Annotated in this window: 53 protein-coding genes (1 of these 53 cut by a window edge); 30 read left to right on the top strand and 23 right to left on the bottom strand. The window is 63.9% G+C overall.

The window, feature by feature from the left end; genetic code table 11:
• The 3 genes from GM658_RS09545 to GM658_RS09535 all read left to right on the top strand — a co-directional run.
• Positions 1-800: the 3' portion of an ABC transporter ATP-binding protein gene (locus tag GM658_RS09545; protein WP_155453792.1), read on the top strand. It extends 952 nt beyond the left edge of the window; the window shows 800 of its 1,752 coding nt (coding positions 953-1,752); its start codon lies beyond the left edge, outside the window; its stop codon occupies positions 798-800.
• A gap of 109 nt (positions 801-909) precedes the next feature.
• Positions 910-2,568: an ABC transporter ATP-binding protein gene (locus tag GM658_RS09540; protein ID WP_229416857.1), complete on the top strand. Its 1,659-nt coding sequence runs from the start codon at positions 910-912 to the stop codon at positions 2,566-2,568.
• 76 nt (positions 2,569-2,644) lie between these two features.
• The gene (locus tag GM658_RS09535) at positions 2,645-4,507 is read left to right on the top strand and encodes a methyl-accepting chemotaxis protein (protein WP_155453790.1); all 1,863 of its coding nucleotides are present in this window, start codon (positions 2,645-2,647) and stop codon (positions 4,505-4,507) included.
• A 22-nt stretch (positions 4,508-4,529) separates the two neighbouring features.
• Here GM658_RS09535 and GM658_RS09530 read toward each other — a convergent pair whose 3' ends face one another.
• Positions 4,530-6,083 (bottom strand): hypothetical protein, encoded by a 1,554-nt coding sequence (locus GM658_RS09530; RefSeq protein WP_155453789.1) that lies wholly within the window; start codon positions 6,081-6,083, stop codon positions 4,530-4,532.
• Positions 6,080-6,955 (bottom strand): ABC transporter ATP-binding protein, encoded by an 876-nt coding sequence (locus tag GM658_RS09525; RefSeq protein ID WP_155453788.1) that lies wholly within the window; start codon positions 6,953-6,955, stop codon positions 6,080-6,082. The genes GM658_RS09530 and GM658_RS09525 overlap by 4 nt, the downstream gene beginning before the upstream one ends.
• A 321-nt stretch (positions 6,956-7,276) precedes the next feature.
• Here GM658_RS09525 and GM658_RS09520 point away from each other — a divergent pair, with 321 nt between their 5' ends.
• Entirely contained in the window at positions 7,277-9,307 is a 2,031-nt protein-coding gene (locus tag GM658_RS09520) for a tetratricopeptide repeat-containing diguanylate cyclase (protein WP_155453787.1), read from the top strand.
• Here GM658_RS09520 and GM658_RS09515 read toward each other — a convergent pair.
• Positions 9,304-9,600, bottom strand: coding sequence for an apolipophorin (locus GM658_RS09515; protein ID WP_155453786.1), 297 nt, complete (start codon positions 9,598-9,600; stop codon positions 9,304-9,306). The two genes, GM658_RS09520 and GM658_RS09515, sit on opposite strands and share 4 nt — an antisense overlap.
• 51 nt (positions 9,601-9,651) lie before the next feature.
• On the opposite strand from GM658_RS09515, the gene GM658_RS09510 reads away from it, so the two are divergent.
• A complete protein-coding gene (locus GM658_RS09510; RefSeq protein WP_155453785.1) occupies positions 9,652-10,290 on the top strand; it encodes a hypothetical protein in 639 nt (212 codons plus the stop codon).
• On the opposite strand, the gene GM658_RS09505 is transcribed toward GM658_RS09510, so the two are convergent.
• Both GM658_RS09505 and GM658_RS09500 read right to left on the bottom strand, forming a co-directional pair.
• Positions 10,274-10,555, bottom strand: a complete 282-nt coding sequence (locus GM658_RS09505; protein ID WP_155453784.1) for a hypothetical protein — start codon at positions 10,553-10,555, stop codon at positions 10,274-10,276. The genes GM658_RS09510 and GM658_RS09505 overlap by 17 nt on opposite strands.
• A 44-nt stretch (positions 10,556-10,599) precedes the next feature.
• A complete protein-coding gene (locus tag GM658_RS09500; RefSeq protein ID WP_155453783.1) occupies positions 10,600-11,055 on the bottom strand; it encodes a hypothetical protein in 456 nt (151 codons plus the stop codon).
• Positions 11,056-11,166: 111 nt separating this feature from the next.
• Here GM658_RS09500 and GM658_RS09495 point away from each other — a divergent pair, with 111 nt between their 5' ends.
• Positions 11,167-12,192: a M29 family metallopeptidase gene (locus GM658_RS09495; protein ID WP_229416835.1), complete on the top strand. Its 1,026-nt coding sequence runs from the start codon at positions 11,167-11,169 to the stop codon at positions 12,190-12,192.
• A gap of 18 nt (positions 12,193-12,210) precedes the next feature.
• Here GM658_RS09495 and GM658_RS09490 read toward each other — a convergent pair whose 3' ends face one another.
• From GM658_RS09490 to GM658_RS09475, 4 genes are all read right to left on the bottom strand, one after another.
• Positions 12,211-13,455 (bottom strand): cytochrome-c peroxidase, encoded by a 1,245-nt coding sequence (locus GM658_RS09490; RefSeq protein WP_155453781.1) that lies wholly within the window; start codon positions 13,453-13,455, stop codon positions 12,211-12,213.
• Positions 13,456-13,462: 7 nt separating this feature from the next.
• Positions 13,463-13,822 carry a FixH family protein gene (locus GM658_RS09485; protein ID WP_229416834.1) on the bottom strand — a complete coding sequence of 120 codons (360 nt, stop codon included), beginning with the start codon at positions 13,820-13,822 and terminating at the stop codon, positions 13,463-13,465.
• A gap of 209 nt (positions 13,823-14,031) precedes the next feature.
• Positions 14,032-15,213 (bottom strand): DUF418 domain-containing protein, encoded by a 1,182-nt coding sequence (locus GM658_RS09480; RefSeq protein ID WP_155453780.1) that lies wholly within the window; start codon positions 15,211-15,213, stop codon positions 14,032-14,034.
• Entirely contained in the window at positions 15,210-16,145 is a 936-nt protein-coding gene (locus GM658_RS09475) for a LysR family transcriptional regulator (RefSeq protein WP_229416833.1), read from the bottom strand. The genes GM658_RS09480 and GM658_RS09475 overlap by 4 nt, the downstream gene beginning before the upstream one ends.
• A gap of 106 nt (positions 16,146-16,251) precedes the next feature.
• Here GM658_RS09475 and GM658_RS09470 point away from each other — a divergent pair, with 106 nt between their 5' ends.
• The 7 genes from GM658_RS09470 (at position 16,252) to GM658_RS09440 (ending at position 20,897) form a co-directional block, all read left to right on the top strand.
• Complete coding sequence (locus GM658_RS09470) at positions 16,252-17,091, top strand: phytanoyl-CoA dioxygenase family protein (RefSeq protein ID WP_155453779.1); 840 nt, start codon at positions 16,252-16,254, stop codon at positions 17,089-17,091.
• Entirely contained in the window at positions 17,088-17,906 is an 819-nt protein-coding gene (locus tag GM658_RS09465; protein ID WP_170298754.1) for a sugar phosphate isomerase/epimerase family protein, read from the top strand. Before GM658_RS09470 ends, GM658_RS09465 begins: the two co-directional genes overlap by 4 nt.
• Before the next feature lie 101 nt (positions 17,907-18,007).
• Positions 18,008-18,442, top strand: a complete 435-nt coding sequence (locus GM658_RS09460) for a hypothetical protein (RefSeq protein ID WP_155453778.1) — start codon at positions 18,008-18,010, stop codon at positions 18,440-18,442.
• Positions 18,443-18,532: 90 nt separating this feature from the next.
• Positions 18,533-18,901, top strand: a complete 369-nt coding sequence (locus tag GM658_RS09455; protein ID WP_155453777.1) for a hypothetical protein — start codon at positions 18,533-18,535, stop codon at positions 18,899-18,901.
• A 44-nt stretch (positions 18,902-18,945) separates the two neighbouring features.
• Positions 18,946-19,398: a nuclear transport factor 2 family protein gene (locus GM658_RS09450; RefSeq protein WP_170298753.1), complete on the top strand. Its 453-nt coding sequence runs from the start codon at positions 18,946-18,948 to the stop codon at positions 19,396-19,398.
• A gap of 16 nt (positions 19,399-19,414) precedes the next feature.
• Positions 19,415-19,990, top strand: a complete 576-nt coding sequence (locus GM658_RS09445) for a nucleotidyltransferase family protein (RefSeq protein WP_155453775.1) — start codon at positions 19,415-19,417, stop codon at positions 19,988-19,990.
• 4 nt (positions 19,991-19,994) lie between these two features.
• Entirely contained in the window at positions 19,995-20,897 is a 903-nt protein-coding gene (locus tag GM658_RS09440) for a prolipoprotein diacylglyceryl transferase (RefSeq protein ID WP_155453774.1), read from the top strand.
• Positions 20,898-21,017: 120 nt separating this feature from the next.
• Here GM658_RS09440 and GM658_RS09435 read toward each other — a convergent pair whose 3' ends face one another.
• The 3 genes from GM658_RS09435 to GM658_RS09425 are packed head-to-tail and all read right to left on the bottom strand — an operon-like array spanning position 21,018 to position 23,600.
• Positions 21,018-21,749, bottom strand: a complete 732-nt coding sequence (locus tag GM658_RS09435; RefSeq protein ID WP_229416832.1) for an anaerobic ribonucleoside-triphosphate reductase activating protein — start codon at positions 21,747-21,749, stop codon at positions 21,018-21,020.
• On the bottom strand, positions 21,709-21,882 hold the full coding sequence (gene nrdD / locus GM658_RS29515; protein WP_155453772.1) for an anaerobic ribonucleoside-triphosphate reductase: 174 nt from the start codon (positions 21,880-21,882) through the stop codon (positions 21,709-21,711). Before nrdD ends, GM658_RS09435 begins: the two co-directional genes overlap by 41 nt.
• Positions 21,879-23,600, bottom strand: a complete 1,722-nt coding sequence (locus tag GM658_RS09425) for a ribonucleoside triphosphate reductase (RefSeq protein ID WP_267874965.1) — start codon at positions 23,598-23,600, stop codon at positions 21,879-21,881. Before GM658_RS09425 ends, nrdD begins: the two co-directional genes overlap by 4 nt.
• A gap of 136 nt (positions 23,601-23,736) precedes the next feature.
• Between GM658_RS09425 and GM658_RS09420 the strand changes: the two genes are divergently transcribed.
• Positions 23,737-24,066 carry a low molecular weight protein tyrosine phosphatase family protein gene (locus GM658_RS09420; protein WP_155453770.1) on the top strand — a complete coding sequence of 110 codons (330 nt, stop codon included), beginning with the start codon at positions 23,737-23,739 and terminating at the stop codon, positions 24,064-24,066.
• Positions 24,067-24,077: 11 nt separating this feature from the next.
• Positions 24,078-24,314 carry a hypothetical protein gene (locus GM658_RS09415; RefSeq protein WP_155453769.1) on the top strand — a complete coding sequence of 79 codons (237 nt, stop codon included), beginning with the start codon at positions 24,078-24,080 and terminating at the stop codon, positions 24,312-24,314.
• Positions 24,315-24,342: 28 nt separating this feature from the next.
• On the opposite strand, the gene GM658_RS09410 is transcribed toward GM658_RS09415, so the two are convergent.
• From GM658_RS09410 to GM658_RS09400, 3 genes are all read right to left on the bottom strand, one after another.
• A complete protein-coding gene (locus GM658_RS09410; protein ID WP_155453768.1) occupies positions 24,343-26,658 on the bottom strand; it encodes a CHASE domain-containing protein in 2,316 nt (771 codons plus the stop codon).
• A gap of 66 nt (positions 26,659-26,724) precedes the next feature.
• Positions 26,725-27,792 carry an HD-GYP domain-containing protein gene (locus GM658_RS09405; protein WP_155453767.1) on the bottom strand — a complete coding sequence of 356 codons (1,068 nt, stop codon included), beginning with the start codon at positions 27,790-27,792 and terminating at the stop codon, positions 26,725-26,727.
• Between the two features lie 25 nt (positions 27,793-27,817).
• Positions 27,818-28,120, bottom strand: a complete 303-nt coding sequence (locus tag GM658_RS09400) for a hypothetical protein (RefSeq protein ID WP_170298752.1) — start codon at positions 28,118-28,120, stop codon at positions 27,818-27,820.
• 132 nt (positions 28,121-28,252) lie between these two features.
• On the opposite strand from GM658_RS09400, the gene GM658_RS09395 reads away from it, so the two are divergent.
• From GM658_RS09395 to GM658_RS09365, 7 genes are all read left to right on the top strand, one after another.
• Positions 28,253-28,708 carry a MarR family winged helix-turn-helix transcriptional regulator gene (locus tag GM658_RS09395; RefSeq protein ID WP_155453765.1) on the top strand — a complete coding sequence of 152 codons (456 nt, stop codon included), beginning with the start codon at positions 28,253-28,255 and terminating at the stop codon, positions 28,706-28,708.
• Between the two features lie 162 nt (positions 28,709-28,870).
• On the top strand, positions 28,871-31,246 hold the full coding sequence (locus GM658_RS09390) for a M1 family metallopeptidase (RefSeq protein ID WP_155453764.1): 2,376 nt from the start codon (positions 28,871-28,873) through the stop codon (positions 31,244-31,246).
• Entirely contained in the window at positions 31,246-31,734 is a 489-nt protein-coding gene (locus GM658_RS09385; protein ID WP_155453763.1) for a DUF6702 family protein, read from the top strand. Before GM658_RS09390 ends, GM658_RS09385 begins: the two co-directional genes overlap by 1 nt.
• Positions 31,715-33,778 carry a TonB-dependent receptor gene (locus tag GM658_RS09380; RefSeq protein ID WP_371865069.1) on the top strand — a complete coding sequence of 688 codons (2,064 nt, stop codon included), beginning with the start codon at positions 31,715-31,717 and terminating at the stop codon, positions 33,776-33,778. The genes GM658_RS09385 and GM658_RS09380 overlap by 20 nt, the downstream gene beginning before the upstream one ends.
• Before the next feature lie 14 nt (positions 33,779-33,792).
• Positions 33,793-34,506: a 2OG-Fe dioxygenase family protein gene (locus tag GM658_RS09375; protein WP_155453762.1), complete on the top strand. Its 714-nt coding sequence runs from the start codon at positions 33,793-33,795 to the stop codon at positions 34,504-34,506.
• 42 nt (positions 34,507-34,548) lie between these two features.
• The gene (locus tag GM658_RS09370) at positions 34,549-35,910 is read left to right on the top strand and encodes a hybrid sensor histidine kinase/response regulator (RefSeq protein ID WP_155453761.1); all 1,362 of its coding nucleotides are present in this window, start codon (positions 34,549-34,551) and stop codon (positions 35,908-35,910) included.
• Positions 35,892-36,692, top strand: a complete 801-nt coding sequence (locus GM658_RS09365) for a response regulator (protein ID WP_155453760.1) — start codon at positions 35,892-35,894, stop codon at positions 36,690-36,692. Before GM658_RS09370 ends, GM658_RS09365 begins: the two co-directional genes overlap by 19 nt.
• Positions 36,693-36,775: 83 nt before the next feature.
• On the opposite strand, the gene GM658_RS09360 is transcribed toward GM658_RS09365, so the two are convergent.
• Positions 36,776-37,720 (bottom strand): LysR family transcriptional regulator, encoded by a 945-nt coding sequence (locus GM658_RS09360; RefSeq protein ID WP_155453759.1) that lies wholly within the window; start codon positions 37,718-37,720, stop codon positions 36,776-36,778.
• 97 nt (positions 37,721-37,817) lie between these two features.
• On the opposite strand from GM658_RS09360, the gene GM658_RS09355 reads away from it, so the two are divergent.
• Together GM658_RS09355 and GM658_RS09350 are read left to right on the top strand one after the other, a co-directional pair.
• The gene (locus GM658_RS09355; protein ID WP_155453758.1) at positions 37,818-38,345 is read left to right on the top strand and encodes an ester cyclase; all 528 of its coding nucleotides are present in this window, start codon (positions 37,818-37,820) and stop codon (positions 38,343-38,345) included.
• A gap of 4 nt (positions 38,346-38,349) precedes the next feature.
• Complete coding sequence (locus GM658_RS09350; protein WP_155453757.1) at positions 38,350-39,342, top strand: polysaccharide deacetylase family protein; 993 nt, start codon at positions 38,350-38,352, stop codon at positions 39,340-39,342.
• A gap of 2 nt (positions 39,343-39,344) precedes the next feature.
• Here GM658_RS09350 and GM658_RS09345 read toward each other — a convergent pair whose 3' ends face one another.
• Together GM658_RS09345 and GM658_RS09340 are read right to left on the bottom strand one after the other, a co-directional pair.
• Entirely contained in the window at positions 39,345-40,592 is a 1,248-nt protein-coding gene (locus tag GM658_RS09345) for a DUF1501 domain-containing protein (RefSeq protein ID WP_155453756.1), read from the bottom strand.
• 12 nt (positions 40,593-40,604) lie between these two features.
• Entirely contained in the window at positions 40,605-41,975 is a 1,371-nt protein-coding gene (locus GM658_RS09340) for a DUF1800 domain-containing protein (protein ID WP_155453755.1), read from the bottom strand.
• 140 nt (positions 41,976-42,115) lie between these two features.
• On the opposite strand from GM658_RS09340, the gene GM658_RS09335 reads away from it, so the two are divergent.
• From GM658_RS09335 to GM658_RS09315, 5 genes are read left to right on the top strand one after another with little or no spacing between them, the layout of a single operon-like run.
• Positions 42,116-43,519, top strand: coding sequence for an efflux transporter outer membrane subunit (locus GM658_RS09335; RefSeq protein ID WP_155453754.1), 1,404 nt, complete (start codon positions 42,116-42,118; stop codon positions 43,517-43,519).
• Positions 43,520-43,532: 13 nt separating this feature from the next.
• Positions 43,533-44,678 (top strand): efflux RND transporter periplasmic adaptor subunit, encoded by a 1,146-nt coding sequence (locus GM658_RS09330; RefSeq protein ID WP_155453753.1) that lies wholly within the window; start codon positions 43,533-43,535, stop codon positions 44,676-44,678.
• A gap of 9 nt (positions 44,679-44,687) precedes the next feature.
• A complete protein-coding gene (locus tag GM658_RS09325; protein ID WP_155453752.1) occupies positions 44,688-47,786 on the top strand; it encodes an efflux RND transporter permease subunit in 3,099 nt (1,032 codons plus the stop codon).
• Positions 47,787-47,796: 10 nt separating this feature from the next.
• Positions 47,797-48,276, top strand: a complete 480-nt coding sequence (locus GM658_RS09320; protein ID WP_155453751.1) for an AraC family transcriptional regulator — start codon at positions 47,797-47,799, stop codon at positions 48,274-48,276.
• Positions 48,273-48,770, top strand: coding sequence for a DUF1003 domain-containing protein (locus tag GM658_RS09315; RefSeq protein ID WP_155453750.1), 498 nt, complete (start codon positions 48,273-48,275; stop codon positions 48,768-48,770). The genes GM658_RS09320 and GM658_RS09315 overlap by 4 nt, the downstream gene beginning before the upstream one ends.
• Here GM658_RS09315 and GM658_RS09310 read toward each other — a convergent pair.
• The 5 genes from GM658_RS09310 to GM658_RS09290 are packed head-to-tail and all read right to left on the bottom strand — an operon-like array spanning position 48,767 to position 53,733.
• Complete coding sequence (locus GM658_RS09310) at positions 48,767-49,207, bottom strand: hypothetical protein (protein WP_155453749.1); 441 nt, start codon at positions 49,205-49,207, stop codon at positions 48,767-48,769. The two genes, GM658_RS09315 and GM658_RS09310, sit on opposite strands and share 4 nt — an antisense overlap.
• 40 nt (positions 49,208-49,247) lie before the next feature.
• Positions 49,248-50,672, bottom strand: a complete 1,425-nt coding sequence (locus GM658_RS09305; protein WP_155453748.1) for an efflux transporter outer membrane subunit — start codon at positions 50,670-50,672, stop codon at positions 49,248-49,250.
• On the bottom strand, positions 50,669-51,817 hold the full coding sequence (locus GM658_RS09300; RefSeq protein WP_155453747.1) for an HlyD family secretion protein: 1,149 nt from the start codon (positions 51,815-51,817) through the stop codon (positions 50,669-50,671). Before GM658_RS09300 ends, GM658_RS09305 begins: the two co-directional genes overlap by 4 nt.
• On the bottom strand, positions 51,814-53,439 hold the full coding sequence (locus tag GM658_RS09295) for an MFS transporter (RefSeq protein WP_155453746.1): 1,626 nt from the start codon (positions 53,437-53,439) through the stop codon (positions 51,814-51,816). Before GM658_RS09295 ends, GM658_RS09300 begins: the two co-directional genes overlap by 4 nt.
• A gap of 33 nt (positions 53,440-53,472) precedes the next feature.
• Entirely contained in the window at positions 53,473-53,733 is a 261-nt protein-coding gene (locus GM658_RS09290; protein ID WP_155453745.1) for a hypothetical protein, read from the bottom strand.
• A 135-nt stretch (positions 53,734-53,868) separates the two neighbouring features.
• Between GM658_RS09290 and GM658_RS09285 the strand changes: the two genes are divergently transcribed.
• On the top strand, positions 53,869-55,468 hold a 1,600-nt coding region (locus GM658_RS09285; protein ID WP_155453744.1), incomplete at its 3' end, for a hypothetical protein.

Below are 55,468 nucleotides of genomic sequence, written 5' to 3'. Positions count from 1 at the left end.
CGTTGACCATCGAGGACCACGGCACCCTGCCGCACGTCGCGCCTGGTGCGCTGGAATTGCGCAATGTGGGCTTTTCCTATCCGGGCCAGCATGAGGCGGCGCTTTCCGATATTTCCCTGACGCTGAAGACGGGGCAAACCCTCGGACTGGTCGGCCCTACCGGTTCGGGCAAGTCGACCTTGCTGCGCGTGCTGCTGCGCCAGCTCACGCCGACGCACGGCAGCGTGCAGTGGAGCGGCCATTCGCTTGACCAATACACGCTGCAGGCGCTGCGCGCGGCCATCAGCTGGGTGCCGCAGGAATCTTTCCTGTTCTCGGCCTCGATTGCCGACAATATCGCGCTGGCGCGTCCTGGCGCTACGCGCGCGGATGTGGAGCGCGCGGCCGGCCTGGCCGCCATCCACGACGATATCCTGCTGTTCCCGCACAAATACGAGACGGAAGTGGGCGAGAAAGGCATCACTCTTTCCGGCGGCCAGCGGCAGCGCGTGGCGATTGCGCGCGCCCTGCTGTCGGATAACGATTTGCTGCTGCTCGATGATGCGCTGTCTGCCGTCGATACCGCCACCGAGACCGCCATCCTCGAACACCTGGAAGAACTGCGCCGCGCCCACACCACGCGCAGCGCCATCATCGCCAGCCACCGCTTGAGCGCCGTGGTGGATGCGGACCAGATCGTGGTGCTGCACCACGGCCGCATCACCGAAGCGGGCACGCATGAAGAACTGCTCGCGCTGAACGGCTGGTATGCCAGCCAGTGGCGCTATCAACAACTGGAGGCCAGCCTTGACGCAGCCTGAACGCGCCCGCCAGCAAACCAGCCAGGCCATCGGCTTGCTGCGCCAGGCTTCCGCCCCCGACCTGCACCATCTGGGCTGGGCCGTATTGTGGCTGGCCCTCGCCGCAGGCATGGAAGTGCTGGGGCCCTTGCTGGGCAAGCGCCTGATCGACGAGCACCTGCTGCCACGCCACCTGGATTGGAGCCGCATGGCGTTCCTGCTCGGCGGGGTGCTGCTGACAGGCTGGATTGCGAGCTGGGTACGCTACCTGCAGCTGGTGCGGCTGTCTGGCGTGGCGATGCGTTCCGTGCAGCGCCTGCGTGAGCGGGTCTATGGCCATGTACTGCGGCTGCCGATGGTTTTCTTCGACCGCGCCATTACCGGCCAGCTGGTGTCGCGCGTGACCAATGACACCGAGGCCGTGAAAGGCCTCTACATCCAGGTGCTGTTCGTCATCCTGGACAGCACCATCGTTCTGGTTGGCACCGTGTCCGCCATGGCTTGGCTGGATTGGCGCCTGATGACCATCGTGGTGGCGCTGCTGCCTTTCGTCCTGTTGATCGTCTGGGCTTACCAGCGCCTCAGCGCCCCGGCCGTGACGCGCGCACGCCAGCTGCGCAGCGACATCAACGCGCAGATCGCCGAATCCATCGGCGGCATGACCGTGCTGCAGGCAAACAATGCCGAAGAGCGCTTCGGCAAGCGTTTTGCCGCGACCAATGCCGAGCACTACACCCAGCGCCTGGCCGAAATCCGCGCCAACGCCTGGCTGCTGCGTCCCGCGCTGGACATGCTGAACATCATCCTGCTGGCGTCGGTGATCTTCATGTTCGGCCAGCGCGATATGAGTGCGGCGGAAGTCGGCGTGCTGTACGCCTTCATCAACTACATCGCGCGCGTGATCGAGCCGCTGATTCAGATCACCATGCAATTCAGCCAGCTGCAGCAGTCCGTAGTCGCCACCTCGCGCGTGGCCACCCTGCTGGCCGAGCAGAGCGCGCCGGAGCACCGGGCCGGCAGCGCCGCCCACACCCGCCATGCCGCCAATGACGATGGCGCGCCAGCCATCGAAATCGAGGCGCTGGACTTTGAGTACATTGAAGGCCAGCGCGTGCTGCACCAGCTTTCGCTCGATATCCCGCAAGGCAGCTTCTTCGGCATCGTCGGCCATACCGGCAGCGGCAAATCGACCTTGCTATCGCTGCTGCTGCGCTATTACCCGGCCCCGCATGGCAGCATCCGCATGAACGGCATGCTGCTCGATGAAATCGACAACGAGCAGTTCCGCGCCGATGTCGGCCTGGTGCCGCAAGATCCCTTCCTGCTCGCCGCTTCGGCGCACGAGAACATCGATATGGGCCGCGGCCTGCCGCAGCGGGAAATCGAAGCGGCGGCGCGCGCGGCCCACTGCCACGACTTCATCATGGCCATGGAAGACGGCTACCAGACCATGCTGGGCGAAGGCGGTTCGCGCCTGTCCTCCGGCCAGAAACAGCTGATCGCCATTGCCCGCGCGCTGGCCGGCAAGCCGCGCATCCTGCTGCTGGACGAAGCCACCTCGCGCATCGATTCGCACACCGAGCAGATCGTGCAGGAGGCAATGAACGAGTTGCGCGGCAAGGTCACCATCATCGCCATCGCGCACCGCCTGTCCACCATCCGCGAGGCGGACCGCATCATCGTGCTGAATCATGGACGCATCGTGGAACAGGGTGCGCATGAGGAACTTATGCAAATCGACAACGGTTTATACCAGCGCCTCTATCTTTTGCAACAGCTTGCCGCCTGATTGTTTGTGTCCGCACGAAAACTATTACTAGTCAACAGATAGTCGGCGTATGCTGTCCGCAAAGGAGGACAGCGCCATGCAAAAGAGCCTATCGATCAAACGGATCTTCCTCGCGTTCCTTGCCATCACCGTGGTGCTGGCGATGCTGACAATGTTGTCGCTGATGCGCGTTTCCAGCAAAGAGGCGGAGGCCAAGAAGGCCGCCGATTCGCGCTACCAGTCCTACCTGCTGGCCGACGAATTACGGCAAAGTTCGGACGACCTGACCCGCCTGGCGCGCACCTACGTGGTGACCGGCGATGCGGCTTACGAGCAGCAGTACATGGACATCCTGGCCATCCGCAACGGCCAGAAGCCGCGCCCGCAGCACTATGAACGCATCTACTGGGATTTCGTGGCGGCCGGTGCGCCGGTCCCGCCCTCCTCCGGCCAGGCCATTGCCTTGTCAGAGCTGATGAAGCGCGCCGGCTTTACCGGCCAGGAATTCGCCAAGCTGAAGGAGGCCGAGGCCAATTCCAATGAACTGGTTCGCACCGAGGTGATCGCGATGAATGCGGTCAAGGGCAAGTTTGACGATGGCAAAGGCGGTTTCACCAAAGAGGGTCCGCCCGATCCTGAAATGGCGCGCAACATCATGCACGACAAGGCCTATCACCAGAACAAGGCCAAGATCATGCAGCCGGTGAATGAATTCCTGTCGCTGCTGGATGAGCGCACCAGCGCCGAGGTGGCCGCCGCCAGTTCGGCTTTCGACAAGGCGCAATTGCTGGCGCAGCTGCTGCAGGCGCTGTCGGTGGTTGCAGCCGTGGGCTGCCTGCTGTTTGCCTACCGCTACATCCGCTTCGGCCTGCAGCAGGCGATCGATACCGCCGAGTGCATTGCAGGCGGCGATTTGAGCCGCGATATCGACACCTCGCGCAGCGATGAAATCGGCCAGCTGCTGCAAGCGATGGAGCACATCAACAAAGGCCTGGCCGACATGATCGGCAATATCCGCGGCAGCACCGACCAGATGACGGTCGCCACCACGGAAATCGCTACCGGCAACGCCGACCTTTCCTCGCGCACGGAGTCGCAAGCGTCTTCGCTGGAGGAAACCGCCAGCGCCATGGAAAACCTGACCGATACCGTGCAGCAGAACGCCGGCAATGCGCAGCAGGCCAACCAGCTGGCGGCCGATGCCGCCCATGTGGCGGAACAAGGCGGCGATGTGGTGGCGCAGGTGGTGACGACGATGGGGGCGATCAAGGATAGCTCGGCGCGCATCAACGACATCATTGGCGTGATCGACGGCATTGCCTTCCAGACCAATATCCTGGCGCTGAACGCGGCGGTGGAAGCGGCGCGCGCCGGCGAGCAGGGACGCGGCTTTGCGGTGGTGGCGTCCGAAGTGCGCAACCTGGCGCAGCGCAGCGCGGCGGCGGCCAAGGAGATCAAGGAACTGATTGGCGCTTCCGTGGCGCGTGTGGAAGAAGGCGGCCGCCTGGTCGATGCCGCCGGCGACACCATGCAGCGCATCGTCGCTTCGGTGCACAAGGTTGCCGGCATCATGGGTGAGATCACCAGCGCCAGCGCGCAGCAGAGCAGCGGCATTGGTGAGGTGAACCAGGCCATCGGGCAGATGGATGCAATGACCCAGCAGAATGCCGCGCTGGTCGAACAGGCCGCAGCGGCGGCAGAAAGCTTGCAGGAACAGGCGCAGGCACTGGCCAAGGCTGTCAGCATCTTCCGCCTGAAGGGTGGCGCCGGCGCGGCGCAAAATACGCCCGCTGCGGTCGCGCGGCCCGTCGTTGCGGCGGCTTCCGCGCGGCCAGTGCGCGCCGTGCCTGCGCTGCGCCCTGCCCGGACGCCACCTCCAGCCCAGGCAGCGCGGCCCGCACCGGCATCATCGGCGCGCTCTCCACGCCCGGCTGCCGGCGACGACTGGGAAGAGTTCTGAGCTGCTGTCCCCGCGCCGCGCGTCAAGCGTTGCGCCAGCGGCTGTGGGCGCAAGCCGCCAGCCAGGCCAGGCTCCCGGCCAGGACCCAGCCTGCAGCGGTGAGCGCCGTGGCCGCGCCGTTGAAGCCGACCATATCGAGCACAGCCTCCTTCGGTGCGTTGAGCGCGATATACCAGGTGAACAGGAATAGTGCGAGGAATAGCCGGGAGCCGCGCGTCAACCCGCCCAGAAGGCTGGCTGCCGAAGCCAGCGCGATCACGCCGCCCGCTGCCGCAGCGCCCCGCACCGGCGAATCGCCAGACCAGCGCAAGGCCACCATCAGCAGGGGCAACCCGAGCACCACGCTGGCCGCCCATTGCCGCAGGAAGCGCCGCAGCACGCCGCCTGGCAGAACGCCGGTCATGGCCTCCGCGCCGTTCTGCCAGTCGCGCGGCGCGATGCCGCACACGATAACGCCCCAGCAGGCCACGCCCACCGTCATGACGCCGGGCAGTGCCGCAGGCCCGGCCAGCACGGCCGACACGGCTCCAGCGGCCACTGCCAGCGTGGCGGCCGGCGACATGGACAGCACCAGGGCCACTTCCGCCAGCACTTCACCGGCAAAGCCCGGAACCCGCATTGCCAGCGCCGGCAACGGGCGCACCAGCAGGGTCACCGGGCGCAGCAGACGGTCGGCCAGCGCCAGCAAGCGGTTGCCGCGGGAAGAGCGCCGCCGCACGCGGTCCGGTGAATAACGGTGGAAGAACAGTGCCGCTGGCGCCAGCAGCGACGTGGAAAGCACGAAGGTGAAAGCGCGAATGCCAAAGGCGCGCAAGGTCCAGAAGGAATCGGGGATCACGACCGGCGCCACCGCCGGATCAAATCCATGCCTGCCCATGGCGAAGTATGTCGTGGCAAAGTGCTCGCGCAGCGTCGTAACGGCCACCGACAGGCCCGAGAAATCGAAGTACATCGGCCAGCTCGTCCCCGGATTTTCCACCACGCCCGCCGTGGCGCCAAACTGCAGGCACCACAGGAAGAAATACAGCACGTCGCCGCGCTTGCCGACCAGCGCGCCGATATTGTCGAACAGGACCGCAGCGGCAGATGCGTAGCTGACGACCGGCAGCAGCATCAGCAGGTAGGTTTTCAGGTAGACCAGCAACTGGACCGGCCCCTCGCCGCGCAAGGCATGCAGCACCAGAGTGGAACCGAGGTAGGCCAGCACGAACAGCAGCAGGTACGCCACGCCGCCCAGCCAGCGTCCGAATGCGAGCAAGGCGTTGCCGGCGCCGGTGGCGCCGATCACCGCCCCCATGCCGCTTTGCAGGTCCTCTGCCGCCCGGCCGCGCACGAGAAAGAAGCCGGCCAGGCCAAGCAGGATGCCGGCGATGTGCGCGCTGCCAAAGGCCAGCGCCTGGCTGGTGTACAGCACGCGCTTGTGATCGATCACCATCATGGTGACGCCGCTGGCAGGATCGCTGATCGCCAGCCAGCACAAGCCGACCGCCACCAGCAGCGCCACCAGCGTTGACAGGCGGCGCAGCCGCAGCCGCACTTCATTGAGCGCGATCACGCGCAAGGCCAGCATGTTCATGCAGCCTCCGCCACGGGATCGCTCATGGCGTAACGCTGCGCCATCAGGGCTTCCTCCAGGCTCGGCTCGACCGCGAGCGCACCGGCCAGGGGCTGGCCCGGATGCGCCACGCGCAGCTGCACCTGCGTCCCCTGGCGCTGTGCCTGCAGCACGTGCAGCCTGCCGCGCAGCGCTTCGTAATCCGCCGCGTCGACACTGGCCTGCCATACCTGGCCGCGCGCGCGCTGCAGGATGGCGTCCGGCGTTTCCAGCGCCAGCAAGCGGCCCTTGCGCATGATGGCAAGCTGGCCGGCAATGCTCTCCACGTCCGGCACGATATGGGTGGAAACGATTACCAGCTTGCCGAAACCGAGTTCGGACAACAGGCGGCGGAAGCGCAGCCGCTCCTCCGGATCGAGGCCGGCGGTCGGTTCGTCCACGATCAGGATATCGGGGTCGTTCAGCAAGGCCTGCGCAATGCCGAGCCGGCGCCGCATGCCGCCCGAGAACGATGCGGCCGGCCGCTGCGCGTGTTCGGCCAGGTTGACCAGTTCCAGCAAATGGCGGATGCGCGCCGGGTCGCGCACCCCTTTCAGCGCGGCGAAATACTGCATGCATTCGAGCGCGGTCAGGTTCGGGTAGACGCCGAACTCCTGCGGCAGGAAGCCAAGGCGGCGACGCATCGTATCCGGATTGCGCACAATGTCGATACCATCGAACAGGATGGCGCCGGCGCTGGGACGCGCCAGCGTAGCAACCAGCTGCATCAAGGTGGTTTTGCCGGCGCCGTTGTGACCGACCAGTCCGACTACCCCGGTACCAAGTTTCAATGACACGTCGTCGACCGCTTTCAGGTCACAAAAAACCTTGCTCACATTGCGCAGTTCTAACATGTTGTATTCGCCTCAAGATTGACATGGAGGCGACTGTACCGGGGCCGGCTTCAGCGTGCCCGGGCAATGCGACGAACGGTTGAATTGGCGGGCCGGCTTGCAATATTGAGAAACTCGTTACACAAGTAGAAAGTCTACTTGCATTTTCCCCACACTCACGGGCTCTAACATGCAAATAGTGAGTGACCATGCGGCTTTCCGGCTTGCAACAGGCATATAATGAACCGCACACGCTGCTCACGCGACCCACAAGGACCCAAGTTGCCAGGCTTTCAGGTTTCGACCAATTCCAAGCGCCTTCGATTGCTCGCTGGCGCCTGCATGCTTGCGCCGCTCCTTGCACTGGCCCAGTCGCCGCTGGACCAGGACATTGCCCAGATTCGCGAGCAGGTACGTTTCGTTCCTGAAAAAGCATTGTTGCAACTGCAGCAAATGGAACCGGTGGCGCGCTCCGCACCGGCACTGACCCGCGCTGAATTCCTGGCTCAGCTCAGCCTTGCCCACCGCAGCCTTGGCAAGCATGACACCGCGCTCGCCCTGGCCGAAGAGCTGTACGACTTCGGGGTCAAGCAGGATAGCAAGGCCATCATGGCCAAGGGCTTGCTGATCAAAGCCTATGTGCGCTCGGCGATGAACGAACGCCAGATCTCGCACGAACTCGCGCTCGAAGCGGAAAAGATGGCAGCGGACACCAACGATCTGGTGCTGCGCGTACAGACCACGATTACCGCGGGCCAAAGCTATGCCGAACAGGGCAATTACCCGGTAGCGCTGAGCCGCCTGCAATCGGCGGTGGAAATGGCGCACCAGGTCGAGAACGACAAGCTGCCGCTGGCCAGTGCGCTGAATGCCCTGACCCTGCTCTACACCCAGATGCGTGAATTCGACAAGGCGTGGGAGACCCTGGGCGAAACCTTTGAAGTGACGGAAACCCTGAATTCGCCCGGCCGCATGGCGATGGCCAACAATGCCGAATATGGCCTGGCGGTCGACACGCAGCAGTACAAGCGCGGCATGCGCGCGCTGCTGGCCAACCTGGAGATCACGCGCAAGCTCGGCGCCAAGCGCATGATCGCCACCACCCTGGTCAATATCTCCGACGTCAACCTGAAGCTGCATGACTTCCCGACCGCGCTGCGTTATGCCCAGGACGCCTCGGCGGCCGCGCGCGACAGCCTCGACGAGGCCAACGAGGCCACCGCGCGCATCAATGCCGGCCAGGCCTACATCGGCATGAACAAGGTCGCCGAAGGCAAGAAGTCCTTTGCGCTCGGCATGGCCTACTTTGAAAAGATCGGCGACAAGCCTGACCTGCAAGCCCTGCTAGCCGAGTACGGCGAGGCGCTGGAACGGGCCGGCGATTACCAGGGTGCGGTCGAAGCCTACCACCGCGAGCGCCAGATCTCGAACGAAATGTTCGAGTCCTCACGCAAGAAAGCCGTGTGGGAGCTGCAGGAAAAATACGACACCGAAAAGAAGAAGCGCCAGATCGAGCAGCTGTCGCACGAGAATCAGGCCAAGGGCGCGGAGCTCACCGCACGCCGCCTTCAGCAGCGCATCTGGTGGCTGCTGGCGGTGGTGTTTGCGCTGGCTGCGGTCATCGTCGGCCTGCTGTACCGCAAAGTGCGCCAAGCCAATGCCCAGCTCGAGGTCAAGAACCTGGAGCTGAAGGCGCAAAGCTCGCTCGACCCGCTCACTTCGCTGTACAACCGCCGCCACTTCCAGGAATACATGCGCACGCATAACCAGGTGGAGCGGCGCGGCGCCAACGGCGAGGACATCGTCGGCGCCCTGTTCCTGCTGGACGTGGACCACTTCAAGCACGTCAACGATACCTATGGCCATGCCGCCGGCGACGCCGTGCTGAAGATGATCGCGGAAAGCTTGCGCATCGCGCTGCGCGAGACGGACATGATCGTGCGCTGGGGCGGCGAGGAATTCCTGGCCTTCCTGCCGGCCATTCCGCGCAACGGGGTGGAGGAAATTGCGCGCCGGATCCTGAGCTGCGTGTCGTCGCAGCCGGTGCCGTTCCAGGACCATATGATCCACGTCAACGTCTCGGTCGGCTTTGCGCCGTTCCCGCTGGCGCCGGGCGGCTCGCCACTGCCATGGGAGCGCGCAGTGAACCTGGTGGACATGGCGCTCTACCTGGCCAAGGCGCACGGCCGCAACCGCGCTTACGGCGTGCGCGGCTTCTCCAATTTCGAGGAAACCTCGATGGAAGCCATCGAGCAGAACCTTGAGCAGGCCTGGCGCGCCGGCTTTGTCGACCTGACCCTGGTGCTGGGCGGCATGCCCGACGAGCCGCCGCCCAGCAACGTGGTTCCCTTGAAGTCCAAGTCAGGAAACTAGTCTTTCTTTTCCTTGCGCGCCTCGCGCGCGGAATCCTGCATTTCCTTGCCCGCCTGCTCGACCTTTTCACCGAGTTTTTCGGTGGCCTGGTTCAGCTTTTCACCTGCCTGCTGGGCTGCCTGGTCCAGTTTCTCGCCGGCCTGGTCCAGCTTCTTGCCGGCCTGGCTGGCGGCCTTGTCGATCTCGCGCCCGGCCTGCTCAGCGGGGCCGATATGCTTGTCGTCCGGCTTCTGGCAGCCGCCCAGCACGGCCAGCGAGAGTGCCGCAAAGAGTGTTGCGATCAGGGTTTTCATGGTGTCTCCTTTGCTTCCGGCATAGTGAAAATGTTACGCTAGAATACTCCAATGGACGCGCACATTCCCATCCTTAAGCGGGCGGGCATGGTGCTGGTGGTGCTCGGCGCCTGCGATCTGCTGGCCATCCGCTCCGGCCTGTTCCTGCTGGGCGCAGCAGCCGGCGTCGGCTTGCTCCTCGGTAGCTTGCAGGTGGCGGCACTGGTGCGCTGGGCCGCCGCTTTCGGCCTGTGCGCGCTGGCCGTCATGATGCTGGCCTGGCCCCTGATGCAGCCGGTGGACCTGACCCTGGCCCAGCTCAAGCTGCAGCCGCGCATCCTGCCCTCCCTCATTACCAGCGCCACCTGGATGGTGCTGTTGCACTGGCTGTACCGCACCCTTGGCGCCCCGGCCGTGCTGGCCGCCGGCCACAAGCCGCGCGATATGGGACTGGCGGCCGCCAGCGGCGCAGCGCTGTCCCTGCTGCTGTGCGTCATGCTCTTGCTGCTGCTGCACGGCGAAGCGGCCGATCACGCAAGGCTTGCCGCCGAACGCAAGTTCGGGCCGGATTACCGCTACCACGTGGCAGCGCTGAAAGTATCGGCATCGGACAAGGGCAAGCTGGTGGAAGGCCTGGTCACGGCCTGGAATGGCAAGGAAATCCGCACTATCCCCGTGGCCTGGCAGGAGGACGCTAACGGCGGCCGATGACGAAGGCGCCCACCAGCGCGGCGACGCCAAACACCAGCAAGGTGCTGCAGAAAGCCAGATTGAGGAATTTGGAGAGGTTGAGCACGCCGAGCAAGGCTGCGCCCAGGAAGGCCAGGCCGAAGAACAGCAGCCAGCCAGCGGTATCGGCTGCGTTCCGTTCGCTGCCGCGCGCCAGCGCCTGGCGCATGAACGCGCGCCGGATGAAGTTGGATGCCAACAACATCACAAGGAATGCGCTGCCGGCCGCGAAAAGGCTGAATTTCATCTGCCCTCCAGTGTTGATCCCTGGGCAGATGGTAGCACTACGGTTTAATCGGCGACGATTTTTTTCGGCGGCGGCGGCGGAGCGAAAGCGACGTTATCGCCTTCCGGTGCGGAATCCTGGGCCTCCGACTGTTCCAGCCAGCGATCCAGGCTGGCGCGGCGGCGAATGGTGATGCCCTTGTTGCTGATATAGCCAATCTGCTCGAAGTTATCCAGCTTGCATACCATCTTCGAAGTGGTGGGCAGGTTGTCGCGCAGGCGCTCGTAGGCCTTGCGCGCCTTCTGCTCCCACTTGGCCAGGGTCGGCTCGCTGAAGCGGTTGCTCTCGTAGTAGATGGTCAGGGTATGGTCATGGTTGCCGAAGCCGACCACCGCAGCGCCTTTGCGGACGGCGTTCAGGACGTCTTCCTTGATCGTGGCAGTGGGGACGAAGACTGCCGCGCGGCTATCCGTCTCATCGGGCCGCTGCAGCGGCAAATCCTGGCCAAACTGTACACCCATAGGAAAGTTTCCTCCCAGCTATATTCTTCCGATTCTACCTCGCGCCCGGTGCCGGTTCAAGCAGCGGCGCGCCGTATAATGCGCAAGCCTTATCCTCTTTATAGTCCGACAATGAATGCTTTTCCACCTGCTGCCTGGGATGCGGCAGCCCGCAACGTAAGCGACCTGCTTGCCCACGCCATCGAATACGCCCCGCCACAGCAGGCGTTGGTCGTGTTCGACCAACGCTGCCCGCTGGCTGAAGTGCTGGCCGCAGCCTACCGCGCGGCGCTTCCGGCCGGCCGTTTCATCGATTTCGGCACGGTCCAGCCTGAAGAAGTACTTGCGGCTTTCGCACAACTACAGGCAGGCGATCTGGTGGTATTGGTGCAGACTACCAGTTTTCGCCTGAACGAATACCGCATCCGCATGGAGCTGTTCAAGCGCGGCCTGAAGGTGATCGAGCATATGCATTTGTCGCGCATGCCGGGCGAGCAGGGACTGGTGTACGTCGACGCGCTGGCCTACGATCCCGCCTATTACCGCGGCGTGGGCCACGCGCTGAAGGCGCGCATTGAACGTGCGCGGTCGGGCGTGGTGGAGAGCGGCGGCGAGCGGCTGGTATTCGCCTCGCCGTTCGAAGAGGCCAAGCTGAATATCGGCGATTACGGCGCGATGAAGAACGTCGGCGGCCTGTTCCCGATCGGCGAAGTATTTACCGAGGCGCAGGACCTGGAAGCGGTCAACGGCCGCGCCAAGGTGTTTGTGTTCGGCGACACCACCTTCCACGTCAACCGCCCAGCCACCCCGATCACCATGATCGTGGAAAAGGGCCGCGTGGCCGGCGCCGAAAACAGCACGCCGGAGTTCGATAATATGCTGGAGATCATCCGCGCCCATGAAGGCGAAGTATGGGTGCGCGAACTGGGTTTCGGCATGAACCGCGCCTTCTCGCGCGAGCGCACGGTGGACGATATCGGCACCTACGAGCGCATGTGCGGCATCCACCTCTCGCTGGGGGCCAAGCACGGCCAGTACCAGAAGCCGCAGTTCAAGCGCAAGGACGCCCGCTTCCACGTTGACGTTTTCGTGCAGACCGACGCTGTATTCCTGGACGATGACCAGGTCTACCGCGACGGCCGATGGGCGCCAGCGTAAAGGCCAGGCAGGCCGCGGCTATTCCTGCTCCGATACGATAGGACCGGACAGCGTGCCGAGGAAGGCCGCGAGGTCTTTAACATCCTGCGCGCCCAGCGCAAGCTTCTCCAATTCCGATTTGCCGATCTTTGCCGCGGCGGCCGCGCGATAATGCGCTATCACCTCGTCCAGCGTTGCGAGCTGGCCGGCATGCATGTACGGCGCACGTGAAGCCACGTTGCGCAGGCTTGGCGTCTTGTAGGCGCCATCCAGCGTTGCGCCCTCCGTTGCGAGGAAACGCAGCTCGCCGCATTGCTCGGGCGCGGCATCGCTGAAGCGCCCAAGGCAATTGAATTCGTCGGCCAGCAGCTTTGCCACGCCAGTGCGGCGGCCCAGCGCCTGCGGCATCGGGCCATGCGGTGCGATGCCCGTGTTGTGGAAATGCTGGTCGGTCAGCAAGGGGCCGTTGTGGCAGGTGACGCAGCGGCCGGCGCCGATGAAGATGCGCAGTCCGTTCTTTTCCGAGGCAGTGAGCAGCTGCTCCGCCTTGCCATCGTTTGCCAGGATGCCCTCGATATAGCGATCAAGCCTGGACTGCCCGAAGTGCACGTTCTTTTCATAAGCAGCGATCGCCTTGCCGATGTTCGCCAGCACGCGCGACACTTGCTCTTGCTTGTCCTTGTCCATCGCCTGCCATGCAGCCTGCTGCGACGGCGTGCCGAGCGGGCTTGCATCCGATGCAAGCTGCGACATGTCGGGCAGTGCGCCAAACACCGCTTCGTATTCGATGCGGTAGTGCCGCTGCATGGCGCGGGCGTAGGCGAGGCGGTTGCCACCGTGTTCCGCTGCGTCTTCAAGCGGGCCGATGGCCTGCGACCACAGGCTGTCCTTCCTGCCATCCCAGAACAGGAAAGGGCTGCGCACGGCTCCCGCGACCGGCATGGTGCGCCGGATGCCAGTGCCAACGCCCTGTCCTACCTGCCGGCCGTCCTGGAATTGCTGCTTCGGGTCGTGGCAACTGGCGCAGGAGACTTTGCCGTTCGCGCTCAGCCTGGTGTCGAAGAAGAGTTGCTTGCCCAAACTGATTGCCTGCGGCATCGCCTCTACCCGGTTGGATGGATCGGCTTCGGCCGCTGGAAGTTGGCTCAGGCGCAAAGTGGAAAGAATTGCTAATTCCTCTTTGCTCCAGTCCTGCCTGGCGAAAGTCGTTGCCGCCGCGATGCCGACAACCAGTGTCGCGCCAATGCCTGGCGCGACGAACCTTAGCTTCCTGGTCAGGTTCATGCTCGCCTCACGGCAAAACCAGGTTGAAGGTGACGTCATCGCTGCCTTGCGTCCCTTCGATTTTCAGCTTGAACTCCCACCATCCGGACATGCTGAATTTGACGCCTTCCACCAGGTAGCGGCCATCGCCCAGCTCTTTGGTCACACGCGGCTGGGTAGGCAGGCCATGATGGTGCTGCGGCATGCCGCCATCGACCAGGATCTTCGCGCCGGTAAGCGGCTGGCCAGAGGCCTGCTTGACGCTGACTTCCCAGGAATGCAGTTTGCCGATGACAACCGGCTCCGCCACTGGCTTCACCTCAACCTGGTAAAGCTTCTGCCCGGTGACACGCTCGCGCGCAACATCAAGACCGACGGGCGGGGACATGCAGCCGCTCAGGCCCAGCGTGGATAGGAAAACCAAACCAATTAACAATGTTCGAAACATCATGCCCTCGTCCTCAAAATGAATGCGTGCATTGACGCGTATGAGGACTTTGGACCTTTCCATGATGGGAAGGTCAAGCGTTGTTTTCGATCAAACCTGCCGCCAAGGAAGGTGTGTGCTGCATGCGGCCAGATGCTGGCCTTAATCCCCTATGTGGTCCTACCGTCTGCTTGAATTTGTTTTTTCGCGCGAACAAAGTTCCAGTTAGTGAGCCCGCGCAGCAGCCATTCGGCGGGGCCGTAGGTGTGGCGCTTGAGCCACCAGGCGCTGAGGGCCATTTGCGTAAGGTAGATTGCCAGCACGAGCGCGAAGATGGCCACCGGAGGCAGCTCGCCGCACAGGCGCAGGCCGTAGCCGGTAAACAGCAGCGCCATCGCCGCTGACTGCACCAGGTAATTGCTCAAGGCGATCTTGCCCATTGGCGCCAGCGCGGCCAGCAGGCGCGGGCCGACGCGGCTTTCGAACAGCAGCAGCAATGCTGCCACGTAGGAAGAGGTCATGAATGGCGCGGTCAGATAGCCGGCAGCTTGGGCAAACATCACGAGCGCTCCGCCGGGTGGAAACTCGGACGCTGCGGCATACAGCAATGCGCCTGACAAGCCCACCGGCAAGCCAACCTTCAACACGCGCGGCAGCTGGTGGCGGAAGGTGCCCACGTGGGCAAGAAGCTGGCTGCGTCCCGCTGCCAGGCCAAGCAGGAACATCGCAAGCGCGCTTGGCGCCTGCCCGATCAGCAGCAGACCTACCGTGGCTGGAAACTCGCCCGCGATATGTGCTTGCGTGGCGTGCGCGCTGCCATGGTAAGCAGCCAGCTTCGCTAGGACGGGAGCGGTGTCGGGCGCACCATCGAGGCCGGCCAGCAAGAGCCATACCCCGAGCCCGACGAATACCAGCGCTGCAAACACCAGCAAGGCCAACGCGCAGCGCACCGCCTGGCGTTGGCTTCCCTTCCATGCGATCAGCACCAGACTGAGGTAACCATACAAATGCAGGATGTCGCCGTAGAACAGGAAGAATCCGTGCAAGACGCCCAGCATCAGCAGCCCGGCGGCCCGCCGCAGCATGCGCGGACGGAACGCAGCGCCCGCGCGCTCGGCTGCCGTCATCTGCAAGGTAAAGCTGTAGCCGAACAGGAAGGAAAACAGGAGGTAGAACTTGGTCTCGAACAGCAGCGCTTCCATAAAGCGCAGCACGTAATCCAATACGCCAAGGTAGTGCGGGTTCTTCATGCCGGACGCGAAATAGGGATCGGCGAACGATCCTATATTGACGGCCAAAATCCCCAGGAGCGCAAAGCCGCGCAAGGCATCGACGTTTTGCAGCCGGGTCATAGCGATAGCGCTCCCGCTTCGGACAGGGCCTTGTCCCACGGCGGCACCGGCTGGTACTCCGCCACCAGGAAATCGATCAGCGCCCTCACCTTGGGGGACAACTGGCGCGTGGCCGGGTACAAGGCACTCAAATGGTTCAATGGCAGCTCCCAATCAGTCAGTACAGGCACCAGGCGCCCGTCAATGATGTCGCGCCAGGCCAGGAAGGTTGTAGTGTAGACAATTCCCAGCCCGCGCAGGGCCGCGTGCTGCAGCACCATACCGTTATTCGCGGTAAAGGCCGGCGTGACGCGCACGGTAGCCTGCTCTTCGCCGCGTGCGAAGTGCCAGGCGACGCCGCCTGTCAGGTGGCTGAAATGCAGGCACTGGTGGCGATGCAGGTCCTCGGGCAGCTCCGGACGTCCGGCCCGCGCCAGGTAGGCGGGCGAGGCGCACAGCACGCCGCGGCATGGCGCCAGCGGGCGTATCGCCAGCGCGCGGCTGTCCGGAATGCCGCCGACGCGGATGGTCAGGTCAAAGCCATGCTCGATCGGGTCGAGCAGCGCATCGTCCACATGCAGCAGCGGCGACAACTGCGGATGCGGCAGGCTGAATCGCGCGACCGCGTCGGCCAGCCATTCGCTGCCGAAGCTGGACGGCGCCTGTATGCGCAGCGGGCCCGCCAGCTCAATGCCGGCATGCGTCACCACGCGCGCCGCCTCCTGCGCCTGCTGCACTGCCAGCGCGCAGGGCTCCAGGTAGGCCTGCCCGACGTCGGTCAGGCTCACGTCGCGTGTGGAACGGTGCAGCAGGCGTGCATGGAGGCGCTGCTCCAGCGCGATCACATGCTTGCTCACCATGGCGCGCGTCATCCCCAGCCGGCGCGCGGCGCCGCTGAAGCTGCGCTGGCGCGCCACCTCGACGAAGATTTCCATTGCCCTCAGTTGGTCCATGTGATGGATTGTCTCCATATTGGAGACAATGTGTCAACCGATTGCGCATTGTTGGCATCCAATCGCTTCCCTACAATGACCTGTATTAAGAAAAGGAGCACCAGACATGCTGACCGACGCCCAGAAAGCCCAATTCGCCAAGGATGGCTTCATCATCATCCCCGGCTTCAAGACTGCCGCAGAAATCGCCGCCCTGCGCGCCCGCGCCGCGCAAGTCGTGAACGATTTCGACCCGGCTGTCGCCCAAGGCATCTTCACCACCAAGGAGCAGGAAAAGAAGGCCGACGACTACTTCCTGGGTTCGGACAATACGGTGCGCTGCTTCTTCGAGGAGGAAGCCTTCGGCCCGGACGGACAGCTGAAACAGGCCAAGGAGCTGTCGATCAACAAGATCGGCCACGCCATGCACGACCTGGACCCGGCCTTCCGCGCCTTCACCGCCGACGCCCGCCTGGAGCAGATCGCACGCGACATCGGCCTGGCCGAGCCGCAGGTATGGCAATCGATGTACATCTTCAAGCAGCCCGGCATCGGCGGCGAAGTGCGCTGGCACCAGGACGCCACCTACTTCGACACCACCCCGATCAGCGTCACCACCTTCTGGTTCGCACTGGAAGACGCCACGCTGGAAAACGGCTGCATGTGGGCGGAGCCGGGCGGCCATCGCTCGCCGCTGCGCGAACGCTTCGTGCGCGAAGGCGACCAGGTCAGCGTGGAAAAACTGGACAACACGCCGTGGCCAAGCGACGCCACCGCGGTGCCGCTTGAATGCAAGGCCGGCTCGCTGGTCTGCTTCCACGGCCTGCTGCCGCACTACAGCGCGCCGAACCGCTCGCCGGTCTCGCGCCACGCCTATACGCTGCACGTGACCGACGGCCGCACCGAATACTCCAGGCGCAACTGGATCCAGCGCGACGCATCCTTCCCAGTGCGAGGCTTCCTGTGAAAATCAGCATCTTCGCGCCGCACTGGGGCAGCAACGAACTGCCGCCGGACGTCTTCATCGGCAAGGTCAAGGAGGCGGGCTTCGACGGCATTGAGATGTCCCTGCCGCTGGACCGCGCCCAACGCGACAACTGGGTCTACAAGATCGCCAACGCCGGGCTGGACCTGATTGTCGCCCAATGGGAGACAGTATTCCACAGCGACTTCAGCGCGCATAAACAGGCGCTCGGCGAGTTGCTGCGCAATGCCTGCGAAGTGCAGCCGGTGCTGGTCAACTCGCATACCGGCAAGGACTGGTACACGGCGCAGCAGAATGAGGAACTGATCGCCTTCGCCGCCGGCATCTCGAAGGAGTACCGCGTTCCGGTGGTTCATGAAATCCACCGCAGCCGCTTCAGCGGCCACCCGATGCTGCTTCTGCCCTACCTCGATCGCCTGCCGCAGCTGCAATTGAACGCAGACCTGTCGCACTGGTGCGTGGCCTGCGAGTCGCTGCTGGAAGACCAGGAACCAATGCTGGCCAAGGTGTTGCCGCATGTGCGCCACATCCATGCGCGCGTCGGCCACCAGCAAGGCCCGCAAGTTGCCGACTTCCGCGCGCCGGAAAACGCGGAAGCGCTGAAGGCGCATCTGTCGTGGTGGGACCGCATCATCGAACTGCGCCGGGCCGCCGGCGCCGAACGCATGACCCTGACGCCGGAATTCGGCCCTGCGCCTTACACCTTGACCCTGCCCTACACCGGCCAGCCGGTCAGCAACGCATGGGACCAGAACGTCGCCATGCTTGCCCTGCTGCGCCAGCGCTACTGCAGGTAGGGTCGACCGGCGAGCTGCATGCCATCAGCGGATTGGCGGATTTGCGATTAACTGTCATACTATTAATTGCAAATTAACAACACGCCTCAATTGGCAACTTAATGAAGAAATTCGCAGTCACGCTCGCGGCCCTGTCCGCGAGTTTCGCCGTCCACGCCGAAAACAACTGGACCAACGCGCTGGACTACACCACGCTGGGCATCTGGGCCGACGCCCCGCTCGGTGTTTCGGCACGCGTCGGTCTGGCTATCCCTATTCATGATAAAGAAACTGCAGTCACGATTGGCGACGAAATCGGCCTGCACGGCAACAAGCAATTTGTCGGCTATCGCATCATCGCAAAAGGCCATGGCATCGCCTGGGGCGGCGTCGAACTCGCACGCTGGAAAACCAGGTCGCATCCATGGCTCGCCGACGAGCGCACCGAATACTATGGCGTTGAAGCCCAGTTGCTGGTGGTTCGCGCCGGCCTGATGTTCCCGAAAGGCGATGGGCACCATCCCAAGCTCGCCCTCGGCGCCGGTTTTGGGTTTTGAAAAGTCGAGCAATTCGCAGAGTTATTAAGGAATCAAGCCCGCCTGCCATTACACTTGTTTGAAGTCCACCTGAGAAGAAAGGTCAAACAAATGCTGATTGTCGCCGCACTTCTGCTGTTTCTCACCGGGGTCGCCCACTCTTATCTCGGTGAGCGCTACATCCTGATCCGGCTTTTCAAACGCGACAATCTGCCGGAGCTTTTTGGCGGAACCGAGTTCACTACCGGCACGCTACGATTCGTATGGCACATCCTCACGATCGTCTGGTGGGGCATCGCGGTCCTGGTCCTGCAAGCTGCAGGACAGGCGCTTCAGCCCAAGTTTGTGCTGGAAGTCTTCAGCTCGGTCTCCTTTGTCTCAGGCCTGTTCTCGTTCTTCTTCACGCGTGGCAGGCACTTGTCATGGGTGATTTTCTTCGCGGTCGCCATTTTGCTATGGATCGCAGCGCCGGGAGCTTGAGTTCTTACTGGCTTCCTGCTCGCACGGGATAGAAGGGAATGCAGATGTATCACGCAATTGTCCGCAACAAGATTACCAAGGTATTCGCAGGCCTGAGCGCAGGGCGCATCGAGGCCATAACGGACGAATTGGCGCCAAATGCGAGCCATTATTTCGTGGGCACCCACGCGCTGTCAGGTACCCGCCGAACGCCAGAGGCCATCCGCGCCTGGTACGAAAGGCTCCTACGCCTTCTGCAGGACATCAATTTCACCCTTCACGAAGTACGGGTATCGGGTTGGCCCTGGCGCACGCATGTCGAAGTCATCTGGACTGAAACGAATAACGGCACCGATGGCGTCAAGACCAGCGCCGAAGGCGTGATCCTGATCGAGATCCGCTGGGGACGCGTAACACGTGTCCGCATCTATCCCGATACCGCCGCATTGGAACGTACCCTGCACCGCATCGCAGCCAAGGGAACAATCGAGGCAATGGCCAGCCCGATTACATCATGACGAAACGAACAACGTGATGCCTTCAAGTGAAAACGAGGAGCGCCTCGTCGAGATTGTGCGCTCCTCGCCTGCATTGATGGAATTGCTGACTGCAGCAAGAAGCCTTAACCTCGAGTCCTGGTGCATTGGCGCCGGTGTCGTGCGGTCCCTGGTATGGGACCATCTGCACGGTTTTCGCGAACGTTCGCATGTCGAAGACGTTGACGTGGTGTACTACGATGACTCGATCGACGGTCCTCACGAGACTGTACTAGCTGCGCAGCTCATTGATTCTCTCCCCTCTGTTCGCTGGGAAGTGACCAACCAGGCTTTGGTCCACGAATGGTTCCTGGAAGCGCATGCGCAAGTTGTGCCGCCCTTACGCTCCCTGGCGGATGGCATTGCAACCTGGCCTGAATACGCCACCTGCGTAGGTGTAACGCTCCGCGCAGACGATGCCCTCGAGGTGATCGCACCGCACGGCCTGGAAGACTTGTTTGGTCTAAAGATCCGGCATAATCCCTCTCGCGCCAGCGCTGCGGTATTCACCGAGCGTGTGGCGACAAAGCGGTTTACTGAACGCTGGCCGATGGTTTCTCTGGATTTGAATTAACAAAATGTCCTACCCTTATCTTAGTGACATGTTGCGCAGCTGGTTTGGCATCGACCTGCCGCTGCCTTTGCCGATGTTCGGATTGTTCGTGGCTGCGGCAATGCTGGTCGCCGGGCGTTTCTTGCGCATGGAACTCGAACGCCTGCAGCGCGCCGGGCAGATCAATGCCCCGATCGATACACTGAAGGATACGGTCTCTACCCTTACAGTGATCGGTATGCTGAGTGGCGTTGCGGGCGCGCGGATTTTTCACATCCTCGAAAACCTGGACGAATTCCAGGTTGCGCCGATGCGGATGATCTGGAGTACTTCTGGCTTGAGCATCTTCGGCGGCTTGATATTCGGGACCCTGGCCAGCTTGCTTTACATACGCTGGCGGAAACTGCCGCTACGTCCTTTTCTCGATGCCGCAGCGCCGGCAATGATGCTCGGCTACGCCATTGGCCGAATCGGCTGCCAGGTCGCAGGCGATGGCGATTGGGGCACTGTCGCCAACTTGGCGCTCAAACCCGCGTGGCTGCCAACCTCGCTCTGGGCACAGACCTACGAAAACAATGTCATCGGGGCCACCATTGCCTGGCCGGGCGTGTATCCCACCCCGCTTTACGAAGTGGGCATGGCCTTTATCTGCTTTGGCATTCTGTGGAAGTTGAGGAAGCATCCCTACCAGCGCGGCTGGCTATTTGCCGTGTACATGGCCCTGGCCGGCATCGAGCGTCTGCTGATCGAGCAGATTCGCATTAATCCGGTCCTGAATTTCCTCGGCATCCACGCGACGCAAGCGCAAATGATTGCTGCCATTCTCATACTGTCAGGGGGCATCGGGATGTCATTCCTCAGCCGCCGCCGTTTGACCGCGCCACAATGGGGTAGAAAAGACGGTGAGGCACATCTGGAGGTCAAATGACTGAGTTCACGATTTGCAAATGCTGCGGCAAGCAAGTTGCGACCCAACCAAATCGAACTTTGCTTCCTCAGGCCTGACCAGGGAGAGCGAGTATGCCGATTTCCCATCCGAATGAACGCATTAGTCGGCTCGTCGCATTGTGAACTGGCGAAAGCGGGTTTTCACCTGGGCGACGAATTCGCCGTCCAGCGTGCTGCCGGCTATTAATTCCTTGTTGTTGCAGCCTACCGGGCGAAATGCTTGCAATGCGTAGGTTTCGCAGCCTATGCCGGCGAGTCGCTGCGTCAGTGCCGTGATGTGCTGGGGCGTAGTCAGGGTTGGGTGAATCGTGGTCCTGAATTCGTATGGCACCCCGCTTTGCAGCACGATCTTCGCCGCGGCTTGCGCTGCGGCGGCGCTGCCGCTGACGCCCGTGATATCGTCGTAGGATTCAAACGTTCCCTTGATGTCCAGGCCAACCCAGTCCACAAGGTGCAGGACGTTCTGCAGGCGCTCGGGGTAGATGCCGGCTGTATGCAGGCCTACCTTGAAACCGAGTGACTTCACGCTGCGCATGGCTTCTTCAAGCACGGGATCAAGGGTTGGCTCGCCGCCGGAAAAGACGACGGCGTCGAGCAGGCCAACGCGTGTGGCGAGGAAGGCGAGCATGTCTTTCCACGCGATTGCCGGCGCGGCGTCGCGCGGCTGCAAGTGCGGATTGTGGCAATAGCCGCAGCGCCAGGGGCAGCCCTGGACGAAAATCACAGCTGCCAGCTGACCGGGATAATCGGTTGACGTGAATTTTGTGTAGCCGCCGACCTTGAGCTCCCTGTCAGCCATTGTTCTTGCGCTCGACGAAATAGGTGCGTTCATTGAATTCGCCCTTCTTGCCGATGTTGAAGGACGAGTACGGGCGGTGGTAACCCATGACGCGCGTCCAGATTTCACACGGCTGGCGTTCGTCGTTGGCAAGGGTGGCTTCGTGGCTTTGTTTGTTTGCAGTCATGCTGATATCTCCATGGTTAAGCGCTGTTTGCGCGCAATGATGTCCTCATCGCATTTCGGACAGAATTCGTGTTTCCCGCTTAGGTAGCCGTGCTTCGGGCAGATCGAGAACGTCGGCGTGACGGTAATGTAGGGCAGGCGGAAGCGGGTCAATGCCCGCTGCACCAGGCGTCGGCATGCGTCGGCGCTGGAAACCTGCTCCGTCATGTAAAGGTGCAGCACCGTGCCGCCGGTGTATTTTCTTTGCAGTTCGTCCTGGCGTTCAAGCGCTTCAAATGGATCGTCGGTGAAGCCGACCGGCAGCTGCGAGGAGTTGGTGTAGTACGGCATCTCCTGCGTGCCAGCCTGCAGGATCGATGGCATGCGGGCGCGGTCTTCCTTGGCGAAGCGGTAGGTAGTCCCTTCTGCCGGCGTCGCCTCCAGGTTGTACATATGGCCGGTCTCCTCCTGGAATGCCAGCATGCGGGCGCGGATGTGGTCGAGCAGGCGGACGGCCAGCGCCGTACCGGCTTCGGTGGTGATGTCTTGCTCATCGCCGGTAAAGTTGCGGATCATTTCGTTGATACCGTTCACGCCGAGCGTCGAAAAGTGGTTGCGCAGGGTACCGAGGTAGCGCTTTGTGTAGGGAAACAGGCCACCGTCCATCAGCCGCTGGATGACCTGGCGCTTGATTTCCAGGCTGGTCTTGCCCAGTTCCAGCAGTTCGTCGACGCGGGCCATCAGCGCGCCTTCATCGCCGGCACACAGATAGCCGAGGCGCGCGCAATTCAGTGTGACGACGCCGAGTGATCCGGTCTGTTCGGCCGAACCAAACAGTCCGTTGCCGCGCTTGAGCAGCTCACGCAAGTCCAGTTGCAGGCGGCAGCACATGGAGCGGATCATGTTCGGCTTCAGCTCCGAATTCACGAAGTTCTGGAAGTACGGCAGGCCATAGCGCGCCGTCATCCGGAACAGCAGCTCGGCGTTCGGGCTATGCCAGTCGAAGTCCGGCGTGATGTTATAGGTCGGAATGGGGAAGGTGAAGGCGCGGCCTTTGGCATCGCCTTTCATCATGACTTCAATGTAGGCGCGGTTGATCATGTCCATCTCCGCTTGCAGGTCGCCGTAAGTGAACGGCATTTCCTGGCCGGCGATCACCGGCACCTGTTCCTGCAGGTCTGCCGGGCAGGTCCAGTCGAAGGTGAGATTGGTGAACGGTGTCTGCGTGCCCCAGCGCGAGGGTACGTTCAGGTTGTAGATCAATTCCTGCATGGTTTGCAGGACCTGCTCATAGCCCAGCGCATCATTGCGGATGAAGGGCGCCATATAGGTGTCGAAAGAACTGAAGGCTTGCGCGCCGGCCCATTCGTTCTGCAGCGTGCCGAGGAAGTTGACGATCTGCCCGGCGGCGCTCGAGAAATGTTTCGGCGGCGCCGACTCCACTTTGCCCGGCACGCCGTTCAAGCCTTCGTTCAGCAGCGTGCGCAGCGACCAGCCGGCGCAGTAGCCGGCCAGCATGTCGAGGTCGTGGATGTGGATGTCGGCGTTGCGGTGCGCCTCGCCAACTTCGGGCGGATAGACGTGATCGAGCCAGTAGTTGGCGACCATTTTTCCGGAGATGTTCAGGATCATGCCGCCCAGCGAATAGCCCTGGTTGGCGTTGGCGTTCACGCGCCAATCAAGCTGCTGCAGGTATTCGTCGATCGAAGACGCGACGTCCACCGTGGTCTTACGTGTCATATTCATTGTTATCAACTAGATGTTGTGTTGATGCGAATACTACACACTAAATCTAGTATAAAGCGCAGAAGCGATGCCGATTTTCGATTTCCTTGACCTGGTTTAAATTTGCTAAGATTCGTGCGAAAGGGAGAGCATGAAACGCGCACTTTTTATTTGTACCCAGAACCGTCTGCGAAGCCCGACCGCCGAACATGTGTTCGCGAGTTGGCCCGGCGTGGAGACCGATTCTGCGGGCCTGGGAGCGGATGCTGACGTGCCGCTGTCGACCGAGCAGGTCGCATGGGCGAACATTATCTTCGTGATGGAAAAAGCCCATCGCAACAGGCTTTCCACGAAATTCAGGTCCCACCTGAACGGCAAGCGCGTGATTTGCCTGGATATACCTGACGACTATGAGTATATGCAGGAAGAATTGGTCCGGCTGCTCGAAACCAAAGCCGGAAAGTTCCTGCGCCAATCCTGAATGGGAAACCCATGCCGGGGAAAAACATTGATGGCTATGAGGTCGAATTTACGGGGGAACTGCTGGAGGGCACCAAGCAGTGGGGCGCCTATGTTTCGATCTTCGCTCCGTCCAGTAATCCGATGCACATGACTCACATCTTTCCGAAACGTCGGGTGTCTGCTGACCTTACGCTGATGGACCAGCACTCCGCCGAAGCCGAGGCCGAACGCGCGGCCTTGAAAATTCTGGAAGATTTAAGATCCTAGTCGGCCAGGCTTAACGCGCGCAGCGCATTCATTGCATGTGCAGCAGGTCGTTCTCCGCCATTTCTTCCCGGGCAGGCACTTTGCGCGGCAGGACCAGGATCACGACCGTCCCCTTGCCGGGCTCGGATTCGACCTGGATGGTGCCGCGCAGGACGCCGGTCACCAGGTTGTAGACGATATTCATGCCCAGGCCCGAACCGCCCTGCCCTAGCTTGGTGGTGAAGAAGGGATCGTAGACCTGGCGCAGGGTGCGTGCATTCATGCCGACGCCATCGTCCGCAAAGCGCAATTCGACCGAATGCGCGTCGACTTCCGTCACGTTGATGACGATGCGGCCCGATTCCCGTCCTTCAAACGCGTGCAGCAAGGCGTTCTGGATCAGGTTGCCCAGCACTTGTGCCACGCTGCCGGGATAGGAAATGAAGTTCAGCGTCTCCGGCATCGCCACCTTCACCTCGCAATTGGCGCGGCGCAGCTGGGCGGAATAAGTGGCCAGCGTATCGTGCACCACGCCGGACAGGTTGAAGCTGCGGCGCTTGTCCGAAGTCTGGTCCACCGCCACCTGCTTGAAAGAGTGGATCAGGTCCGCGGCGCGCGTAAGGGAATTGGTAATGATGGAACAGGCCATGCGCGCATCCTTCAAATGCGTATCGAGCGCGGAACGCTTGATGCCGCCCTCCCCCAGCTGGCGCTCGAATTCCTTGCACATATCGCTTAGCGCTGTGGCGGTGAGCAGGCTGTTGCCGATCGGCGTATTCAGTTCGTGTGCAATGCCCGCGACCAGGGCGCCCAGCGATGCCATTTTTTCGGAAGTGATCAAGCTGGCCTGCGCCTGCTTCAGCGTCAACAGCACGGCGGACAAATCCTTGTGCGCCAGTTCCACATTGGACTTCTGCAGCGCCAGCTCGTTCAGGCTGCGCTCCAGGCCATGCTTGGTGTCGACCAGCGCCGCCTCGGCCTGTTTGCGTTCGGTGATGTCGATGATGACCCACACGCAGCCCTTGCGCGGCTCGCTCTGGTCCAGCATGCGGCCATTCACCATGCACCACAGCTTCTTGCCTTGTGCGCTCACCAGCTCCAGCTCGAAGTGCATCGACGTACCATCGCTCACGCAGGCAAAGGGATCGTGGTGTCCGCCCGTCAGCACCGCGCAGGAGCGTCCGGCCAGTTCGCCGGGATGGTAGCCCATCATCTCTTCCAGGCCGCTGTTGCAGCGTACGATCACGCCATTGGCAAACAGGCCGATGCCGACGATGGCGCTGTCCTGCAGGGCGCGCAGCTCGTCGGCCGTGACGCGCAGTTTTTTCGCCAGGGCCCGGCGGCGGCTCAGGGTCATGATCTGTGCGCCGATCAGGGCGCTGATGGTAAAGCCGGCCAGCGCGATGACCCAGATCAGCATTGAATCGCGGCTATAGTGTTCGCTGGCGTGGCCTTCGAAATGCATGATCCAGCGCCGCTCTCCCACGTCGAGCGGGATCTTCACGTCCAGCCCAGCCAGCGCAGGCAAGCGCTTGCCGGAACCGAGTTTTCCAAAGCTGTCGAACATCAGGTTATCGTCGGAGGGCAGCTCCTTCGCGCCGTCGCTGGCATAGCCGGCGTCGTGGATGCTGACATAGAGTTGCCGCAGCATCGGGCTGTCAATGGTTTCCGACATCAGGTCGTTGACACGGAAGACGATGGCCACGAAGCCCACCAGCGCCGCATCGCGCTCTTCCACCGTCAGCAGCGAAGCGCCGCGGCGATAGATTGGCGAGCGCGCTACAAAGCCCGGCTGGCCGCTGGCGTCCTGCACCAGGGTAATGCGCTCGGTAGCGACGATGCGGCCGGTCGCCGCGCCTAGCTGCAGTGCCTTGTAATGCGGGGGCAGCGCAGCCAGATCAAGGCCGAAGGCGTTTTCATTGCCCTTCATCGGCTCGTTGTATTCGATGATGAAGTGTTCCGGCCGCACCGAGGCCGGATGCACTTTGTAGTCGGGATAGCCGCCGCTTTGCAGGCTGTCGTCGGCGCGGATAAAGGCCGTGTAGGCATCGAGCTGGGCCGAGCGTACCCGCCGTACGAACTGGATGGCCTGGAAGCCGGGATAACGGCGCTTCAAGTCCAGCTCGCGCACATAGCGGCTGAACTCCACCCGCGTCACATTCTCATGTACCGCGAACACCCCCTTAATGCTGAGCAGCATGTCGAAGTAGGTTTGCAGGCGGGTCTGGGTGTCGCGCGCAATCTTTTGCGTATCGCGCTGGAATGCTTCGCTGGCTTGCCTGTCCTGGACGTTCATGACGAACAAGCAAACCCATACGGTAACGCAAATACCGACAATAAAGGCCAGGTATCCGTGGATGCGCATGCTGGCTCCGGCTGAACTGTGTAGCCGACTATAGCATAGGGAAAACCGTATTACGGCGTGGAACGGCTATACCGTTGCATCCTGGTATCGGGCTGCGATTTCCATCACTTGCTCTTCGACTGCCAGCAAGGCATCGACAACGTCCGGATCGAATTGCTCGCCGCTGCCCTGGCGGATCAATTCGATGGCTGTCTCATGGGTAAAGGCTGGGCGGTAGACCCGCTCGGAGACCAGCGCATCGTACACATCGGCCACCGCCACCAGGCGCGCCGATACCGGAATGGCGTCGCCCGCCAAGCCTTGCGGATAGCCGGAGCCGTCGTAGCGTTCCTGGTGGCTGTAGGTGATTTCGCGCGCAAAGCGCAGGAAAGCGTTGGAGAAGCCCAGTTCGCGCTCCACCCCGGCGATGGCGTCGCGGCCAAATTCCGTATGCCGCTTCATGACCTCGAATTCCTCCGGCGTCAGGCGGCCCGGCTTGAGCAGGATGGTGTCGGGGATGCGGACTTTGCCGATATCGTGCAGCGGCGCGGCCTTGAACAGTAGCGGGATATTCGGCTCAGCCAATTCATAGGCGAAACGCGGGCTGCCTTGCAGCTGACGCGCCATGGCCAGCACGATATGCTGGATGCGGCGCAGATGCGACGGATCCTCCTCGTCGCGCCATTCGGCCAGGGTGGCGATGGCCCAGGCGGCGGCATCGGCAATCTGGTTCAGTTCCTTGACCTGCCCGCGGCGGCGCTGCACCTGCGCGCGCGCCTGGTGCAGCTGTACGTGGGTGGCAATGCGCGCCCGCAGCAGCTCGGGCACCAGCGGCCGCGCCACCACGTCGGAAGCGCCTTCGGCAATCGCGCTGCTCTCCAGTTCGGGCTGGCCGCGCTCGATCATTGCGATCAGGGGAATGCTGGCGGTATCCGGGTTGCTGCGCAGGGCCTGGCAAACGCCAAAGCCGTCGCGCACCACGTCGACCAGGATCAGGTCGGGGCGCGGCAGTTGCTGGGCCATGGCAAGGGCGCGCTCGACAGCATCGACAGCACGCACGCTGTACTTGTCTTCCAGCAAATGGCTGAGCTGTTGCAGATGTTGTGCCGATCCGTCAACGATCAGCAGCAGGGGCTTGGTCTTTGGTCTGGTCATTGCGGCATGATACCGCAGGCAAGCCCTAGTCTGAGAGCGCCGGCGAGCCATCCGGCAGGAAAGCGCCGAAGCAGCGCGTGCATTCGATACAGAACAGGTGCGCCACCCGCACATTCTTCTGCCGCAGCACCAGCTGCAAATGGCCTTCTTCGCAAATCGGGCAGGTTTCGCGCATGGTGCCGCAGGCCATGACGTCGTCGGCCAGGTAATTATCGTCGTAGCGCACGCCATCGACCACCCGCTGCGGGTCAAGTTCCACCAGGAACAGGACGGGCTCAATGCCGCGCTGATCAGGAACCGGGTAAGCGCCAGAATGGTAGTGGTTCATCTGGTTCATTGTCATCCTCAAATGCCCAGCGCAGGTTACGGGCACTTTAACAATAGTCAAAGAATCCCCCTGTAGCAAGGTCAAGGGAAAAATTTGCTTGCAATTAGATAGCGCGCTATCTATACTGCCGCCATGGATACCAAATCGATCGACCTCGCGCAGGTCCCCAAGCTCGACCAGCAATTGTGCTTCGCCCTGTACTCCACGTCCCTGGCGATGAACAAGCTCTACCGCAAGCTGCTGCGCAAGCTGGGCCTGACCTATTCCCAATACCTGGTGATGATGGTGTTGTGGGAGCAGGACGAGCAGACCGTATCCGCCCTGGGCGAACGCCTGTTCCTCGATTCGGCCACGCTGACCCCGCTGCTCAAGCGCATGGAGCAGGCCGAACTGATCACCCGCACCCGCTGCCCGCAGGATGAACGCCAGGTCATCATCGCCCTCACCCCGCACGGCAGCGCACTGCGCCAGGAAGGCGCCAAGCTCCCCGCCTGCGTCCTGAGCGCCAGCGGCTGCGATATCGAACAGGTCATCCGCCTGCAGCGCGAACTGTCGGGCCTGCGCACCAGCCTGATGAACAACGCTTGATAAAAAAGGGGACGTACCCCTTTTTTTCGCCGTTTATTTGATAAAAGGGGTACGTCCCCTTTTTTTGTTTTATGTAGCAGGATTTTTACAAATAAACCAAGTGACAATACGCAAGCTCCCCTAGAATAGCCCAGCATTTATTACTACAAGCCTGGGGACTCGATGAAACGTTTTCAAATTGGTCTTGCCGCATTCTGCCTGACAGCGACGGCTTTCGCAGCCGAGCCATTCGACGATAAATTCCGCCAGCTCGATGAGCTGCTGCCGACCGCCAACCAGTACCGCACCGCCTCTGGCGCGCCGGGCCATGCTTATTGGCAGCAGCGTGCGGACTACACCATCCGCGCCTCGCTGGATGAAGCCAACCGCGCCATCACCGGCAGCGAGCAAATTACTTACCACAACAACTCGCCGGATACCCTGAATTACCTCTGGCTGCAGTTGGACCAGAACATCTACAAAGCGGACTCCGATGCCCGCATGACCTTGACCGCGCCTTCGCGCGAGGCCTGGGCCAATGCTCGTGGGGCAGAAGATGGCATGAAGTTCGAAGGCATGCGCGGCATCCTGGCCGGCCGCGACTTCGACGGCGGTTTCAAGATCACGTCCGTCAAGGGCGCCGGCGGCGCAGCGCTGAAGACCACCATCAACCGCACCATGATGCGCATCGATCTGGCGCAGCCGCTGAAACCGGGCGAGAAAATTACCTTCTCCATCGACTGGTCGTACAAGATCAACGAACAGAAAGTACTGGGCGGCCGCTCCGGCTACGAGCATTTCGACGAAGACAAGAACGACCTGTTCGAAATCGCCCAGTGGTTCCCGCGCATGGCGGCCTACTACGACGTGTACGGCTGGCAGCACAAGCAGTTCCTGGGCTCCGGCGAATTCACGCTGGAATTCGGCGACTACGACGTGCAGCTCACGGTACCGTCCGACCACATCATCGCTTCCACCGGTGAACTGCAAAACCCGAACGACGTGCTGTCTTCAGCCCAGCGCGACCGCCTGGCCAAGGCCCGCACCAGCAAGACGCCCGTGATCATCGTGACCCAGGCCGAAGCCGAGGAAGCCGAGAAGCACCAGGCCAAGGGCACCAAGACCTGGCACTTCAAAGCCAAGAACGTGCGCGACTTCGCCTGGGCCTCTTCGCGTAAGTTCATCTGGGATGCACAGGGTTACAAGAAGGACGGCAGCAACCTGATGGCCATGTCCTACTACCCGAAAGAAGGCAACCCGCTGTGGGAGAAGTATTCGACCGCCGCCATCATCCACACGATCGAGCAGTACAACAAGTTCAGCTTCGATTACCCATACCCGACCGCGATTTCCGTCAACGGTCCCGTGGGCGGCATGGAGTACCCGATGATCTCCTTCAACGGTCCGCGTCCTGTGAAGGACAAGAAGACCGGTGAAATCACCTACACCAAGCGCGCCAAATATGGCCTGATCGGCGTGGTGATCCACGAGGTGGGCCACAACTACTTCCCGATGATCGTCAACAGCGACGAACGCCAATGGACCTGGATGGATGAGGGCCTGAACACCTTCGTGCAATCGCTGGCGCAGGAAGCATGGGAAGAGAACTACCCTGCCGGCCGCGGCGACCCGCGTTTCATCGTCGACTACATGCGCTCCAAGAACCAGGTGCCGATCATGACCAACTCGGAGTCGCTGCTCCAGTTCGGCAACAACGCCTACGCCAAGCCGGCTGCGGCGCTGAACATCCTGCGCGAGACCGTCCTGGGCCGCGAGCTGTTCGACTATGCCTTCCGCGAATATGCGCGCCGCTGGAAATTCAAGCGCCCTACCCCGGCTGATTTCTTCCGTACCATGGAAGACGCTTCCGGCACCGACCTTGACTGGTTCTGGCGCGGCTGGTTCTATACCACCGATGCGGTGGACGTGTCGATCGACGGCATCACCGAGTATGGCGTCAGCACCAAAAATCCGGAGACCGAAAAGGCCTGGAAGAAGGCGCGCCACGATGCCGAGCCGGTTTCGATGATCGACCAGCACAACAAGGGTATGGTTCGCAAAGTGGACCAGCATCCGGAGCTGAAGGACTTCTACAACGAGCACGACGACTACACCGTCACCAATGCCGACCGCAACAAGTATGCCGAGGCGACCGGCGACCTGGAACAGTGGGAAAAAGACCTGCTGGCACAGGGCAAGCACCTGTACCTGGTAGACTTCTCCAACCTGGGCGGCCTGGTCACCCCGCTGATCCTGGAAATCGAACTGAAGTCGGGCAAGAAGTATATCGAGCGCATTCCGGCCGAAGTGTGGCGCTACTCGCCGAAAAAGATCACCAAGGTGATCGTGACCGACGAGTCGCTGGTATCGCTGGTGCAGGACCCGTACTGGGAAACCGCCGACATCGACCAGTCGAACAACGCCTGGCCGCGCAAGGTAAGCCAGTCGCGCCTGGAGCTGTTCAAGTCGCGCCAGCCTGACAACATGATGAAAGACTTCAACACGCCTCTCAAGAAGAAAGACGAAGAGAAGAAAGCCGCGGAATCCGATAAGAAGTGATGACTCGACTCAAAGCCGTCCTCCTGGCGGCGCTGCTCTGGTGCAGCGCCGCCGCGCAAGCCCACAATTTCCACGTGGGCTTGACGGAGATCAGCTTCAACCCTCGCACAGGCAGCACGGAAGTGGTTCATACTTACACAGCGCATGATGTGGAAGCGCTGTTGATGAACCTTTACCAGCGCAACGTTGACCTTGGGTTGGAGGAGGACCAGGCCGTGTTCCGCCGCTACCTCGAAAAGCAGTTCCGCATCACCGTCAATGGCAAGGCTTTGCCCTTGCATTGGGTTGGCGTCCAGGCCAATGTGGACACCATCAACGTCTTCCAGGAAATCGAGAAGACCGAACTGCCGCCCGGCGCTGTTTTGCTGGACGGCGTGCTGACCGATTTCCTGCCGCAGCAAGTCAACAACGTCAACGTCAGCGGTCCCGGCCGCCCGACAGCTTCCATCGTCTTCAACCGCGATCGCCGTGAACAGCCGCTGCCCTGAGCGGCGGCTGCCCACGGTGCGCGCGCCGCTGCCGCCGCCGGCCCTGTCCCTGGCCCTCGCCTCGCTGCTCGCTGCGGCGGCGGCCCACGCCGACGATCCCTTCATGCAGCGCGTGCTGGTGGAAGGGGCGCGCGCCAGCCAGGTGGGCGTGGCCGATTCCGCCGGCATGGGCAGCGTGTCCCAGCGCCAGCTGGAAGCGCGCACCATCTACCGCCCCGGCGAACTGCTGGAGGCGACGCCCGGCCTGGTCGCCAGCCAGCATAGCGGCGAAGGCAAGGCCAACCAGTTCTACCTGCGCGGCTTCAACCTCGACCACGGCACTGACCTGCGCACCACGGTGGACGGCATGCCCGTCAACCAGCGCAGCCATGCCCACGGCCAGGGCTGGACCGACCTGAATTTCATCATCCCCGAACTGGTGGCGCGCCTCGATTACAACAAAGGCCCGTACAACGCCAGCACGGGCGACTTTTCTTCCGCCGGCGCCACGGCCATCAATTATTCCAGCCGCCTGCCGCAAGACCGCGCCAACGCCACGGTCGGACAGGACGGTTACGGCCGCGTCATGCTGGCCGGCTCGCGCGACGCTGATGTGGACGCAGACCGGCCCGGCGCGTGGTTGTACGCGCTGGAGGCCGTGCACAACGATGGACCCTTCACGCGCGGCGACAATTACCGCAAGCTCAACGCCGTGCTGCGCTACAGCGCCAGTTTCGCCAACAATGGCTACACCATCACCGCCATGGCCTACCGCGGCAAGTGGAACGCCACCGACCAGATCCCACAGCGTGCCGTGGACAGCGGCTTGCTGGGCCGCTTCGACGGCATCGACCCGACTGATGGCGGGCAGGCGCAGCGCTACAGCCTGTCCGCCGCCTGGGCGCGCAGCGACGACAAGCAGAGCACGCGCGCCAGCGCCTACATCATCAACCACCGGCTCGAGCTGTTCTCCAACTTCACCTACTTCCTCGACGACCCGGTGCACGGCGACCAGTTCGCCCAGCCCGACCGCCGCGTCACCAGCGGCTTCGAGGCAAGCCGCAGCTGGCATGACCACATGGACGACCTGGCGTGGAGCACCACGCTCGGGGTCCAGGCGCAGAACGACAACATCTTCAACGCGCTGCAGCACACCGAAGCGCGCCGGATGCTCGAGACCGTGCGGGCCGACCACATCGTTGAAAGCAGCGCGACCCTCTACCTGCAGCAGCGCCTGCGCGCCAGCGCCTGGCTGCGCGGCGAAGCCGGCGTGAGGCTGGACCGCTACCGCTTCGCCGTCGGCGATGCGCGCCGCGTCAACGACACCCTGGCCAGCCCCGGCATCAGCCTTGCCTTTGGGCCCTGGACGCGCACCGAGTTCTACCTCAACGCCGGTCGCGGCTTCCACAGCAACGACGCGCGCGGCGTCACCCAGGCGCGCGACCCGGCCACGCCGCTGGCGCGCTCGCGCGGCCTGGAATTCGGCCTGCGCAGCGAAGCGGTCAAGGGCCTGCAGAGCGTGCTGGCCATCTACCGGCTGGACTTCGACTCCGAGCTGGTCTACCTGGGCGACGCCGGCAGCACGGAAGCAGGCCGCCCAAGCCGGCGCTACGGCATCGAATTCTCGAACTACTACAAGCCGGCCAAATGGCTGTCGCTGGACGCCGACCTGGCCTTTGCGCGCGGCCGCTTCCGGGGCGGCAACCCAGCCGGCGACCGCATCCCCGGCGCCGTGCAAGGTGTGGCCCAGCTGGCTGCCACCTTCACCCCGGCCGGCCCCTGGTCCGGCTCCCTGCGCCTGCGCTGGTTCGGCCCGCGCCCGCTGGTGGAAGACAATGCGGTGCGCTCGAAAGCCAGCGCCACCGTCAACGGCCGCCTGGCCTACAAGTTCGACGCCCGCACTACGCTGGAGCTGGAAGGCTTCAACCTGGCCAACCGCCAGGTTTCAGCGATCGACTATTACTACCAATCGCGCCTGCAAGGCGAAGCAGCGGCAAGGGAGGACATCCATTTCCACCCTATCGAGTCGCGATCTTTCCGCCTCAGCCTGAATAGCGCATTCTAGTTACAATAGGGGACATGATGACGCCCTTGCCCCAATTGATCCACACCCTGCGCAGCGCCGGCTACGCCCTGCTCAAGCCTGCCGACGTGGCCAGCCTGGCCGGCTGCACGCTGGATGAACTGAATTCCCTGGTCCCCAGCTGGGACGACCTGGCTACCGACAATTACCTGAAAGACGGCGGCCGATACCGCCGCCGCCGCCATTCCTGCTTCGTGCAGGACGGCCTGTCCCTGGACCAGACCGAACACCGCGCCCACTGGCAGCCGGTCGAATACAACGCCCTGCACGGCGGCATGCGCCGCCTGTTCGAGCCGGTCGCCGCACAGACGGTGGCCAACCCCGCCTGGACCAAGCTGCTGACAGCCGTCGGCCAGGCCTGCGCCCAGGCGCGCGGCCAGCATCCCTGGTACGTGGAAGCCCACCAGTTCCGCATCGATACCACCGACGGCATCGGCCGCCCTACGCCGGAAGGCGCCCACCGCGACGGGGTGGACTTCGTGGCCGTGCTGCTGGTCGGCCGCCACGGCATCAAGGGCGGCGAAACCCGCGTGTTCGAGGCAGATGGTCCGAACGGCAAGCGTTTCACCATGACCGAGCCCTGGACCATGCTGCTGCTGGACGATGCGGCTGTCATCCACGAATCGACCCCGATCCAGCCGCTGGCGGACCATGGCCATCGCGACACGCTGGTCATCACCTATCGTGACGGCGGTTTCCAAGGCGGCTAAAAAAACGGTATAGTCTTTACACCCAACCATTTCGGAGGTGCTTTGGACTCCAGCTACGATATCGCGCCCGATGAGCTGGAAATACTCATCGTCGAAGACAGCCCGACCCAGGCCGAGCGCCTGCGCCGGCTGATCCGCTCTTCGGGCTATCGCGCCAGCGTGGCAGCCAATGGCAAGCTGGCCCTGGCCGAAATCCGCGAACGCAAGCCGCACCTGGTGCTGTCGGATATCGTGATGCCCGAAATGGACGGCTATGAGCTGTGCCGCGCCATCAAGGCCGATCCGGCCATGCGTGACATCCCGGTGATCCTGGTCACCTCGCTGACCGACCCCAAGGACATCATCCGCGGCATCGAATGCGGTGCCGATAACTTCATCCGCAAGCCCTACGCCGAAGACTACCTGCTGAACCGCATCGGCCAGATGCTGGTCAACCAGAAACTGCGCCGCAATTCCAGCATGGAGGTCGGCATCGCCCTTTACCTGGGTGACCAGAAGCACTTCATCAACGCCGAGCGCCAGCAAATCCTCGACCTGCTGATTTCCACCTACGAGCAGGCGGTCCAGGTCAACAGCGAGCTGCAGGCGCGCGAGCGCCAGGTGATCGAACTGAATATGCGCCTGGCCCACCATGCCGCCGAACTGGAAACCACCAACCGCGAAATCGCGCTGAAGAACCTGGAGCTGGCCGAAGCAAGCCGCATGAAGTCGGCCTTCATCGCGAATATGTCGCACGAGCTGCGCACGCCGCTCAACGCCATCATCGGTTTCACCGGCGCACTGCTGATGAAGCTCCCCGGCCCGCTGACCGATGAACAGGACCGCCAGCTGACCACCATCCGTTCCAGCGCGCGCCACCTGCTGTCCCTGATCAACGATATCCTGGACGTGGCGAAAATCGAGGCCGGCAAGGTCACCCTGACTTTGGAGCCGGTTCATTGCCAGCAGCTGGTGGGAGAAGTGGCCGAGACCCTGCGGCCGCTGGCGGCGCAAAAAGGCCTGCAGGTCTTTATCGACATGCCGCAGCAGCCCATCATCCTCCAGAGCGACCGCCGCGCCCTGGCGCAGATCATGATCAACCTGGCCAACAACGCCATCAAGTTCACCGAAAAAGGGATGGTCAAGCTGGCCCTCAGCCAGCGCACCGACGAGGAAAAATCCCTGATCACGGAATTCAGCGTGACCGACAGCGGCAGCGGCATCAAGGAAGAAGACCAGGCCAAGCTGTTCCAGGCCTTCTCGCAGCTGGACAGCACCTCGACCCGCCATGCCGAAGGCGCGGGCTTGGGCCTGTATCTGAGCCAGAACCTGGCTAACCTGCTTGGCGGCTCGCTGTTCTTCAGCAGCGATTTCGGCAAGGGCAGCACTTTCACACTTGCACTCAAATGCCGGCCCGCATCCTGATCATCGAAGACAGCCAGGCCAATATGGACCTGATGACCTATCTGCTGCAGGCCTTTGGCCATCTCCCGCTGTGCGCCAGCGACGGCGCCATGGGCGTAGAGATGGCGTTGCGCGAACGGCCCGACCTGATCCTGTGCGACCTGCACCTGCCAAAGATAGACGGCCTGGGCGTGGTGGCGCGGCTGCGCGCCGACCCGGCTACGCGCGACATCCCCATCCTGGCCGCCAGCGCCCTGCCGGTGACGGACGGCTGTGCGGCGCTGCGCCGCGCCGGCTTTACCGGCTGCCTGCCCAAGTCGCTGGAGCCGGACGTGCTCCTGCCGTCGCTGGAATCATTCCTGCCCGAGCACCTGCGCGCCGGCGGCATGCCGGCCAAGGCGGCGCCTGTTCCGGCGCCTTCCAGCGCGCAGCCGGCGCCCGTACATGCCCGCGCCCGGGTGCTGCTGCTCGATGCCGCGCCCGAAAATGCCGGCCTGGTGGCAGCCATCCTGGCGCATACCGGTTATACCGTGAGCACCGCCTGCAACCCCATGGACGCGGGCGTGCTGCTGGACGGCCATGCTTTCGACCTGGTCTTGTGCGAACTGGGATTGCTGGAAGCGGGACGCTTGTCCTTCCTGGCCGATGCGCTGGAAATGGCGCCGGCCTTGCCGGTGCTGGTGATCCGGCCCGACGACGAGGACGACCTGGGCAGCTTGGGTGCGGGACGGCGGCGCGGCATCCTGTCGCACCCGATCGACCCGCAACAGCTGGTGGCGGCAATCGACGCCCTGCTGGCCTGAACGCTCAGGCCAGCATCAGCCAACCCAGGAAGACCAGGCTGAAGGCCACAGTCAGCAGGGCCAAGGTGTCTTCCGAGCGCTCGTCATCGCTCAGCAGTTCCCACAGGAATTTCAGCATCGCTGCCCCCAAAAGCATCCCAGCGCCATGCTGTCGCCAGGCGTGCCTGCAGATAATCGAGGAAGAGGCGAACCCGCAGCGGCAGGTTGCGGCTGGACGGCAGCACCGCCTGCAGCGGCGCGGCCGCCATGCGGTACTGCGGCAACAGGCGCCGCAAGCGCCCGGCAAGCAGATCGTCGCCCACATCCCAAATCGATTTTACTACCAGCCCGGCGCCTTGCAGGGCCAGCGCATGGGCCGCCTGGCCATCGTTGGTGAGGAGACTTGCCGCGACGCGCACATTCACCTCCTGCTCGCCTTCAAAGCGCCAGTCGGCGCGCCGCGCGTCGCCGATCACGATGCAGCGGTGGCCTGCTAGCTGCGCAGGCTGGGTGGGCGTGCCTTGCCGCTCGAGGTAGGACGGCGCGGCGCATACCACGCGGAAGTTGGGCGCCAGCCGGCGCACTACCAGGTTGGGCTCGGGCACGCTGCCGAAACGGATCGCCATATCGTGGCCGCTCTCCAGCAGGTTCACCACCGTATCGCCCAGCTCCAGCTGCACCAGCAGGCCCGGATGCTGGCGCTGGAAGTCTGCCACGATGGGCGCAACATGCTGGCGTCCGAATTCCGTCGGCGCCGTCAGCCGCAGGAGGCCTTCCACCTCGCCCCGGCTGTTGGCCAGCTGCGACTCGGCCTGCGCCACCTGCTCCAGGATGCGCAAGACGTGGGCATGGAACTGCGCCCCATCGTCCGTCAGCGCCTGGCGCCGGGTGGTGCGTTGCAGCAGGCGCACTCCCGCGCTTTTCTCCAGCTGCGCCAGGCGTTTGCTGACCACCGACAGCGGCAAGTCCAGCTCGCGCGCCGCCGCCGACATGCTGCCGGCGGCGACGATGCAGGCGAAAGCCCTCAGGGCCGGCAAGTCATCAAGCATGTGATTCTCCGCGAAATGGAAATTATGTATTCGTCACCCAGGGCTATTTTACCCAGCTGTCGGCGAATACGATGAAATCCTTTCAAAAGGAGAAAATATGAAACGCCTTCTTCCCTTGCTGTTCGCCCTGCCCCTGGCCGCAGCACAAGCGGCTCCAGACACGCAGCTGGTGCAGCCGCAGCTGCAGTTCATCGATCCCTCGCTGCCGCCAGCGCAGGCGCAAGCCAACGTTCTCGCCGCACGGCGCTATGCATCGTTCTGGAATAACGGCGACCAGACGCTGGCCCGCGCCGCGCTGGCGCCTGGGTTCACCGACCGCACGCTGCCACCGGGGCGTGCGCAGGGCTTGCCCGGGCCATTGGCGGCATCGGCCTTCGTGCGCGCGGCCGTTCCCGACATGCATGCCGACATTGAGCAGCTCATTGCCAGCGGCGACCGGGTGGTGCTGCACCTGCGCTTGCGCGGACATTTCACCGGCAGCTTCAAAGGTGTGCAGGGCAAAGGCCAGGAGATCGATTTCATCGCCACGGACATTTACCGCATCGCCGACGGGCGCATCGCCGACAACTGGCATATTGAAGACAACCTCGCCTTCCTGCGCCAGCTTGGCGTGATTGGAGAATAACGCCATGCGCGCGAACGAAAAGGGTACGGCGCAGCCATCACGCCGCCGCTTCATGGCCCAGGCTGGGACGCTTGCGGCTAGCGCCGCGCTGTCGGGCGGCGACAGCCTCGCTTCGACGCAAGCGGCCGCCGGCGATGCGTCCGGTTCGTACTGGCCGGGCGGCGCCCGCCTGGTGATCTCGATCTCCATGCAATTCGAGGCGGGCGGCCAGCCGGCACGGGGCGCCGACAGCCCCTTCCCGAAAGTGGACTTCCCATCCAGCGTACCGTCCGACCTGGCCGCGAATACCTGGTTCGCCTACGGCTACCGCGAAGGCATCCCGCGCATGCTCGACCTGTGGGACCGGTACGGCGTAAAGGTCACGTCGCACATCATTGGCGAAGCAGCACGCCGGCACCCCGAACTGGCGCGCGAGATCGTACGGCGCGGCCATGAGGCAGCGGCGCACGGCCCGCGCTGGAGCCCGCAATTCGCGATGGGCCGGCAACAAGAGCGCCAGTTCCTGATCGACGCGGCCGACATGGTGCAGCAAGCCACCGGCCAGCGCCCACTGGGCTACAACTGCAACTGGCTGCGGCGCAGTCCTCACACCCTGGAACTGCTGCAGGAGCTTGGCTATCTGTACCATATCGACGACTTGAGCCGCGACGAGCCCTTCATTGAGCCAGTCAATGGCAAGGACTTCACTGTCGTTCCTTACACGCTGCGCAACAATGACATCCTGCTGGTGGAAGGCCGCAACTATTCGCCCGCGCAGTTCCTGGAACAGGTCAAGCTCGATTTCGACCAGCTCTACAGCGAAGGCGGGGCGCGCCGGCGCATGATGTCGATCAGCGCACATGACCGCATCAGCGGCACGCCGCAGATGGTGCGCGCCTGGGACCAGTTCCTGCGCTACGCGACATCGCATGCCGGCGTGGCATTCATGCGCAAGGACGATATTGCGCGCTACGCGCTGGCCAGCCCGCTGACCGTGCGCGAGACCGAAACCATCTGAGCTCAGGCCAGCAGGTTGAGCGGCGCGCCGCCAGGCAGGCCGGGGAAGGCGCGGACCAGCGCACTATCGGGCAGGCGAAGGTGGCGCTCCGCAATGTGGGCCAGCACGCGGCGGAAATCGGTGGTGACAGGCAAGTCGCGTCCTTCGTTCAACTGGCCGTCTGCCAGGCCTTTCCACTCGCCGGCCACCCTGCCGCCCTGCACCTTCCCGCCCAGCACCCACATGGCGTTGCCGTGGCCATGGTCAGTGCCGCGGTTGCCGTTCTCGCGCGCCGTGCGGCCGAATTCCGACATCACCACGATCACGGTATCGTCAAACAATGGTCCCAGGCGCTGCGCCAGCGTGGCCAATCCTGTGCCCAGCGGCTGCAGGCGGTTGGCCAGCTGGCCGCTGCCGGCGCCCTGGTTGGCGTGGGTGTCCCAGCCGCCGAGCGCGATGAAGGCCAGCTGGATATTGGGCTTGTTGCGCATCAGCGTCGCCAGGCGGGCGGCATCGTCGGGGAAGCCGTTGGGCAGCGGTGCGCCGTTGTCGGCCGCCTGCATCTCGGACATCATGCCGCTGTTGGCGGCGGCCATCACCTCCTCGTGCGCCTGGCGGCCATCGACGTAGACTTTGCCGAAGCGCTCATTGCCGGTGTACAGCGCATCGAAGGCCTTGGCAATCTGCGGCCGGTCCAGCGGCGTGGCACGCGTGCCGGCTGCACCGTTGGCGAGATTGGTCGCCGGCAGCGCGCCGGAAAGGATGCGCGGCATCACCGGGCCGATGCTCAGTGCGCGCGTCGGGGTGGACTCGCCCGGCAGCACGCCAAGCAGGCGGTTCATCCAGCCGTCCTGCGTGCTTTTCACGCCCGGCGTGGCCGATTCCATATAGTCCTGCGCATCGAAGTGGGAGCGGCTGGCGTCAGGCGAACCGCTGGCGTGGACGAAGGCCAGCTTCTTCTGCTGCCACAGCGGCATCAGCGGCGCCAGCGCCGGGTGCAGGCCAAAATAGCCGTCCAGGTCCAATGCGCCATCGTCCGCGCCGGGTTTGGCCAGCGCGATATTGGGACGCAGGCGGGCATATTCGGCATCGGCCACCGGGGCCACCACGTTCATGCCGTCGACCGCGCCGCGCAGCATGACCACGATCAGTTTCCTGGAGGTGGGCGCGCTGCTGCCGGGGGCCATCGTTGCGGCCCAGGCGTGCGGGCCAAGCGGCAGCAGCAGGCCGGCGCTGGCGGCAAAGGCGTTCAGGAATTGGCGTCGTTGCATGATGGTCGGTCCTCAGCGTTGCATGAAGTCGGGGCTGCCCAGCAGCATGCCGGCGCGCAGGCGCTCGTTGCTGTCGGCGACGATGGCGGCGGTGCGCTTTGACACCGAGGCGCCCAGCGCTTCCTGCACGGCGGCCGCATCGGCGCCGGAAGAAATCGACAACGCGTAGCTGATGCGGCGGCTCAGGCCATCCGGGTTAAGCCAGGCCGCCTCCGTGTTCTTGTAGCCGTCCGGCGTCTGGCAGCCGTAGAGCGGCATGCCAAGGCGGGACAGGATGCCCACCAGCGGCTTCACTTCCGTCATCGGCATGGCGGCCGCGCGCGAAGCGGACACCACGTACTGGTACGGCGTCTTGTATTTGGCGCCGGCGTACTGCTGGTCCATGAATTCCTGGCTGGAGAACAGGGTGCGCAGCACGGAGCGGATATCGCCGTTGCTCGCGATCCAGGTCTGCGCCATGCGTTCAACCAGGGCCGGCGGCGGCTGGTCGGCCACGAAATACTGCGCCAGTTCGCGGCTGATGTTGCGGGCGGTGGATGGATGCACGGCCAGCACGTCCAGCGCGTACTCGCCCTCGCTCACACCGCGCGCGGTGACGGGCTTGCCCAGCCAGGTCTTGGCGCCGTTGTCATGGCGGCGCGGATCGAACACGAACTGCGCGCCGCGCCTTGGGGCATAGGTCCAGCCGGTCAGCATGCGCGCCAGCTCGGTCACGTCCTTCTGGGTGTAGCCGCCGTCCACGCCCAGCGTGTGCAGCTCCATCAGCTCGCGCGCATAGTTTTCATTCAGGCCGCCCGCTTTCGATACCCAGTTGTCCAGGTAGAACAGCATGGCCGGGTGGTGCGCGGTGGCGCCCAGCATCCGGCGGAAGGAACCGAAGACGTACGGACGGATCGCATCGCGTTCATAGCTCGCCACCAGCGCACGGTCCTGTCCCTTGCCGGCGAAGACGTTGAAGTGGTTGTACCAGAAATCGACCATCACCTCTTCCAGCTGGCGCGGGCTTTCAATGGCGCGCAGCAGGCGCGCTTCGGCAGCTTCGGACGCCATCTGCTTCACCAGTTCGCGGCGCTCGCCATCCTTCTCCTGGCGCGCTTCCTGGAAGCGCGCCAGCGCTTCGCCTGTGCTCATCTGTAAGGTTTCGAGCTTGTCGAGACGCTGGCTTAACGCTACCGGTAGGGGCGGAGGATTCAGTTGCTCCTCCATATAGGCCTGTACGCCCATCTGGCGCACGCGGTCGATATCGCCGGGCCGCGGCCCATAGGCCAGCCGGTTCAGCACATGGACCGCGGCTCGTTCGCTGGCCAGCGGCGCGGCCCACGGGGCAGCTTGCGGCAGCGCCAGGGCGGCGGCCAGCAAAGGGGCAAATGCGAAAGGTCGCATGATGTCGTCCCAATACAATGTTTTACGGTCTTTTCTTTATACGCTAGCGCACGAATTGAAGGCAAAGAATCCTTTGTATCAGGATGTTAATTGGTTGATTTATATGCTTTAATTCATGTTGCGCAAAATGAAAGGACGGCATGAAGAGATATCAGGTCCCGCTCACCATGGTGACCGTGCTGGCGCTCAGCGCCTGCGGCATCACCGGGCCGGCGGCTAAGGTCGCGGCGGACGCGCCGCAGCAATGGCAAGCGCCCCTGCCGCACAATGGCAGCACCGGCGAACTGGCCAGCTGGTGGCAAAGCCAGTCCGACCCGCTGCTGGTGCAGCTGATCGAGGCCGCACAGGCGGCCAGTCCCACCATCGCCAGCGCCCAGGCGCGTTTTGCCGCAGCAAGCGCCGAGCGCACCGCCGCCGGCGCCGCCCTCGCCCCCTCCCTGATCGGGGTCCTGAGCTCCACCCGCATGAGCCAGCAGTCCGTCAACGCGCCCATGAATACCACCACCACGCTGCTGGCCCAGGCCCAGTGGGAGATCGACCTGTTCGGCGGCGGCCGTGCGCGCCGCAATGCCGCCATCGCCCGCCACCTAGGCGCGCAGGCAGGCTGGCACGAGGCGCGCGTCACGGTGGCGGCCGAAACGGCCAACCAGTATTACAGCCTGCGCGCCTGCGAGAAGCTGCTGACGGTGGCGCGCATGGACGCTGCATCGCGCGCGCACACAGCCCGCCTGACCGACATCACGACCAAGGCTGGCTTCCAGTCGCCATCGGCCAACGCGCTGGCGCGCGCCAGCGCCGCCGACGGCAACAACCGCGCGCTGGCGCAACGCGCAGCCTGCGACAGCGAACTGAAAGTGCTGGTGGCGCTGACCGCCATCCCGGAACCGGATTTGCGCGCGCGCCTGGCCGAGAGCGCAGCGGGCGCCGTCCTGTCCCCCGCTGCTGGCATCGCCATCGATTCCATGCCGGCCCAGATTCTGGAACAGCGGCCCGACGTCTTCAACGCGGCGCAGGAAGTGGCGGCCGCCAGCTACGACGTTGCCGGCGCGCGTGCCCAGCGCTGGCCGCACCTCGGCCTGGGCGGCTCGATCGGGCGCGGCCGGCTGCACGTGGAAGGCCAGGACATCAGCGCCAATGTATGGACCCTCGGCCCGCTGCAGATGACGCTGCCCATCATTGACTGGGGCGTGCGCCGCGCCAATGTGGAAGCGGCGCGCGCCAGGTATAAGGCCGCCGTATCGAGCTACAAGGCCAGCGTGCGCCAGGCCGTATCGGAAATCGAACAGGCCCTGGTGGCGCTGCAAAGCACCCAGGAGCGGGCCGAAGATGCGCAGGTAGCGCTTGAAGGCTACCGCAGCTTCTTCACCGCCACCGAAGAACGCTACAAGAACGGGCTGGCCAGCCTGCTCGAACTGGAGGATGCCCGCCGCACCCGGCTGGCCGCAGAAAACACAGTGGTGAACCTGCAGCGCGAACGCAGCGCCGCCTGGATCGCCCTGTACCGTGCAGCAGGCGGCGGCTGGACCGCGCCCGCCGCGCAATAAGAACGGAACGACTATGAAACCATTGCACCGCACTCCATCCGCCATCGCGGCCCTGACCATCGCCACCGCCCTCGCCGCGCTGGCGCAGGCGCCTTGCGCCATGGCCGAGGACAAGAAAGCCGCCACCGCCAAGCCATCGCTGACCGTCAGCACCATACGGCCTGAGAAGACCAGCCTGCCGATCCGCCTGACCGCCAACGGCAACGTCGCCGCCTGGCAGGAAGCGGTCATCAGCAGCGAGTCGAACGGCTTGCGCCTGTCCGACGTCAAGGTGAACGTGGGCGACGTCGTCTCGAAGGGCGAAGTGCTGGCCGTGTTCGCGCCGGAAACCCCGCAGGCCGACGTGGCGCAAGCCAAGGCCGCGCTGATGGAGGCGGAAGCCGCTGCCGCCGAAGCCAAGGCCAACGCCGACCGTGCGCGTTCGATTGAAAACACCGGCGCCCTGAGCGCCCAGCAGATCAGCCAGTACACCACCGCCGAAGCCACCGCCCGTGCGCGCGCCGCTTCCGCCAAGGCCATGCTGGCGGCGGCCGAACTGCGCCTGCGCTATACCAGGGTGGTGGCGCCCGACGCGGGCGTGATCTCGGCCCGCAGCGCCACGGTTGGCGCGGTGGCCGGTCCCGGCACCGAATTGTTCCGCATGATCCGGCAGGGCCGCCTGGAGTGGCGCGCCGAAGTCACCGCCGCCGACCTGCGCAACATCAAGATCGGCACCAGCGCCGTGGTGAAAGCCGCCAATGGCAGTGAATTGACAGGCAAGGTACGCATGGTGGCGCCGACCATCGACCCGCAAACCCGCTCGGCCCTGGTCTATGTCGACCTGCCGCCCAACAATGGCAAGCAGGCGCCGTTCAAGGCCGGCATGTTCGCCACCGGCCAGTTTGAACTGGGCGCATCCGACGCCCTGACCGTACCGCAGCAAGCGATCACCGTGCGCGATGGCTTCAGCTACGTATTCCGCCTGAACCAGGACCAGCGTGTGAGCCAGGTCAAGGTGCAGGTTGGCCGCCGCATTGGCGAGCGTATCGAAGTGCTGCAAGGCCTGGCTCCGGATGCGCTGATCGTTGCTGCCGGCGCCGGCTTCCTGAACGATGGCGACCTGGTACGCAATACCGGCGCGCCGGCGCAGGCGTCGAACCCCATCAAGCCCGCCCGCTAAGGAGCTGCGATGAATTTCTCGGCCCTTTCAATCAAGCACCCGGTTCCGGCCATCATGCTGTTCATCCTGCTGTCGCTGGCAGGCCTGATGGCATATCGCGCCAACCCGGTGCAGGATTTCCCGGACATCGAGCTGCCGATCGTCACCGTTTCCGCCTCCCTGCCCGGCGCCGCACCGGCCCAGCTGGAAACGGAAGTGGCGCGCAAGATCGAGGACTCGGTCGCCACGCTGCAGGGCATCAAGAATATCTATGCCAAGGTGCTGGACGGCACCGCCACCATCACCGTTGAATTCATCCTCGAAAAGAACATTTCAGACGCGGTGAACGAAGTGCGCGACGCCGTCACCCGCGTACGCGCCGACATGCCAAGCGAAATGCGCGACCCGGTGGTCAGCAAAGTATCCACTGCGGGCCGCGTGATCCTGACTTTCGTCGTCACGCCGAAGGAAGGCGCCAGGACCGACGATGCGGACCTGAGCTGGTATGTGGACAATGCCGTATCCAAAAAGCTGCTGTCGGTCAGCGGCGTGGGCGCAGTCAAGCGCGTCGGCGGCGTGAACCGCGAGATCCGCGTGGAACTGGACGATGAACGCATGGCGGCGCTGCGCGTCTCCGCGCTGGACGTGTCGCGCATGCTGCGCCAGGTACAGAAGGAAGAGCCGGGCGGACGCGGCGACATCAGCGGCGCCGAGCAATCGGTGCGCACCATCGCCACCGTGCACAGCGCGCAGGAACTGTCGCAGATGGATATTCCGCTGGGCGACGGGCGCCACATCCGCCTGGAGCAGGTTGCGAACGTCACCGACACCATCGCCGAGCCGCGCTCCGAAGCAAGCCAGGACGGCAAGAAAGTGGTGGGCTTCGAAATCTTCCGCACCAAGGGCGCCAGCGAAACCCAGGTGGCCAAGGACGCCCGCGCCGCAGTGGAAGAACTGCGACAAGCGCATCCGACCATCGCCATCACCGAATCGATCGACAACGCCTCGCCGGTCGCCGAAAACTTCGCCGGCTCGATGGAACTGCTGTACGAAGGCGCCATCCTCGCCGTGCTGGTGGTGTGGTGGTTCCTGCGCGACTGGCGCGCCACGCTGGTGGCCGCCTCTGCGCTGCCGCTGTCGGTGCTGCCGGCCTTCCTCGGCATGTACTGGATGGGCTTCACGCTGAATACCGTGACCCTGCTGTCGCTGGCCCTGGTGGTCGGCGTGCTGGTGGACGACGCGATCGTGGAAATCGAAAATATCGAGCGCCACCTGCACATGGGCAAGACGCCGATGCAGGCGGCCATGGAAGCGGCCGACGAAATCGGGATGGCGGTGATCGCCACCACCTTCGCCCTGGTGGCCGTGTTCCTGCCGACCGCCTTCATGGGCGGCATTCCCGGCAAATTCTTCAAGCAGTTCGGCTGGGCCGCCGTGCTGGCGGTGCTGGCATCGCTGGTGGTGGCGCGTTTGCTGACGCCGATGATGGCGGCGCACCTGCTGAAGCAGACCGACAAGCCGCAGCAGGAAGACGGCTGGATCATGCAGCGCTACATGAAGACCATGCGCTGGTGCCTGCGCAACCGCTGGAAGACCGCCATCGCAGCGTCGGTGTTCTTCGTCTGTTCCATCATGCTGGTGTTCTTCCTGCCGACCGGCTTCATCCCCCCGGCCGACCGCAACCAGACCATGGTGAACCTGGAACTGCCCCCCGGCTCAACCCTGGCCGAAACGCGCGCCGTCGCCGAGCGTGCACGCCTGGCGATCATGCAGGTCAAACCGATCACGCACGTCTTCAGCTCCATTGGCGGCGGTTCTTCGGGCGACGCCTTTGCCCCCGGCGCTGCGGCCGAAGCGCGCCGCGCCGTGCTGACCATCACCACCGTGCACCGCAACGACCGCAAGGAATCGATGGGGCAGATTGAAAACATGATCCGCGACAAGCTGTCCGCCCTGCCCGGCGCGCGCTTCACCGTCGGCCCGCCTGATACCGGCATCAAGATGCAGCTTGTGCTGCGCTCGGAAGACCCGGTCGCCCTGATCGATTCGGCACGCAAGGTGGAACGCGAACTGCGCACCCTGCATGGCATCGGCAACGTCACCTCCAGCGCTTCGCTGGTGCGCCCGGAAATTATCGTCCGCCCTGATTTTGCCAAGGCGGCCGACCTGGGCGTCACCGCCAACGCCATCGGTGAAACGGTGCGCGTGGCCACGGCCGGCGATTACGATTTCGAACTGACCAAGATGAACCTGGCCGAACGCCAGGTGCCGATCCGCGTCAAGCTGCCGGACAGCGTGCGCGCCGACCTCGATGCGATCGGCCGCCTGACCGTCCCCGGCCGCAATGGCCCCGTGATGCTGGCAAATGTCGCCAGCATCACGATGGAATCGGGTCCGGCGCAGATCGACCGCCTTAACCGCAGCCGCAACGTGACGCTGGACGTGGAGCTGGGCAACCGCACGCTTGGCGAGCTGGATGAAGAAGCGCGCCAGCTGCCGTCGATGAAGAACCTGCCGCCCACCGTGACACGCGCAGAACTGGGCGATACGCAGGAAATGGCCAACCTGTTCGTCAGCTTTGTCATCGCGATGCTGATCGGCGTCTTGTGCATCTACGGCGTGCTGGTGCTGCTGTTCCACGACTTCCTGCAGCCGCTGACCATCCTGGCCGCACTGCCGCTGTCGATCGGCGGCGCATTCGTGGCGCTGCTGGTGACGCAGAAAGCGCTGTCAATGCCGTCCATGATCGGCCTGATCATGCTGATGGGTATCGTGACCAAGAATTCGATCCTGCTGGTCGATTACGCCATCCTGGCGCGCGAAGACGGCATGAGCCGCTTTGACGCCCTGGTCGATGCCTGCCACAAGCGCAGCCGCCCGATCCTGATGACCACCATCGCCATGGGCGCCGGCATGATGCCGCTGGCCCTGGGCATGGGCGCCGACCCGAGCTTCCGTTCGCCGATGGCCATTGCGGTGATTGGCGGCTTGATAACATCGACCCTGCTGTCGCTGCTGGTGGTGCCGGCCGTCTTCACCATCATCGACGATGGCGAACACCTGCTGAAGCGTATCGTGCACAGGATCCGCAAGCCGCATAAACACGTATCGGCGCCGGTCGCCGAATAAGGAGCCCGACATGAAAGTGCGCGTTGTCGATATCGAACCTGCCCGCGTGGCTTTCCTGCGCCACACCGGCCCTTTTGGTCCAGCGCTGGGCGCGTTCTGGCGCGACGTTGTCGATCCCTGGATAAGGGATAACGGCCTGGCAGGCCGCGTAACGTATGGCGTGGCGATGGATGATCCCGGTACGACTCCGCCGGAAAAATGCCGCTACGACGCCTGTGTCGAAATCGGCCATGACGACCCGGCGCCGCCGCCCGCTGCGCTGGCGACCATCACCGGCGGGCGCTATGCCGTGGTGGATTTTTATGGTCCCCCTTCGGGCATTGGCGAGGCCTGGTATGCTTTTTACGCGAAGGCTCTGCCGGCGGCCGGATTGAAAGGCCGCCCTGGCCCTCCCTTCGAGCGCTATGCCGCCGACTTCCGTACCGATCCCCAGACCGGCGCCTTTGCCTGCGAGCTTTTCATTCCCATCGATGAGAAAGAAGACTTATGAGCGCCCAGCCAGGCCATGACAATGACCACCTGCGCTTCCATCGCGAACATGAACACCTGACCAGGACCTTTGGCGCCGACACCTTCGGGCTGAAGGCCGAGGCGTTTGCGCGCTTCTTCGGTACGCCCTTGTTCCTCGGCGCGCAAACGCTGATTGTCGCGGTCTGGATCGGTGCCAACATCTGGGGCCTGACGCATTTCGACCCGTATCCATTCATCCTGCTGAACCTTGCCTTCAGCTTGCAGGCAGCATATGCCGCGCCGCTGATCCTGCTGGCGCAAACGCGCCAGGCGGAGCGCGACAAGGCCCATAACGATGCCGATGCCCGTCACCGCGAGGCACTGGCGCAGCAGGCAGCGCGCCATACCGCGCAAATGATGGAGCTGTTGCGCCAGAATACCGAACTGACCGAAGCGACCAAGCAACTGGTCGAGCGCATCGACAAGCTGACGGCGGAAGTACACGGTCACCTGCTGCAGGAGCGGAAGGACTAGTTCGGGACGAAGGCCAGGTCCTGGCGGAAGCTTCGCCCTTCCCTGCCGCTCGAAACTGACCAGACCTCGCAGATCAAGCCATCCTGGAATTTCAGGATATCCGTGCCGCTGCGCCACACATCCTCATTGTCCGCATTCACGAGACAGACGTTGTATGGCCGCGCAATCGTTCCCGAGCAGGAGTCGCCGCTCTGGGCAGCGTCAACGCATGGCAGGCCCTCGACTTCAAACTTTATTCCCGGCTTCAGGTCATGCCAATGGCGAATGGCGTGCAGCAGCTGTTCCGGCGTTTTGACAGTATCGAAAAGTTCCGAACCGGCTTGCGCGTAGTGCAGTTCCAGCGCCGGCGCGAGCAGATCTGCGGCCAGGTGGAACTCCAGATTCCACAATTGCGTCCAGCGGTCGAACAGGTCAATAGCAAATGTACGTGGGTCCACGGTTTTCTTTCCAGAGATTGAAGAACCTGAATATTACGCGCTAGTCTTCTTTCCAGCCGCCACCCAGGGCACGGTACAAATCCACGCTGGCGCCCAGCAGGCGGCTGCGCAGCTGCAGGCGCGTGACATCGGCATTGAACAGGGTACGCTGGGCGTCCAGCTCTTCCAGGTAGGAGGCGTAGCCGTTGCGATAGCGGTTGCGCGCGATGCGCAGCGTTTCCGCCGCGGTGGCGCGGCGGGCATCGTTCTTGTCCAGCTGCTCGCGCAGGCGCTGCAGCGCGGTCAGGCTGTTTTCCACTTCCACCAGCGCGTTGCGCACCGTCTGTTCGTAGGCCAGCAACGACTGGTCGCGCTGCGCGGCGGCGGCATCGGTTTGCGCCTGCACGCGGCCGCCTTCCCATAATGGCGCGGCCAATCCGGCGCCCACGCGCCACAAATAGGTGGGATCGTGCAGGAAGTTGCTGAAATCCGTGGACTGAATGCCGGCCGTCGCCGTCAGGCGGAAGGAAGGCAGCAGCTGTTCGCTGGTCGCTTGCAGGCCGGCCTTTGCGGCGGCAACGTTGTGCGCGGCGCGGGCGATGTCCGGCCGGCGCTGCAGGACGCTTGAAGGCAGGCCGACCGGAATCGATGGCGGGGACAGTTCGTCGAGGGTTTTGCCGCGTGCGACCGGGCCGGGTGTGCTGCCCGCCAGCAGCGACAGCGCGTTCTCCTGGTCACTGATCTGGCGCTGCAGCTGTGGGACTTGCTCCGCAGCCGCTTCGTATTCGGCCTGTGCCTGCAGCCATTCCAGGCGCGAGGTGTAGCCGGTTTCGAACTGTTGCTGCGCCAGGCGGCGCGACTGTTCGCGCAGATCGACCGTGGCGCGCGCCAGCTCGAGTGCCGCATCGAGGCCGCGCAGCTGCAGGTAGCCGTTGGCTGCGAGCGCCGCTACCGACAGCTGCGCCGCGCCGGCATTGGCGCGCTCGGCGGCCAGCGATTGCGCCGCTGCTTCGCTGGCGTGGGCCAGGCGCCCCCACAAGTCCACCTCATAGGCCGCCTGGAATTCGCCCGCGAACAGGTTGGTCGTGTAAGGGACGCCGTTGTAGGCCAGCGTGCGCGTGCGCACCGGCGTCAGCGTGGCGCTGAGCGTCGGCGAACGGTTTGCATCGGCCGCAGCCAGCCGGGCGCGGAATTCCGCGACGCGCAACTGCGCCAGGCGCACGTCCGTATTGTGCTCCAGCACCCGCGCCACCAGATCGGACAGCGCCTGGTCGCCATACGCATCCCACCACTTCTGCTCCGGCAGAGCCTGTGTCCCACCGTGGGGTCTGACCCCATGGTGGGACACAGGCTCTGCCGTGGTGGCATCGATGCTGCGCCAGCCTTCCGGCACGACAAGCTGCGACTCGGGCGGCGGGGTGATGCGGGCGGCGCATCCGGCCAGCGCCAAGGTGGCGGCTGCGGCGCACGCTGCGGTGCGCTTCATGGCCGCGCTCCTGCGGCTTTCTCGTTCAGCACCGCCGACGTATCGATGCTGACGATGACCGACATGCCGGGCCGCAGGCGCGGCGCCAGTTTCTGGCCCGGATCGATGCGGATGCGTACCGGGATCCGCTGCGCAATCTTGACGAAGTTGCCGGTGGCGTTATCGGCGGGCAGTACGGCGAACTCGGAGCCGGTGGCGGGGGAGATGCGTTCGACCTGGCCGGTCAGTACCGCTCCGTCCAGTGCGTCCACCTTGAAGGTCGCGCCCTGCCCTACCTGAACGGCGTTCATCTGCGTTTCCTTGAGGTTGGCGATCACCCACATATCGTGCGGCACCAGGCCCATGAGCTGCGCGCCGGAAGCGACGTAGGCGCCACGCCGTACGTTCACCTGCCCCAGTTGGCCGTCCGCGGGGGCGATAATGCGGGTGTTATCGAGGTCGACGCTGGCGGCCTTCAGTGCCGCCTCGGCATTGGCCACCGCTGCTTCCAGGGCGCCGCGATTGACCGTGACCGATTGCGACTGCTGGCGCGCAATGTCCACGTTGGCCTTGGCCTGCGCGACGGCCGCCATTGCCTGCGCCCGCGCCGCTCGCTGCGCATCCTGTTCGCGCACTGACAGCGAGCCATCGCCCACCAGTTGCTCCGCCCGTGCGAAATCCGCTGTGGCGCGCGCGGCCTGCGCCTGCGCGTTCGACAGTACGGCTTGCTGCAGCACGATGCCCGCCTTGGCGCTGTTGCGGGACTGTTCCCAGTTTGCCAGCGCTGCCTTTTGCGCAGCCAACTGGGCCTGCGCCTGTTCAAAACGCTGGCGATAGATGCGGGAATCCAGCTCCACCAGCAAGTCGCCTTTGTGCACGAACTGGAAATCCTGCACTTTTACATCGGCCACATAGGCCGGCAATTGGGAACCGACCACCGTCACCTGCCCGCGCACCGCTGCATTTTCGGTCGACACTATCGGGCTAGTAAAAGGCGGTAGCCGCCATGCATACAGCACGATCAGCACGCCGACCAGTGCGATCAGGGCAAACCCGATGCCGGACAGCCACTGCGCGCGCCGGTCCGGTGGCGGTGGCGCTGCTGGCGCCGCTTGTGCTGGCGGCGCGGCCGGGGCTGGCGTTCCGCTTGCTGGTGGTGTACTCATTGTGCCCCCGAATTGGTAAGAGAAACCTGTGCCATGCCGGTCTGCGCATTCTGCGCCGGCGCAACCGGACGGGTGGCGGTGCAAACCTGCCACGCATAGTGCAGCGCCATCCAAGCCAGCGTGCCGCAGGCGACGTAGAAAATCATCAGGAAGACGTCGTTATAGGCCAGGATATTGGCTTCCCGTGTCGCCGCTCCACTGAGCGAGGGCAAGCCCTGGGCCTGCACCCGCGCCGCCACAATCGGATCCTGCAAGGTAAGGTGTTCGACCAGCTGGCTGGAATGGAATTTCTCGCGCACCACCTGGAAGGTCCCCACCAGCGCCGAGCCAAGCAGGCTGCCCAGGTTTTGCGTCATCGAGAACATCAGCGAAAAACTGATCAGGTTGCACGGCTGCGCAATCACCGCACCAAAGCCCGACACAAAAACCGGCCCCAGGAAGAAAGTGCCGCTGTACGCCAGCAGGAACTGGCTGAAATACATCTGCTCCGGGCGGGTCAGGCTGCTCGCCTGCGAATCGATCCACGCGCCCACTGCCATCAGCGCCAGGGCATACATCAGCATCGGCTGCAAACGCTGCGGGGTAATGATCAAGGCGCTGGTCAGGATGCCCAGCGTGGCGCCGGCCAGCGCTACCAGCCATAGTGTTTGCATCTGGTCGTTGTTCAAGCCGATCGCCTGCAGGAAGCCGACGGCGCCACCGGCCTCCGACTGCACCACGCGGATCAGCAGCACCGATATCGCCAGCCGCACCATATTGGCCGTGGTCAGCCAGCGCGTGTTGAGCAAGGGCTTGCGCCGGTTGTGTTCGATCGCCACCGCCGCCGTGAACAGCACGATGAAGGCCACCAGCGCCCAGCCGATCCAGCGCGCTTCGAACCACCACACCGTGCGGCCCAGCGCCAGCACCGCGCACAGGAAAGCGACACCGGGAGCGAACAGGGCAAACGTGAGGAAGTCCATCTTTTCGAATGCCTTGATGCGGTCTCCCGGCGGCAGTTTGAGCATCAGCACGCAGCCGAACGACAGCAGGGCCATGCCCAGCTCGAAGGAATACAGCCCACGCCATTCCGCGATGGAGAGCAGTTCGGAAGAGAAGATGCGCGCCAGCGGCAGCGTCAATTGCGAAAATCCGACTCCCAGCACCACGCCTTTCAGCCGGTGCTGTGCCGGAAACGCTTGCAGCACATAGTAAAGGCCGAGCACCGTCAGCGCCGCGCCGCTGATGCCGTGGGCTGCGCGCACGGCGATGGCCGACGCCAGCCCGTGCACGAACAGGTGGCCAACCGTGACCACGGCGTACAGCAGCAGGAACAGTTCCGTGAACAGGCGCAGGCCGAACTGCTGGCGGAACTTCACCAGCAGCAGGTTCATCGAGACATTGCCCATCACATAGGCGGCCGGCAGCCATTGGATTTCCGCCTGGGTCACGCCGAGCGAGCCTTGCGCATAGACCAGGTTGACCGTCACCAGCGCATTGCCCAGGCCACCGGTCAGCGCCACGATCAGCCCGACCAGCAGGTAGGCCAGGCGCTTGGGAGTGGAATGTAATGGCGTGGAAGGAGAGCCCGGCAAAAGCGGGCGCTCATGAGGAAGCCATTGTTGGGGGGCGTACTCATCCATACGGCTAGTGTACACCCACCAACGCCGGCCGCATCAATGCTTGCGCGCTCCCAGCAGCTTGGAAACTGCATAGCCGGCGGCCAGGGCGACCAGCAGGGATTTTCCAGGGCTCGTGCGCACGTAGTTGCGGCCGGATTCGGCAAAGCGCTTGTAGGCAGCGTTCAGCTGGTCGCTCTTGGCAGACATCTGGTCGCCGATGCTGCTGATGTTGTCCGCCACTTTGTCGACGGTGCTGTGTACGCCGGCGCGCAGGTCTTTGCTTGGGCCATCGCCGCGGGTGATGTTGTTGTCCATGATCGGGTTCCTCATCGCTTGGTTTAGGTGGAAGGGTCACGATAAGGCTGCACGCCTGCATCCACCGTGCGCCAGCTAACGATGCGCGCTTGCGATCTCTGGCAAGCTGGAATCCTACCCGTTGAAAGATCCTGCGTGATTCCTATCGATCCTGTCACTGGCGCCACTACGGTCATGCCGGCCTTCCCTCCTGACCGAAGCACGCCTGCCGCCGTCCCGCCGCCGACTGCCACGGCGCCGTCGGTATCTTCGCTCGGACTGTTCCTGTCCAACCTGGTGCTGGCGCAGCGCAGCCTGCGCGAGCTGGCGGCCAGCGGCGGCGATGCGGCGGCGTTTGCAGCCGCTGCGCAGCAGGTGATGGAAAACACGAATGCCCACGCGCCGGCGACCCTGGCCGGCGTCGTGGTGTCGCAGCAGCCGGCGCTGGCGCAAGCGGGCATCAATGTTTCCAGCGGCGGCACCTTGTCCGCCGATGAGGGCGCGCTGGCCTCAGCCTTCAACGCGTCGCCGCAACGCGCGGTGGCCGCACTCGGCCAGGCGGTCAGCCAGCTTGCAAGCGCCGTTGCCACGCCGCCCGATACTGCCGCCGAGGCGGCCCAGTCGCCGCAGGCGGAAGCCATCGTCCAGCCATCGCCCAACCTGGCCGAGTTGACGGTCCAGCAGCGCAATGCCGCCGAACAGCTGGCGGAAACGCGGCAGCTTGCCAGCCAGGCGCTGGCGGACAACACACTAGAGGATACGCAACAGCAACGGCTGGCCGAGGCGCAAGCCGCTGCCGCGCGGCAATTGGAAAGCACGCGCGAGGAAGACCTTGCGGCGCAAGCTTTGGCCGACCGCCTCGACGCCGCGCGCCGTGCTGCCCAGCAGCAAGTTGAGGCAAACCAGCTTGGCCTGACACGCGCCGAACGCGCCGCGGCCGACCGGCTCGACACCGCCCGCCGCCTGGTAGCCGAACAGGCGGAGTCTGCCCAGACCGATGCGCTGGTTGCCGCCCGGCTGAACCTCGCACGCCAGCAAGCTGCTGCCGCCGCGAACGCGGCAGCCCAGCCCGGCGCCGCCGGGGAGCAGGCGGCGAACAGCACAGCCAATCCCGCCGGCCAAGCTGGCGCATCCGGCTCGCCTGCGCCAGCCAACTCAGCCGGCCAGACGGGCGCAACCGGCTCTCCCGCAGCAACTGGATCCGCCACGAGCACCGCGCCGAACCAAGGCGGCGCGGCGCCAGCCACGGCAGCTACGACAACTGCCGCAACAGAAGCGCTCGCCGCGCAAAACGCGACAAATGCCACACAAACACGACAAGCTGCAATTGATACCGCGCGAGCAAATGCCAGGCTCGCCGCCGAGGCCGCGGAACGCACGCGCGCAGCCGAGTCGACTGAAGCGCTCTCCCTGCAAGACCGCCTGACCGCCCAGCGACTGGAAGACGCTCGCAACGCCACCCACGCAGTTGCGGCAGAACAAGAAGAGGCCAGGCTGGAAGCACGCCGCCAAGCCTTGCGCGAGGCCCAGGCCGCCGCCCAGGCGGCCGCCACCCTGACGCGTAACGCCGCAGTCGCCCCGCCCGGCGCGCCGCCGAATCCGGCCACCGCCCCGGTCCCGGCCAACGTGCCCGGGACAGTTCCTCCCGGCAACACCGCCATCCGTCCGCCCGAGGCCGCCATCAGTGCAGCGGGACCGCAGGTCAGCGGCGCGACGGCAAGCGGCGTTGCCCCCGGCCCGGGGCCCGGTCCAGCAG

This window comes from Massilia eburnea (genome assembly GCF_009720745.1).
Taxonomy (GTDB): Bacteria; Pseudomonadota; Gammaproteobacteria; order Burkholderiales; family Burkholderiaceae_D; genus Rugamonas; species Rugamonas eburnea.
The sequence above is the reverse complement of the archived record's forward strand: the minus strand, read 5'-3'. Positions and strand labels throughout refer to the sequence as shown.

What these genes read in the sequence shown, in the direction of transcription:
- GM658_RS09540 (WP_229416857.1), top strand. Translation starts at nt 910, where the DNA reads ATGGAAGTGCTGGGGCCCTTGCTGGGCAAGCGCCTGATCGACGAGCAC.
- GM658_RS09535 (WP_155453790.1), top strand. Translation starts at nt 2,645, where the DNA reads ATGCAAAAGAGCCTATCGATCAAACGGATCTTCCTCGCGTTCCTTGCC.
- GM658_RS09530 (WP_155453789.1), bottom strand. Translation starts at nt 6,083, where the DNA reads ATGAACATGCTGGCCTTGCGCGTGATCGCGCTCAATGAAGTGCGGCTG.
- GM658_RS09525 (WP_155453788.1), bottom strand. Translation starts at nt 6,955, where the DNA reads ATGTTAGAACTGCGCAATGTGAGCAAGGTTTTTTGTGACCTGAAAGCG.
- GM658_RS09520 (WP_155453787.1), top strand. Translation starts at nt 7,277, where the DNA reads ATGCTTGCGCCGCTCCTTGCACTGGCCCAGTCGCCGCTGGACCAGGAC.
- GM658_RS09515 (WP_155453786.1), bottom strand. Translation starts at nt 9,600, where the DNA reads ATGAAAACCCTGATCGCAACACTCTTTGCGGCACTCTCGCTGGCCGTG.
- GM658_RS09510 (WP_155453785.1), top strand. Translation starts at nt 9,652, where the DNA reads ATGGACGCGCACATTCCCATCCTTAAGCGGGCGGGCATGGTGCTGGTG.
- GM658_RS09505 (WP_155453784.1), bottom strand. Translation starts at nt 10,555, where the DNA reads ATGAAATTCAGCCTTTTCGCGGCCGGCAGCGCATTCCTTGTGATGTTG.
- GM658_RS09500 (WP_155453783.1), bottom strand. Translation starts at nt 11,055, where the DNA reads ATGGGTGTACAGTTTGGCCAGGATTTGCCGCTGCAGCGGCCCGATGAG.
- GM658_RS09495 (WP_229416835.1), top strand. Translation starts at nt 11,167, where the DNA reads ATGAATGCTTTTCCACCTGCTGCCTGGGATGCGGCAGCCCGCAACGTA.
- GM658_RS09490 (WP_155453781.1), bottom strand. Translation starts at nt 13,455, where the DNA reads ATGAACCTGACCAGGAAGCTAAGGTTCGTCGCGCCAGGCATTGGCGCG.
- GM658_RS09485 (WP_229416834.1), bottom strand. Translation starts at nt 13,822, where the DNA reads ATGTCCCCGCCCGTCGGTCTTGATGTTGCGCGCGAGCGTGTCACCGGG.
- GM658_RS09480 (WP_155453780.1), bottom strand. Translation starts at nt 15,213, where the DNA reads ATGACCCGGCTGCAAAACGTCGATGCCTTGCGCGGCTTTGCGCTCCTG.
- GM658_RS09475 (WP_229416833.1), bottom strand. Translation starts at nt 16,145, where the DNA reads ATGGACCAACTGAGGGCAATGGAAATCTTCGTCGAGGTGGCGCGCCAG.
- GM658_RS09470 (WP_155453779.1), top strand. Translation starts at nt 16,252, where the DNA reads ATGCTGACCGACGCCCAGAAAGCCCAATTCGCCAAGGATGGCTTCATC.
- GM658_RS09460 (WP_155453778.1), top strand. Translation starts at nt 18,008, where the DNA reads ATGAAGAAATTCGCAGTCACGCTCGCGGCCCTGTCCGCGAGTTTCGCC.
- GM658_RS09455 (WP_155453777.1), top strand. Translation starts at nt 18,533, where the DNA reads ATGCTGATTGTCGCCGCACTTCTGCTGTTTCTCACCGGGGTCGCCCAC.
- GM658_RS09450 (WP_170298753.1), top strand. Translation starts at nt 18,946, where the DNA reads ATGTATCACGCAATTGTCCGCAACAAGATTACCAAGGTATTCGCAGGC.
- GM658_RS09445 (WP_155453775.1), top strand. Translation starts at nt 19,415, where the DNA reads ATGCCTTCAAGTGAAAACGAGGAGCGCCTCGTCGAGATTGTGCGCTCC.
- GM658_RS09440 (WP_155453774.1), top strand. Translation starts at nt 19,995, where the DNA reads ATGTCCTACCCTTATCTTAGTGACATGTTGCGCAGCTGGTTTGGCATC.
- GM658_RS09435 (WP_229416832.1), bottom strand. Translation starts at nt 21,749, where the DNA reads ATGAACGCACCTATTTCGTCGAGCGCAAGAACAATGGCTGACAGGGAG.
- nrdD (WP_155453772.1), bottom strand. Translation starts at nt 21,882, where the DNA reads ATGACTGCAAACAAACAAAGCCACGAAGCCACCCTTGCCAACGACGAA.
- GM658_RS09425 (WP_267874965.1), bottom strand. Translation starts at nt 23,600, where the DNA reads ATGACACGTAAGACCACGGTGGACGTCGCGTCTTCGATCGACGAATAC.
- GM658_RS09420 (WP_155453770.1), top strand. Translation starts at nt 23,737, where the DNA reads ATGAAACGCGCACTTTTTATTTGTACCCAGAACCGTCTGCGAAGCCCG.
- GM658_RS09415 (WP_155453769.1), top strand. Translation starts at nt 24,078, where the DNA reads ATGCCGGGGAAAAACATTGATGGCTATGAGGTCGAATTTACGGGGGAA.
- GM658_RS09410 (WP_155453768.1), bottom strand. Translation starts at nt 26,658, where the DNA reads ATGCGCATCCACGGATACCTGGCCTTTATTGTCGGTATTTGCGTTACC.
- GM658_RS09405 (WP_155453767.1), bottom strand. Translation starts at nt 27,792, where the DNA reads ATGACCAGACCAAAGACCAAGCCCCTGCTGCTGATCGTTGACGGATCG.
- GM658_RS09400 (WP_170298752.1), bottom strand. Translation starts at nt 28,120, where the DNA reads ATGAACCACTACCATTCTGGCGCTTACCCGGTTCCTGATCAGCGCGGC.
- GM658_RS09395 (WP_155453765.1), top strand. Translation starts at nt 28,253, where the DNA reads ATGGATACCAAATCGATCGACCTCGCGCAGGTCCCCAAGCTCGACCAG.
- GM658_RS09390 (WP_155453764.1), top strand. Translation starts at nt 28,871, where the DNA reads ATGAAACGTTTTCAAATTGGTCTTGCCGCATTCTGCCTGACAGCGACG.
- GM658_RS09385 (WP_155453763.1), top strand. Translation starts at nt 31,246, where the DNA reads ATGACTCGACTCAAAGCCGTCCTCCTGGCGGCGCTGCTCTGGTGCAGC.
- GM658_RS09375 (WP_155453762.1), top strand. Translation starts at nt 33,793, where the DNA reads ATGATGACGCCCTTGCCCCAATTGATCCACACCCTGCGCAGCGCCGGC.
- GM658_RS09365 (WP_155453760.1), top strand. Translation starts at nt 35,892, where the DNA reads ATGCCGGCCCGCATCCTGATCATCGAAGACAGCCAGGCCAATATGGAC.
- GM658_RS09360 (WP_155453759.1), bottom strand. Translation starts at nt 37,720, where the DNA reads ATGCTTGATGACTTGCCGGCCCTGAGGGCTTTCGCCTGCATCGTCGCC.
- GM658_RS09355 (WP_155453758.1), top strand. Translation starts at nt 37,818, where the DNA reads ATGAAACGCCTTCTTCCCTTGCTGTTCGCCCTGCCCCTGGCCGCAGCA.
- GM658_RS09350 (WP_155453757.1), top strand. Translation starts at nt 38,350, where the DNA reads ATGCGCGCGAACGAAAAGGGTACGGCGCAGCCATCACGCCGCCGCTTC.
- GM658_RS09345 (WP_155453756.1), bottom strand. Translation starts at nt 40,592, where the DNA reads ATGCAACGACGCCAATTCCTGAACGCCTTTGCCGCCAGCGCCGGCCTG.
- GM658_RS09340 (WP_155453755.1), bottom strand. Translation starts at nt 41,975, where the DNA reads ATGCGACCTTTCGCATTTGCCCCTTTGCTGGCCGCCGCCCTGGCGCTG.
- GM658_RS09335 (WP_155453754.1), top strand. Translation starts at nt 42,116, where the DNA reads ATGAAGAGATATCAGGTCCCGCTCACCATGGTGACCGTGCTGGCGCTC.
- GM658_RS09330 (WP_155453753.1), top strand. Translation starts at nt 43,533, where the DNA reads ATGAAACCATTGCACCGCACTCCATCCGCCATCGCGGCCCTGACCATC.
- GM658_RS09325 (WP_155453752.1), top strand. Translation starts at nt 44,688, where the DNA reads ATGAATTTCTCGGCCCTTTCAATCAAGCACCCGGTTCCGGCCATCATG.
- GM658_RS09320 (WP_155453751.1), top strand. Translation starts at nt 47,797, where the DNA reads ATGAAAGTGCGCGTTGTCGATATCGAACCTGCCCGCGTGGCTTTCCTG.
- GM658_RS09315 (WP_155453750.1), top strand. Translation starts at nt 48,273, where the DNA reads ATGAGCGCCCAGCCAGGCCATGACAATGACCACCTGCGCTTCCATCGC.
- GM658_RS09305 (WP_155453748.1), bottom strand. Translation starts at nt 50,672, where the DNA reads ATGAAGCGCACCGCAGCGTGCGCCGCAGCCGCCACCTTGGCGCTGGCC.
- GM658_RS09300 (WP_155453747.1), bottom strand. Translation starts at nt 51,817, where the DNA reads ATGAGTACACCACCAGCAAGCGGAACGCCAGCCCCGGCCGCGCCGCCA.
- GM658_RS09295 (WP_155453746.1), bottom strand. Translation starts at nt 53,439, where the DNA reads ATGGATGAGTACGCCCCCCAACAATGGCTTCCTCATGAGCGCCCGCTT.
- GM658_RS09290 (WP_155453745.1), bottom strand. Translation starts at nt 53,733, where the DNA reads ATGGACAACAACATCACCCGCGGCGATGGCCCAAGCAAAGACCTGCGC.